Origin of the sequence: Lysinibacillus sp. NPDC093190 (assembly GCF_050280425.1) — a bacterium.
Classification (GTDB): Bacteria; Bacillota; Bacilli; order Bacillales_A; family Planococcaceae; genus Lysinibacillus.
Genome location: NZ_JBNNVG010000013.1, coordinates 57,672 through 103,065 on the forward strand (window position 1 = coordinate 57,672; position 45,394 = coordinate 103,065).

Sequence of the window (45,394 nt, forward strand, 5' to 3'; positions counted from 1 at the left end):
GTTATGATATACTTTCGTTTACCACGAAAGGTAAGAAAGTACATATAGAGGTCAAAACAACTTCAACTTTAAAAGATGAATTTTATATTTCACAGCACGAATTAGAGGTAGTCGAAAGAATGAAGAAACAAGGTGAGATTTATAAGGTTTATTTTGTAAAAGATATATTAGGGAACCCTCAGTTGGAAATTATAGATGATATTCTAAGTGAGGAAAACTATATTAAAAAGGGTTCTTCTTGGAAAATGGTTAAGCGATAATAATGAAGTACATCATAATTAAGTGGTGTGCTTTTTCTTTTGTCTAACTTCACAGAACAGTCCTCAGACGATTTGAGAATTAGCTAGGTGCATACTTGGTTACTTGGATAGCTCTCAGTGGTTCTTAGAGTTGAAACACCTTCCTGAAAGGAAGTGGTGTCAATTGAGCATAGTGTACTCACAGTCAAGATTGTTCTCAGGTCGGTCTAGGTGATATTGAACCGTGACATTTGAATTACATTCTTAATAGCTAAATGTTTTATATATATTACTTTTATTCTTTATTTTCCCATTTAGATATATTAGTATTGTATTTGAGGTGATAAAATAATGCGTGTGGCAGAAATTAAATATAAATTAGAAAAATTAGTTGAAGAATTATCCTTAGAAACTGAACACATACATAGTCAAGATAGAGTGAAAATTACAGACATTTCTATTTCGAATAATAGTATTTTAGAAATTAGTAAATTCGGTTTTATAGATGAAGAGTTTAATACAATAAAGGAAAAATATGAGATTTTATTCCTGAGTAGAGATAAACAAATCGTAGTATCAAATAATAACTATAGTAGTTACATTACTTTAGTTGGTCGTATAAAAGATAAAGTTTTGACAGTAATTAAAGCGTTAGAAAATGCTGTTTCTGAACAAAAGAAAAATACTATTAGTGTAAAGTTACCTCCATATACTGATTTAACGGAAGTTAGTACTTTTATATCTGATATGAAAGTAATCTTACAGTTGGTTATGCCACCTAATAAACCATCAGATATTAAATTAGAAAGTTTTGATGTTGGTTCAAATTGGATTGATATTGTTCTGTCTACAATGGAGAATGTTCAAGTAGTAGCAGATTTTGTGAACTCTATGGTTGAGTTCGTACAAGTGACAATTTTAGGTAGTGTTAAAACTATACAAGAATTACGAAAGTTTTCTTCGGGTGATGAAGAGGAAGAAGTTATTCAACAGCTTGAAAAACGTATGAAACATGGGAAGATAGAAGAACACGTAAACAATTTAATTTCTGAAAATGTAATTAACACAGAAGGCATGAGTGAAAGTGAAATATCAGAATACAAAACATCGCTAATCAAAGCGTTTGAATTGTACGAACCTTATGCAGTGGATGGAGCAGAAATTCAACCTGCTCTAAATGCTCCTAAAGAAATTGAAGAATCTTTTCCAAAAGAAGAAAAAATGAAAGAACTACAAAATATTAGAGAGCAATTTTTAATTGAACATGAATCGAAAAATGATGAAAACGAGGAATCCGTAAATAATAATCAAACTAATGAATTTGATGATATTGAAATGGATGATAATGAATAGTGAAAGAGGAAAGATAGAGCAGTTGCTCTATCTTTTTTATTTGTCCTGTCAAATGCTCACAGTCACGCTAAAAGGTGTATTGAAGAAGCCATGACAATTTGTTGACTGCTACAATGGAGCTTCATGTGAGCCATACTGACCACTCATTTGATAGTTTGTGAATTTAAGTTATGGCGTTGAACGCAAAATACATACCAACTAGGATAGCTAAGGTAATAAAAGGTTTGAAAACCCACTGTGGAGCTTTAATAACTTTTAAAACCAAACCTATAGCAACACCTGCTACAAGCATGATTATTAGAATAAGTGCTAATTGAATTGCCATCTTGTTTATAACTGAATTATCTATAAAAAAATCCATTCTCTTTTTCCTCCTTTTTACTTGTAATTGTAAATGAAGCAGTAAGTGATAGTATTAATATATTTTTGATATTAGTAGGATTTGTGCAATTAAATCGTTTGAGCGTTACTCACAGCAACAATATAAGGTCTAAACAGTTTCAACTTTGGGTTAGCTCACAATAACAATCGTGGCAACCTTGTAGAGCAATTTAACGAGCCTGTGAGTATTGATAGTGGAGCAGAGGAATCGTTCATACAGGTTGTTTGATGGGTGCTATAGGAGCATTAATGGGGCTACAGCAGAGATAGAAGAAGCATAACAAGAGGACTTGTGTAAGTGATTAACCATGCTATACAAGTCCTATAGGTTTATATTGGAAGAACTTAGAGTTATGTAATATTAGAAATGTGAGATATTATATCGTTTACGTTGTTCAGGTGTCAAAAACTGTGCTACAAACTCTAAATCAATTTGACTAAGTGTAGCGATTTGCTCCTGTTCTCTCTGTTTTCTTAAACTTACTTTCACAATACTTTTAAACGCACGTTTTCCCATATCACTAAGTGTTGGATAGAAATTGTATAAATGCTTTAATTGATTAGGAGTTAGTTTTCCATCTTTTTTTATCTGTTCAGCAATGCTCTTGTAGAATGAATTGTTTGAATTGGCTAATCTCTCATCCAATGCTTCATTTAAAATTTTTTTAAAGTATTCGTTCTTATCTTTTGATAAGCGCTTCTCATTAACAAGATTACCTTCTATATCGTAAAAATCAGTTTTAAAATCATCTGTAAATTTCTTGATACACTCTGAACCAACAATCATTACATTTTTATTCAAACTATTAATAATAGTGTACTCGTAGCGGATTTCCTCATGGTTACATAATTCACATTCTGCTTCACAATATTCATTGTCCTCTAGTCCGTTGTAAAGCCATTCTTGACGTGCTTTTTGGAAATCTCCTTGTTCTTCACTCTTTTTAAAGAGATTTTCCATTGCACGTTTTAACCAACTATTACTCATTATCATCCCTCCATGTATTGCATTTTAAAATAATTGGAAACTATATGTAAAAATCATATCATAGTAAATTTTAGTTTGATAGAGAAATGGAAATGTACAACAAACAAAATCATCTTGTTACTACAGGCGACACGAGAAGTCCTAAACCGCTACTAATCTAATCAATTACTTATCCAAAATAAATCACCTCATAAACCTGTATTAATTGAACTAATGGATAAATAGATGAAAGAGCAGCGAAATACAGGTCAAATTGATTCATTGATTAAAGCGAGTAATTATAGATAGATATTTACATAGAGAAATGTAGGTGCTAACGAGAAGTGATTAGTGTCTGTAAAGGCATACCTTTAGCAACTACCCAGAATGGACGGAAAAAGCGTTGATTAAGGTATTGATTTATATTTATAAACGTTTATAATAAATGTACAACCTTTACAAACATAAATGAGGAACTAACATGACAAACACAAAAACTTTTGGATATGTACGAGTATCAACAAAAGACCAAAACACCGACAGACAATTAGTAGAGATGCAGAAATTAAATATCAACGAGCGTGACATTTTTATCGACAAAGCAAGCGGTAAAGATTTTGACAGACCACAGTACCAAGCACTTAAAGCACAATTGCGGGCAGGCGACTTACTTTATATCACATCATTAGACCGTTTAGGTCGCAATAGTGACGCAATCAAAAAAGAATGGAATGAACTTACTCAAGTTATTGGTGCAGATATAATTGTAATTGATATGCCATTACTTGATACACGCAAGTATAAGGACACAATGGGTAACTTTGTTGCTAACTTAGTCCTAGAAGTGCTTACATTCATGGCTCAAAGCGAGCGTGAAAAGACACTAGCACGACAAGCAGAAGGAATCGCAGTTGCTAAAGCCAGAGGAAAGCACTTAGGTAGACCGCAATTAAACCTTAACACTTTGAGCAAGCAACAAAAAGCAGACTTGGAAGCCAACTATCAAGCTTGGGAATCTAAAGAATTGCCAGGTGTTCAGTTTATGGAAATCTTAAAGCTAAAAAAGAACTCCTTCTATAAGATTATTAAGGAATATAGAGAAACGCTTTAAGAGAAAAAAGTTGATTTATAGGGGTTTTCTGTATGTTCAATCATTACAGATAGCCCCTTAAAATATAGATTTTAATGAGCTGAGTGAAGCTGTTATGAAGGTGTCAGATGGCTTGTTTGAGGTCACGGGAGAGCTAGAACAAGCCGTTACAAGTCGAGTTGATAATTGGTCAGTGTAGGTAGAAAGTTTGTCACAGAGCCATTTCAAGTGTTATTTGGCAAGTCTTAGGTAGGGGGTGTTTTCCGATAATTTGATGATGATGAATGAAGAATCTAAGCTACCTACTACACGCACACCATTTGGAAAAATGAAGCGATACGTGAACAACTTTATAAAGTTGAAGTATATTAGAGTCACTGATGCTGAAATCAATAGCACAATGGAAGGTTCTTACTTTAATTGTGAGTGTAACTTATAGAAATTAATGGTAATGGGTATAAACTATGAGCTATTAATATTTAATAAATCCCCTAAAATATTACTACAAACTTTTTTGTGTGTTAAAATATGGTTAATAGTAAATGTAAATATATATGGGGGTTTATCGATGGATGTTCAAACTCGTATTAATCAAATTGAAGGTCTAAAAGATTCAGTACAATGTATACCTAATGGAGATTTTAATGAGGTAAAAAAAGTAAAGCATATTTCAGATTTAAAATTACATTCTTTACTAGAGCAAAGCAGTGCAGATAAATTGTATGGACAAATTGCAAATTTAAATTTTAACTTTATGGGTATTAGAGTGGTTGGGAATGATTACTCGGACAGACAGTATAATAGTTTTGAGAAAGCTAGAAATAGTTTCTTAGCTATTTTAGACACCGCTATTGAAGAGATAAAAGTTAAGGAGGAATTAGAACAATTTATTTCAGAAAAAGAAGATGAGACTTCTCAAGTCGCAGTAAAAGAGGTTCAGAATGACAGGATATTTTTAGTTCATGGGCATGATAGAGAACTTCTATTGGAGGTTGATAGATTTATAAGAAAACTATCATTATCCCCTGTTATTTTAAGTGAAGCTGATGATGATGGGCAAACAATCATTGAAAAGTTTGAAAGAGAAACACAGGACACAAAGTTTGCAATTATTCTGAGTAGTCCTGATGATTGTGGTTATTCGGTAGTAGATGGAAGTGACAAAATCAAATATAGAGCTAGGCAAAATGTGATATTTGAAATGGGTTATTTTGTTGGCAAACTTGGAAGGGAAAGGACTCTAACAATTCTTAAGGGAGAATTAGAACTACCTAATGATATACAAGGAGTAATTTACAAGAAAAATACAGAAGATTGGCAACCATATTTAGCGAAAAAGCTATCCAAATTAGGCTACAATGTGAACCCTGATTGGTGGAAGTAACATCATTCTTTTAAATAAGTTAAAGCAGGGAGCATACAGAAATTGATATGCTCTTTTATGCGTATTTCGGGGATAGCTTGAAATAGCGAAGGTTACACTTAGACAATTTTTAAGAAGAAAGAGCGGTTTATCAGGCTTTTGAATCAGCTCATTCAAACTTGATAATACAGGTAAAATCATCGTTTTATTTTGAGTGTGACACAGAGTGATAGAGGCTTGCTAGAGGGGGCTAGCAGGCTCGTAGCGTGTCCCTTGAAGCTGAGTTGATAGATTAGTCAGTGGGGGTAGAATCGTGTTAGGTGAACTTGGGGTGCTACATGGTAAAGCTCAGATAGGGGGTATTTCCCGATATTTTGATGATGATGAATGAAGAATTGGAGCTACCTGCTACACGCACACCAAAAGGAAAATGAAGCGATGCGAGAGCAACCTTGTGAAATAAAAGTATATAGAAATCACTGATGAATTACGATACCCCAATTTGAGTTTCTACTATGTGTATCTTACCAATTTTCACACGAACGAAAAACAAGCCAATATGATGTAATTTTTACGGAAAATTCAAACAAATAATCTTGGAGGGATTGTTATTTGTAAAGAACTTAGTAAATTCCAAACGGTGTACTTGGATTCGATTTCATTAAAGCGTTTTTTATTAAGAGTAAAAGATACTAGTGCCTTTAATTTAATTACTTATACACTGATGAGAGATAGTTGTTTGATAATTTACCAAGTGAATAACGATATACTTGGTACAACTGATGGACTGCTTTTCCCTATAAAAGAATTTAGAAATAAAATTAAGCTATTTGATAAGGGAAAAAAGAGGATAAATCAAAGGAATTATGAGGAAATCCTAAAGCTTCACATTGAAGAATTTGGTCTCGAAACAGATAATCTAGGGTTTTATTTAAATGAGCATAGACAGACTGTAGGAAGTACCATTTATGTAGTAAATACTCTGAGAAGGATGCAAAACTTGAAGGAGATTGAAAAAGATGGGAAACCCCAAGTATATTATGTAGCTCACGAAGTTGGTGTTCAGTTACAGGAGATTATAGAAGGTTTAGAAATGGCTATTCCTGAACTTAGAAGATTTATTACTACTAAATCTTACTTTGAACATTCAGGGGAGTTTGAAATTGAGAATAAAGATATTAATCATACTAGGCTATTCAATGGGAATGAGGAAGAGAATGTATTTAAATATAGACTACTTCTAATTTTACAAGAATGTTTTGCTGTAATGTGGATTAGTGAGAACTATGATTCAAGAATAATTGACCGAGATTTTGTAGATGATTATTTTCTGTATCGTTTTATTACTATCCGTATGGACAGTATTATTGATTCTCTGATTAATTTAAAGAAGTTTTCTATTTCTCAGTTTGAAGAGTTAGTTAATAGTACACAAGGAGAATTATCTATAGCACTTGAAGAATATATGCTCTATAGTTTTGAGAAGGTATCTGAACTTCGAAATACAATACATTATGATGATATGAAAAACTTTTATGATTACTTTATAGAGGATGAAGTGATAGTTAATATGCCTGAAATTTTGAATCTAAATAGAATGATTTTTGAATGTATCGAGGGGTTCTTGGGTATTTCAAATATCCCATCTCAATATTAATAGGTTATAAGTTTTCAAGGATAATCGAACCAAGTTCGTAAGCATGAGAAAATCATTCAAATTAACTGCATATTGTAACATATAAAGGGAGTTATAATGGCTCTCTTTTTTGTTTACTAAGAGTGAATAATTATTATTTTAAGTGCGCTAATGTGAGTATGGCGGAAGGCTACCGCAAGCTCATAGAATGACTTGTGAACGCTCCTATGAAGCCAAACGAACAATTGGTTAGGTTAGTTCCAATGAGCGTACACAGCAAACTCAAGTGTTAAGGAAGCAATAGAATAAGAGTAGCAAAGAAGCGAGATAACTAAGTGTTTATCTCGTTTTTATGTACTATAAATTTAAGTTTGAGGTATAATTTTGAAAACCAAGAAAATATTTAGAGTAATCAAGAATATTTTGTGTGAGGAGTTTGTTTATGGGGAATAAGACTATTACAATTCCTAAAATGGAAACCGTTGACATTAATCAAAGTGTTGTAATCTATGAAGGTGAATATGATTTAAAACTTAAAGAGAATAAAATTCAGGTTTGTGGTTTAATAACTTTAAATTGGTTGCCTACACCAAACGTGGAATTTGAAGGTAAAGTTATTGATGGTACAAAAAAAATTAAAGAGTTTATGGCAAGTAACGAAGTCGAGATTATTTTGCCAAACGGATTACAAGGTAAGGCACTTTTGACTTCAATTGATTTAATTACTATTAATATTTCAGGTGTTATAAATTCAGAATTAAATTCAAAAGTGGTTGATTCAAGAGTTGAAAAACTTAATTTTGCGTTAGTTAACTTTAGAAATAATTATGGGATGTTCATTGAACATTCTAATAGAGATTATAGTGGCAGGTTACTATTTGAGTATGGAGATTTTGAAATTAAAATTGATAAAAGACACAATTATAAAGGGATATATAATGACTTAAAAAAAATAGGTGGGTATAGCATAACTCACTTCGCAGAATTTAAAAGGAAAGATAACCAAATTTTTGATAGTGAAGAAGTATCTAATATTATAGAAGCATTAATATGGTTGTTATCTTTTTCATGCGGAAGGCAAGTTGGTTTTTGTTATACTGTGGGAGTAAAAAACTGTGAGAATGTATATGAACAATATCAAGCTCCTATAATAGATACTTGGAGAGATATTCCAAATTGGTATCCAATTAGAGAGGTATATAATAATTTAAATCATATTTTTGGAGAGTTAGTTGATAAATTACATGATGAACTTTGGGAAAAAGTTCTTAAAAATATATTTACTTGGTATTTTGATGGATTGAGGTCTACATATATAGAAAATAAAATTGTTTCTATTCAAATTGCACTTGAAAATATAGCTTGGACTTATATTGTTTTAGACAAAAAAGTTATGGAAGGAAATAAATTTGAAAAGAAAATAAATGCTTCAAAGAAAATTAGATTACTTTTAAAAGAATTGAACATACCGAGTGAAATTCCTGAAATTTCGGATTTGAAATCAATTTCAAATGCATATGATGATGGTTCTCATCTATTCACTGCTTTTAGAAATGACATTGTACATCCAAAAAAGAAAGTTAAAGTTGATGATGAAAATTGGGAAATAAAATATTGGGTTTGGAAATTAGGAGTAAAATATTTAGAATTAAGTATATTAAGGATTTTAGGTTATGAAGGAAAGTATTATAACTTCTTAAAAGATGAAAAAAATTATCTTAATTATTTAGATGTTGTTCCGTGGTCAAGTGAAGATAAATACAAAGTACTTATTACGAATGAAAAATAAAAATTATAGACAGTTAAATTCGTATTATTACTTGTTGGTCAGGTAGAGTATCTTCCTATTAATATGTGACCTGTTGCACTCACAAGAAATTGAAGTTGCGAACGAAACGACTTGATGAATAGCGTCTAGCGTTCAACTTTTAAAAATGCTATTCTATTTAATAGAAGGTGATAGTATTGCGTTCTGAAATCATTCTATTCTTAAATATTCGTTTAACGCTTGTTCTGTAAAGGTTTCTGAGCTTTGTAAGATGTTCTTAAATCTTTATGGAACAACAATTCCATTCCACCAAGCATTAATGAACAATGACGTTTTCAAATCAGCGCAATTCAATACGAAGTTCCTAGAAGAGAATGATGTTTTGGGGACAAGCAAGTAATTGATTTGTTAACAACGGAATAGAACCTTAACGTCTATTTCTTACACCTTCTGACTTTACTAGTCAGGAGGTTTTTTATTTGTCTAAAATTAATTAGCGTTCAGGCTTATTGATGTAACAGTATTGACACCTTTTATGAAGCATGTTATTTGGGTGTGCTATAATCAAATTTGTGAAGAAATGTACACTAACGGTGAAGTACGGTTAAGGGGGCGGATGATGGATAACCAATATGTCGTAGGCTGGGGTACGTTGGCATTGATAAATGCTGCACTTGCACAAGGGAAGAATAGAACGGGGTTAAATTGGTTTTTACTTTCTCTTGTATTAGGTCCATTGGCAACATTAATTTTGTTATTTGTTGAAAAGAGACAGTAACACTACATATTCACAATAATTGATATAAGTTAATAAAGTGAGAAGCGTGGTAATGTAGACTCCCGCATGTTCAACAATTGGGTATTTTATAAATGTAAGTCGATTATAGATCGGCTTATTTTTTATATACTTTGTACTTATTAACGCTTAAATTGGTGCATTATAGAAAGTAGTAGGTGATAAAATCAACGTCAGGTTTCCATGCGAAAACTGACTAGTAGGAGGATTCAATCTTAAATTGGTTAATTTGCAATGAGGGAGGACAAAAAATTCATTTGTGAGGTAGCGGCTGTTTTAGCTTTTTCTACACTATTATCGCCTACATTATTGACATTAGCAAATTATGAATCTAACCTAGAGTTAACTTTAGAATATAGTTTAGGGGGATAATTTAATTTGAATATTCTTCTTAGTGTTCTATTAGTTATGGTTTATGTCGGGCTTATGTATTTTATTTTTGGGCTTTTAATGAAATTTATGAAACGGAAGAGTTCTGATTTCATTGTGCAAATTTTACCCGGATGGATTTTAATAATGGTATCAAGTAGTGGTGTATTTTTATTAATTCCAGATTATTTAACATATCAAAAAATTTTCAGACTAATATTGTTTACTTCTATTGGAGTTTGTATTATTTCGTTATTTTTATTAATTGTGGTGAAAAAGATCAGTTTAAATAAATACAATACTATTATTTTGAAATTGAAAGCAAATAGGGTATAAAATAAGGGATAATTCTTCACTTTTCATTTTATCGAGAGGTTATTTGAATTTATCGAATAAAATTTTGGATTTATCACCCAACTTTTTAAGTTTATCGACATACACCTGTCCCAAATAAATTAAAGCGGCTTTACGAAGCCAAACCTTCCTTTTTATAGTATAATAAGCGTAAGTACAGCATTTGTTTGTGATGTGTAAGGGAAAGGATGATATTTGTATGGCAGAGAAAGTAGGACAATCTTTCGTACAACCAACGCCTTCTGGAAAAGAAGAACTTGGGAAAATTGAAGTAGCGGCGGAAGTAATCGAGGTTGTTGCTGGAATCGCAGTGAACGAGGTAGAAGGGGTCGCTGCAACTCGTGGTAATATTGCTACAGGTGTAGTAGAACGCTTTGGCAAAAAAGTTCACAATAAAGGCATTAAATCGGGTGTTACTGAAACTGGTGAGATTGCCATTGATGTATTTTGCTCTGTAAAATACGGCTATACAATCCCGAAAGTGGCGAAGGAAGTACAATCTCAAATTCGCCAAGCGATTTTTAATATGACAGCACTTGAAACAGCTGAAGTGAATGTTCACATTACAGGTATTCACTTTGAAAAAGAAGAAGTAGCTGTACAAGACTAAAAAAGAAGGATTGCCTATAGGGCAATCCTTCTTTTTAACATTGTTAACGGAAATTGATCAGCAGTGATTAGTATCGCTACTTTATTATATTTCAATATGCTTTGGCTTTCTCCAGAAAAAAGCAAGTATTACGCCGATTGTTAAAACAATTGTCGCAAAGTAATATGGATAGTTTAAATTAATATCGAATAACACCCCGCCTAAAATAGGACCAAAGATATTACCAAGACTTGTAAACATGGAGTTCATGCCACCGACGAATCCTTGTTCATTACCAGCGATTTTCGATAAATAAGAGGTAACAGCAGGACGTATTAAATCGAAGCCGACGAAAATAAAGAATGTGACAAATAATATTGCGAAATAGTGGCTAACAATGGTCATAGCAAAGGTTAAAACAGCAGATAGGATGAGCGAATAACGAATAAGATTGATTTCGCCCATTTTCTTTGTCAGCCCATCGAATAGCACTAACTGAGCAAGTGCCCCGACTACCCCACTTCCTGTAATAATAATCGCTATATCCGAAGGTGTAAATGCGAATTTATGATCCACAAATAGGCTAAATAACGATTCAAATGCAGCTAAACCAAATGATAGTACGAAAATAAGTACGAATGGAATAAGGTATAGCGGGCTAAAAATACGCTTCACACTTCCTAAAATTGATGGTGCAGATTCTGCATCATCTGAAGCACGTGTCGGTTCTTTTAACAAAATAAATGACAAGATACCTGCTAAAATTCCAAGTATACCAGCAGCGAAAAATGGTATGCGTGTTCCGAATTCTGCCAAAAATCCACCGATACCAGGTCCGATAATAAAGCCAGTACTAATCGCTGCACTCATATAACCCAGTGCCTTTGGACGTTGTGATAATGTTGTGATATCAGCGATATAAGCAGTCACCGCCGGCATAATGAAGGCAGCACTTACACCACCAAGCATACGTGAGATAAAGAGTATTTCAACTGTGCGTCCGAGCCCGAATAACAGCTCTGAAAAACCGAATATAAAAAGACCCGCAACGATCATAATTTTCCGGCCAATATTATCCACCATTTTACCTGAAATCGGTGACACTATAAGTTGAGTAATAGCAAATGCCGCCACCATATAACCAACGACTGAGCCTGAAATTTTCAGCTCATTCATGATTGTAGGTAGTACGGGTATAACTAAACCAATACCTAAAAAGGCAATGAATAAATTCGATAATAAAATACTTAAGGTTAAAATTTGTTTCTTATTCATATTGTTCTCCTTCAATCTTTCCCGATACATGTATCTAAATCTACTAGAATCTTTCCACGTAATACAATAAACCCTATAGTAACTATAGGGTCAAAAGATTTGTTTTGATTTTTTTTAGTTTTTTTATCAGTGTGGAAGTCTTAGTTCGCAGTTATACAAAGTGGCGCAATAATTTTTGAATCATAAATTTCTTTTCAGATTTCTTGTTGTTTCTTTACAATCGTGTTCAATCATAAATTGCTTCCATTAGTAATTCCTAAGAAGTTTTTTATCGCATCAAAACGAATTTTATGTTTACAATCCTCGCAGTAAAATAAACGGGATTTGCGTTCTTTGCATTGCTTATATTGTTCCTCGCCTTCATATAACTTGAATGTTCTTTTGCAGCTTGTACACGTAACTTCATAATGCATAATGGACACCTCAAAAGATGAAATTATTTTCCTTAATTATAACATTCTTGTTATTTAAACAATAATGGTGGATTTTCATTTTTCTACACTTAATTTAGTAAAGTTGATTGAAGGGTGTAAAATAAGCAAAAAGTTGCTTGAAAAAGGTATCAGATTATTGAAAACTTGCTTGAATTCGTGTTTCGCGTACAAATTTATGCTATTATAAACCTTAATGCCACTTAAGAAGGAGAGCTTTACATGAAACGACATGAAGCACGCGAAAAAGCGTTGCAAGTTTTGTTTCAGCTAGACAATACCGATCTAACAGTAGAAGAAGCAATGGGTCATATTAAAGGTCAACCAACAAATGTCTTCTACGAAAAGATTGTTACTGGAACAGTTGAACATTTAGAGAAAATTGATGCTACTTTAGAGCAGCATCTTGAAAAGTGGTCCCTTGCCCGTTTACCCAAAATTGAAAGAACGGTTTTACGTCTAGCTGTATACGAGATTTTATACATGCCAGAAACACCAAAAAGAGTAGTACTTAATGAAGCAATCGAGTTATGCAAAACATTTGGCGACGATGGCTCGTCGAAATTTGTTAATGGCGTACTTTCTAAATTTACAGAACAATAAAATGTGTTGAATTGGAAGGAGTAACTAAGGTCTATGTCAAGTGCAATTATTAATGGTAAAGAAATTGGTCAAGAAATTCGTAATTCAGTAGCAGAGCGAGTAACGCGTTTAAAAGAGCAAGGATTAACACCAGGCTTAGCGGTTGTTTTAGTAGGAGACAACCAAGCCTCGGCTACATATGTGAGAAATAAGCAAAAATCTTGTGAAGCCATTGGTATGTTTTCAGAGCTAATTAAACTACCAGAAGAAACTACGCAGGATGGATTATTAGCACAAATTGAATTATTAAATAATCGTGAAGATATTCATGGTATTTTAGTACAATTACCACTCCCAAAACATATTGATGAGGATACTGTTATTGCCACAATTGCTGTTGAAAAAGACGTTGATGGCTTCTCACCAGTAAGTGTTGGGAAAATGATGCTTGGCCAAGAAACATTTTTGCCTTGTACACCGTTTGGCGTAATGAAGCTTCTTGAATATTCAGGAATTGAAATAGCAGGAAAGCATGCGGTCATCGTGGGTCGTAGTCATATCGTTGGGAAACCAATGGGACAACTTCTTCTACAAAAGGATGCAACCGTTACATACACGCATTCCAAAACACCAAATTTACCTTCATTTACTAAACAAGCAGATATATTAATTGCGGCAGTTGGACGTGCAAACTTTATTACGAAGGAACATGTTAAAGAAGGCGCAGTTGTTATAGATGTTGGAATTAATCGTAATGAAAACAACAAGCTTTGCGGTGATGTTAACTTCAGTGAAGTCGATGGTATTGCTTCTCACATTACACCTGTACCAGGCGGTGTAGGACCAATGACAATTACTATGCTACTATTCAACACAGTTCAAGCAGCAGAAAATAAGCTTGCACATATAGTTAAGTTATAATTTTGAATGACTCTTTCATATGCAAAAAGCTATCTCAATATTTTTATTGAGGTAGCTTTTTTGCATTATTTTACTTTCCGGGTATTATTTATGAACTTTTCCGTTGCCTTCAACGTCTAATGTAACGTTTGGGTCATACATATTAATAGGGAGGTTTTTATGGAAAACATAGATTTAATACTTATAATCAAACATATCATTATCGGTCTTGTACAAGGATTTACTGAGCCAATTCCTGTATCATCGAGCGGACATGTTATGATTGCTAGCGAAATTCTTGGTCTTGGTGAGCAAGGTTTTACTTTTGCTATTTTAACGAACACAGCTTCTTTACTAGCTATTGTCTATATTTATCGAGAGGATATTGTCCGACTCATTACAAACTTTTTCCTGTATCTCAAAACAGGAAAGAATCGTTATAAAGCTGATTTCCGTTTTGCCGTTTTCATTGTGATTGGTTCTATTCCAGCAGGCGTTTTAGGTGTTTTATTAAGGGATGTTATTGCGGATAATGTTAGTATGACTACGATAGCACTTATGCTATTTGTGACAGGTATTGCCCTATGGCTAATCCGTAATATGCGTGGTACGAAAAAGGATGCGGATTTGACTGCAAAAGACGCCATTATTGTAGGTCTTGGTCAAGCTGTAGCTTTAACACCTGGCATTAGCCGTTCTGGAGCGACCATTATTTCAGCCATTGCAGTTGGTATGAAGCAGGAAACTGCTTTGCGATTTTCCTTCATGCTTTATATTCCTGTAAGTCTTGGAGGGGTTGTCCTTGGAATTTCAGATTTTTTAAATGAGCCAAATAAAGGTGTATTAGCAATTCCATACGCTTCGACATTTATTGTGACATTATTTATGACTTATTTTGCAATGCGTTGGTTTATGGGAATCATGAAAAGTGGCAAGCTTAGCTACTTTACATATTATTGCTTTCTTGTAGGTACTCTCTTATTAATATTTTATTAATTTAAAAAGGTCTCATAACTATAATTAGTTGTGAGGTTTTCTTGTTGTTGAAAAAATGAAATGGTAGGTATTCTTCGTGAATGTCTTAGCGTTTAAATGAGGAGGTTACTGACCGTTGCTCTGACAGTTCGATCCGTCGTTCCGGCAGTTCATACCGTCACTATGACAGATATATCCGTCGCTTCAGTTCCTTACCGTCGCTCAGGCGGTTCAATCCGTCGTTCCGGCAGTTCATACCGTCACTATGACAGATATATCCGTCGCTTCAGTTCCTTACCGTCACTCAGGCGATTCAATCCGTCGTTTCGACAGTTCATACCGTCACTATGACAGATATATCCGTCGCTTCAGTTCCTTACCGTCGCTCAGGCAGTTCAATCCGTCCCCTTGAAAGCGGCCAGCCGGAACGGAAATCAACCCCTCGCTTTGCCAGAAAGCTTTTGTTAAATTCCTGAATTTGTAAATCTGATACATTTTGCACAATCAGTCATTTCATTTTATGGAAGCTTTATTGAGGTAACTATTCAATAGAAATGTTATAGTAAGTTTTTCAATGGCATGAAAGACAGTCGTTTTTTCTAACGAAACTGCATTTTGGCACGTCAGGAGCAATAAAAAATGTTATGATAGGTGTAGTTTTGTGAAAAACTTGATTTTAGTAAAGGAGCCGAAAAAATGTCATCTGCTTCTTATTTAACTGTAAAAGCATTAACAAAATATATTAAACGGAAATTTGATGCTGATCCGCATTTACGTGAAGTCTATGTAAAGGGTGAGCTATCTAATGTCAAGATTCATCAATCAGGGCATATTTACTTTACATTAAAGGATGATGGAGCACGAATTGCGGCTACTATGTTTAAAACAGCAGCCACAAAATTAGCGTTTGAACCAAAGGAAGGTATGCAAGTATTTATCCGTGGAGATGTAAACGTTTATGAAGGCTACGGTACATATCAATTATATGTACAAGAAATGCAACCAGATGGAATTGGTAGCTTGTTTGTGGCCTTTAACCAGCTGAAAGAGCAGTTACAACAAGAAGGGCTTTTTAAACCTGAGTGGAAACAACCAATTCCAAGGTTTCCAGAAAAAATCGGTGTTTTAACGTCGACAACAGGTGCCGCCATTCGAGATATCTGTACAACATTAAAGAGACGCTATCCACTTGCTGAAGTTTTTATTTATCCAACCCTCGTACAGGGAGCACAAGCAGCGCCAAATATTGTTCACAATATTGAGCGAGCAAATATCGATGCGAGTTGCGATGTACTGATTGTTGGGCGTGGCGGTGGATCGATTGAGGATTTATGGGCATTTAATGAGGAAGCTGTTGCACGAGCGATTTTTGGAAGCCATATCCCTATTATTAGTGCAGTAGGTCATGAAACCGATACGACTATCGCGGATTATGTAGCTGATTTGCGCGCACCGACACCAACGGCAGCGGCTGAAATGGCTGTACCGGATCAACAAGATTTATTTCAACGGGTGCTTACACAAAAATCACAACTGCATCAAATTGTAAGAGCGCAACTTATGGCAGAACGTCAACGTCTAAATAAGCTCCAACAATCTTATCCGTTGTCAATGCCAGAACGCCTATATCGACCATTTACGGAAAGGCTAGCACAACTTGAATCGGGATTACAAAAAGCAATGCAGGTCGATTTGATGAAGAAAACAGCGCAGTTTCAACAATTACATAGTGCGGTAGAACAGCACTCGCCGAAAAAGGCATTAGCTTTCCATCAACGAGAGCTAGAAACTCACGTCCAACAATTAACTCGTGCTGCAACGCATTATGTATCGAAGCAAAAACAACAATTTGAGGCAACTGTCAGAACTTTAGAGGCATTGAATCCACTTGCCATTTTAACAAGGGGCTTCACAGTAGCTTATAAAGATCATCAAATGTTAAAATCATCAGCTGATGTAAAGCCACAGGATCAATTAACACTTTCCTTCCATGATGGAAAGGTTATTGCTGAAGTGGTTAAGATTTTGCCGAAAAATGAGGGGGAATAATTGTGGCAGAGAAACAACAAACTTTCGCAGAAGCAATGACGGCACTTGAAGAAATTGTTCGTCAGCTAGAGCAAGGTGATGTGCCGCTAGAAAACGCGATTGATTTATATAAACACGGAATGGAGCTATCACAATTTTGCCATAGCAAGCTTCAACATGCTGAGGAGCAGTTAATTTCTATTGTCCAAGAGACAGGTGAGACTACGGCATTTGATCCACTAAAGGGAGAGAACTAAGAAAATGAACGAGCAATTAAAACCTTTTATTGAAAGCAACATACCACAAGTTGAAGCTGAGATGTTTGCACTAGTTGAGAAAATTGATGCACCAGCCAATTTAAAAGAATCAATGCTTTATTCATTAAAAGCTGGAGGTAAACGTATTCGCCCTCTTTTCGTATTGGCTGTTCTTGAACTATACAATAAGAATTTGAAGGATGGTTTAACTGTAGGATCAGTTGTTGAAATCATTCATACGTATTCATTAATCCATGATGATTTACCAAGTATGGATAATGATGATTTCCGTAGAGGTAAGCCCACAAATCATAAAGTTTATGGGGAGGCATTAGCGACACTTGCAGGTGATGCATTGAATACACTTGCGTTTGGCATTTTAGCACGCATGGATGTATCAGCTGAAAAACGTATTGAGCTTGTCAATCTGCTAAGTGAAGCAGCTGGTGCAGAAGGTATGGTTGGTGGTCAAGTACTCGATATGGAAGGTGAAAAACGTCAGCTAAACTTAGCTGAGCTTGAGCATGTCCATATCAATAAAACGGGCGCTCTTTTACGATTTAGTATTGAAGCGGGAGCAGTGCTAGCTGATGTAACGCAAGAAAATCGGGAAACTTTAAAGGAATATGCGCATCATATCGGTCTTGCCTTCCAAATTCAAGACGATATTTTAGATATTGAGGGTACTACAGAAGAACTAGGTAAAACTGCTGGTAAAGATGTAGCAAATGATAAAAGCACATACCCAGCTCTGTTATCTTTAGATGGGGCAAAAGAAAAGCTTGCTGAGCATTATCAGCATGCCATTAACGCACTAGATAAATTGGAAGTAGATGCCAGCTTATTACGTGAGTTTGCAGCCTATATTGTACATCGTAAAAACTAGGGGAAAAACGAGGCGTTAACGGCACATAATATGCTAGAATAGGTGAGGGCGTTTGCAGATGTGCAAACAATAAAGTGTTCGTACTTTTAGCATGTTAATAACACTGTTATAATGGTGGAAACACAATTACGGTGAATAATTTATTGAAAAGGTGTGTGAGAAAGGTGGATTTAAATAAGGTAACTAGTCCAGCCTTTTTAAAAAGCTTAGATAAGAAGGGTCTTGAGCGACTTGCACAAGAAATTCGTACCTTCTTAATCGAAAAATGTTCTGTCACAGGTGGTCATATCGGACCGAACCTAGGTGTTGTGGAGCTTACGATTATGCTCCATAAAATGTTTGACAGTCCACAAGATAAGTTTTTATGGGATGTTGGCCACCAAGCTTACGTGCATAAAATTTTGACAGGTCGTGCAAATCAATTTGACACATTACGTCAGTTCAAAGGGCTTTGTGGTTTTCCAAAGCGTGTGGAGAGTGAACATGATGAGTGGGAGACAGGTCATAGCTCGACATCTTTGTCAGCAGCCATGGGTATGGCAGCAGCACGTGATATCAAAAATGAAAAGAACTTCGTGATACCAATTATTGGAGATGGAGCTTTAACTGGCGGTATGGCACTGGAGGCATTAAACCATATAGGCCATGCTAAAACAAATATGATTGTCATTTTAAACGATAATGAAATGTCAATCGCTCCAAACGTCGGAGCGTTACACAATGTATTAGGACGTCTTCGTACAGCCAAGGAATATTCAAAAGCAAAAGAAGAACTGGAAGCGCTCATTAATAAGATTCCTGTATTAGGTGGTAAGCTTGCTTCAACGGCTGAGCGCTTAAAAGATAGCTTAAAATATTTAGTGGTATCAGGTGTGTTCTTTGAGGAGCTAGGCTTCAAATATCTAGGACCGATCGATGGACATGATTTCGATGCTCTTGAGACAACATTATCACAAGCTAAAAAAGTAAAAGGCCCAGTGCTCGTTCATGTTATTACGAAAAAAGGCAAAGGATATAAACCTGCTGAAGATGATACAATTGGTAATTGGCACGGGACAGGTCCTTATAAAATTGAAAACGGTGCCTTTGTAAAGTCAGAGGCGAAAGGCCCAGCTTGGAGTAGTTTGATTGCTGAGACAGTTCACAAAATTGCCCATGAGGATAAACGAGTTGTCACAATTACTCCTGCAATGCCAGTGGGCTCGAAATTACAAGGTATCCAAAAGGATTTCCCAGAACGTTTCTTCGATGTAGGGATTGCTGAACAACATGCGGCAACGATGGCAGCAGGTCTAGCAACGCAAAAAATGAAGCCATTTTTAGCCATTTACTCAACATTCCTTCAACGTGCTTATGACCAAGTATTACATGATATCGCACGTCCAAACCTCAATGTCTTTATTGGCATTGACCGTGCAGGCTTAGTTGGTGCAGACGGTGAAACACATCAAGGCGTATTTGATATTGCATTCCTTCGTCATATACCAAATATGACAATTATGATGCCAAAAGATGAAAATGAAGGTCAGCATATGGTGAAAACAGCCATTGACTATGATGGCGGTCCAATTGCGTTACGTTATCCACGAGGTAATGGTATAGGCGTTCCGTTAGATGATGAGCTTATGACATTACCAATTGGAAGCTGGGAAGTGTTACGTGAAGGTAAGGATGCAACGATTTTAACCTTTGGTACGACGATTCCTATGGCAATGGAAGCAGCCACTATTCTAGCACAGCAAGGTGTAGAGATAGAAGTAGTCAATGCACGTTTCATTAAACCGATGGATGAGGATATGCTTCACCGTATATTAACAAGCCGTAAACCAATATTGACGATTGAAGAAGCTGTCCTACAAGGTGGTTTTGGTAGTGGTATATTAGAATTTGCCCATGACCATGGCTATTTAAGTGCAATAATCGATCGCATGGGAATACCTGATCATTTTATTGAGCATGGTAATGTAGATCAGCTACTCGCTGAAATTCATATGACAGCTGAGGATACAGTGGCACGTATGCATGTGTTACTTCAACAAAAACAGCAAGTAGGTTTGAATAAATAATGACAAAACAACCAAAAGAACGTGTAGACATTTTACTTGTAGAGCGTGGACTATGCGAAACGCGAGAAAAAGCAAAGCGCTCTATTATGGCAGGACTTGTTTTTTCTAATGAAACTCGCATCGATAAAGCGGGGGAAAAAATTGCTATAGATGCACCACTACAAGTCAAAGGCTCTGATTTAAAATATGTTAGTCGTGGCGGCTTGAAACTTGAGAAAGCGCTACAAATTTTTGATATGTCTGTAGAGGGGAAGCTAATGCTTGATATTGGCTCCTCTACAGGAGGGTTTACCGATTGCGCACTACAGCATGGTGCAAGACATGGTTATGCACTGGATGTTGGTTCCAACCAACTAGCATGGAAAATCCGATCTGATGAACGTGTAACTGTAATGGAAAAAACAAATTTCCGTTATACAACAGCGGCAGATTTATCAGAGGGCTTACCAGACTTTGCAACAATTGATGTTAGCTTTATTTCATTATCGCTTATTTTACCTGTCTTAAAAACATTGTTAATGCCAGGTGGCGATGTAATGGCACTGGTGAAGCCTCAGTTTGAAGCTGGGAAAGATAAAGTCGGTAAAAAAGGTATTGTTCGTGATAAAAAAGTACATTTAGAAGTTTTAGAAAAGACAGCTGCAATGGCGACAGAGGTTGGCTTTGTCGTTAAGGATGCTTCGTTTTCGCCAATTACAGGAGGCGAAGGAAATATTGAATTTTTATTCCATTTAGTGAATCCTATTGGTAATGAAGAAATTCCTGCATATACAGCTTTTAATGCACTCGTTGAAGAAGCGCATAGTGCACTAAAATAACACGTGCTCGTTTATAGAGCCGTGTTTTTTCTTGTGCTTTTATGTTTAAAATGGTAGTGTAAATATACAAATATCTAACTATTTATAAGAGGTGACCGATATGAACAAAGGACAGAGACATATACGAATTCGGGACATTATTGCCAATCATGAAATTGAAACACAAGATGATTTAGTCGATTTTTTAAAGGATGCAGGCTATAATGTGACACAAGCAACAGTATCACGTGATATTAAAGAACTCCATCTTGTTAAAGTACCTTTACAGGATGGACGCTATAAATATAGCTTGCCCGCAGACCAGCGTTTCAATCCTATACAAAAATTACACCGTGCGTTAGCCGATGCTTTTGTCAGCATTGACGGTGCATCACACTTTTTAGTAATGAAGGCTCTTCCGGGTAATGCCAATGCTATTGCATCACTACTTGACCATTTAGATTGGCCTGAAATTTTAGGTACTATTTCTGGAGACGATACTATTTTAATTATTTGTCGTAACGAAGATGAGCGTGAAAATACAAAAAATCGCTTATTAGACATGCTATAAAATAGCAGTGTAATTTGATACAGAGGTGACATTTTGTGTTAAGAGAGCTTAGTATTCGAAACTTTGCCATCATTGAGGATTTAACAGTTAGTTTTTCAGATGGTTTAACTGTTTTAACAGGTGAAACAGGTGCAGGAAAATCAATTATTATCGATGCAGTGCATTTACTTGCTGGCGGCCGAGGGAATTCGGAATTTATTCGTCATGGAGCTAAAAAGGCTGAATTAGGTGGTTTATTTCAAATTGCAAGTTCTGGGCATCCTGTTCATAAGAAACTTGAAGAGGCAGGCATTGAAATTGAAGAAGAAACCATTATTTTGCGCCGTGATTTAAATGATTCTGGAAAAAGTGTTTGTCGAGTAAATGGTAAACTTGTGCCATTATCTGTACTACGTGATATTGGGTCTAGTCTCATCGATATTCATGGACAGCATGAAAATCAAGAACTTATGGATGAGAAACAGCATATCTATTTGCTTGACCATTTTGCCGAGGAACAACTTACACCAATTCTAGAATTGTACAGTTCGCAATATGATGAATATCGTTCACTAAAAAAAGAATTAGCTTCGATTTCGATTGATGAACAGTTAATGGCGCAACGTATTGATTTGTACCAATTCCAAATGAAAGAGCTGGAGGAGGCCAATTTAAAACTTGGCGAGGAAGATGAGCTACTGGATGAACGTCGCCGTCTAATGAATTTCAATAAGATTTTCGAACGCTCGAGTGCAGCGTATGAAGCTATTCAAGGTGAATCAAAAGGCCTTGACTGGATTGGCAATGCAATGGGTGCTTTAGAGGATGCTGCGACTGTTGACGATCAATTTAAAGAGGCATCAGAATCCGTCACTACTGCATTTTATGCGTTACAGGATGCTGCCTACCAGGTCAAAAATGTCTTGGACGAATTAGAATTTGATCCTGCTCGTTTAAATGAGGTTGAGCAACGTTTAGCCTTATTACAAAATTTGAAGCGCAAATATGGCTCAACAGTTGAAGAGATTTTAGCGTATTACGATAAAATTAAAACAGAGCTAAATGAGCTTTTAAATCGAGACGAAATTTTGCAAGTAAAAGAACGAAAAGTACTGGAAATGGAAGCGGTACTAAATGAGCTTGCTGCAGAACTTTCTACTATACGAAAGGTTGCGGCACATAACTTAAGTGAAGCTATTATGGCCGAACTACGTGAATTACATATGGAAAAAGCAAAATTTATTGTTAATTTTGATGAATTGCCTTACTTTGATGCGAATGGTAAAGATCAAGTAATTTTTTATATTTCTACAAATGTAGGCGAGCCACCAAAATCTTTACCGAAAATTGCTTCTGGTGGAGAATTATCGCGTATGATGCTTGCGTTAAAGACGATTTTCTCATCCTCTAATGGCATAACATCTATTATTTTTGATGAGGTAGATACAGGTGTAAGTGGTCGTGTAGCGCAAGCAATCGCAGAAAAAATTGCAGCAGTATCCATTAACTCGCAAGTTTTATGTATTTCGCATTTACCGCAAGTGGCTGCGATGGCCGATCATCATTATTTTATTAAAAAAGAAGTCGAACATGATCGAACATTTACGTCATTGCTGGAAATAGATACGGATGCTCGTATTGAAGAAGTTAGTCGCATGATATCTGGAGCGGAAATTACAGATTTAACTTTGCAGCACGCAACAGAGCTCTTAAAAATGGCTAATGAACGAAAAAAACAAATGAGATAGCAAAGAATCCAGAAACAGCTCGTTGTTTCTGGGTTTTTTCTTTTTGCACAAATATTTACCGCTTATAAGAATGCCACAACAACACATAGTAAAAAGACAAAAACAAAAAGGAGGTGTCGTATGTATCGTCGTTGGCGTCAATTTGTCATTTTGCCTATGCTCATCGTTTTATTATTCATGCCCGTAAATGCTTTTGCTGCAAAAAAGCTTATTCCGATGGGCGAAGCAATTGGAATCCAACTTCATTTATCTCATGTATTTGTAGCGCATGATGTGCTATTAGCTTCCAATCAGTGGATGAAAGGAGGCGCTGTTATTGAAAAAATTAATGATATTACAGTAAAAACGCTTGCAGATGCCAAACAAGCTGTTGCTCGTCAAGGACAACAGAAATGGACGATAAAAAATGAAGGAAAAGAAGTGACACTTGATTTACAGGAGCAAGAAGCAGAACATGTTATTTCCTTTCTAAAAGATGAAACAGATGGAGTAGGAACATTGACATACATTGATCCAGAGACAAAAAATTACGGTGCGTTAGGCCACCAAATCGTTGATTCAACTTTACAAGAAGCCCCTATTTTCCATGCTGGCTCCATTTTTTTAGCTTCGATTCAACAAATTCGTAAAAGTATACCTGGCCAACCTGGCTATAAAATATCCTCCATTGAAAAACACCAGGATCGTTTAGGGAGTATAGATAAAAATACAGTTTATGGAATTTTTGGCCGTTGGGAAGACGGTTATCAACAAAGATTACCTAAAGCAATTGAAATTATGCATGAAAAGGATATAAAAACAGGGAAGGCTGAAATCTATACGGCGATCGAAGGCAGTAAGGTGGAAACTTTTTCAATTGAAATTACAAAGGTCGAAAATGAACGCCTTGAATTCATAGTAACTGACAAAAAGCTCATTGAAAAAACAGGCGGTATTTTGCAGGGGATGAGTGGCAGTCCTATCATTCAAGACGGTCGCTTTGTAGGTGCGGTTACACATATGTTTGTGGAGGAGCCGAAAAAAGGAGCAGCACTTACAGTAGCAGAAATGTTAAAAAAATCATCATAAACGAAGGAGCTGCCTAGAGGTAGCTCCATTCTTTCATGAAAATATCTTGTTCACCACGTATTTCGTTTATTTATGAAGCGATTAGCGATAGTTAAAAAAAACTGTAGTTTTATCTCAATTTTTTCACTAAAATAAATGGTATAAGCATTAGGTATTTATCATAACTTGTCGATATAAAAAGAAAGTATCGGACTACATACTCATTTTTGGAAATAGAAAAGGTTTTTAAAACAAAAATGTCGAAAATTCCACAGTGTGCAAAAAAATGCATTAGGGGATAGGTAACGCTTTGAGGTGATTCAAAGCAAAGTTCAAAAGGAGGAATATAAATGACAAAGGTTAAAGTAGCGATTGCAGATGATAATCGTGAGTTATTAAAAACGATGGAGCAGTATTTTCAAGGGCATCCTGAAATTGAAATAATTGCAACTGCTTCAAATGGGAAAGTTTGTTTACAAATGCTAGAGGAGTTCACTCCAGATATTTTACTTCTAGATATAATCATGCCACATCTTGATGGGTTAGCTGTTTTAGAGTCGATGTATCAAAATGAACGAATGTCATCAATTCAAGTTATTATGTTAACTGCTTTTGGTCAAGAAGATGTGATGAAACAGGCTGTAGACTTAGGTGCATCCTATTTCATGCTAAAGCCATTTGAATTTGATCAATTGGTTCAAAAGATCTTACATTGTGCTGGACAGAAGGCAACACTTCCTAAAAAGACAAGTGTTTTACAACCAGCGGCACCTCAAAAATTAAATCAACATCAATTAGACAGCACGATTACAGCCATTATTAAAGAAATTGGCGTTCCTGCACATATTAAAGGCTACTCATATTTGCGAGAGGCTATTCAGATGGTGTTCGAAGATATCGAGTTATTAGGCTCTGTGACGAAAATTTTATATCCAGAAATTGCTAAAAAATTTAACACAACGCCATCGCGAGTTGAACGTGCGATTCGTCATGCCATTGAAGTCGCATGGAATCGTGGCAATTATGAATCGATTTCGTCGATGTTTGGTTATACGGTCCATCATTTAAAATCGAAGCCGACAAATAGCGAATTCATCGCCATGATTGCAGACAAGATTCGCATTGATATGATGGCTAGTTAAACGACGACAAGCTTAGCGGAGAATGACCGATAAAACTTATTATTTATTGCAATTATACAGCTTATTTTATAACGCCTTTTTAGACAGTTTACGCCGACTGTTTGAGGGGGCGTATTTTTTTTGTCTAAAAATCGAAATTGACCGTTATATGTTTGGTTTGGTCTGTAAAAGGTCTTTCGCCTAAAACATTAAAATCGTATAAACAAACGCTTAGACTATTCATAAGGTTTCTCTTGGATAACTTTGAAATGGATGACGTTAAGAGTGTCAAGGTAGAGTATGTACGAGCTTATATACGTACAATCGAAGAAAGAGGCAAGTTCTAGGTAAGTGCCGATGAAACGCCCGTCAACTATCCAGAACGACGAGCAATTTTGATAAGTTCGTGAGTAAAACGACAATAGCGAATTGTGTACGTAATATAAAAGCGTTTTATTCGCAGTAATCCTTTGAAGGATTCAAAGAATGTTAAACCGGAGCGAAAAATCAAAGTTATGCTCGAAGATAATGAACTAAAACAGTTTTTCCGTTCAAATTCGATCAATACCGTGATTGTGTGAAATGGTGACGATTGATATTGAAAGTATTCGCACAGACTTTGAAGGCAATTTACATAAAATTTTTTTATCACATTTTGAAGGTACTACTACATGGATACGAATGAAGAATTGGAGAAAAAATGACACTGAGGCAGCAGTTGAACGTCTTAGATAGATTAGAAAATTTAGATTACCATTTGACAACCTTTAGAAATCGTTATATGACAGATGAACCTAGAGATATTCAAATTCCAATACCAATTGAAGTTGTACAAAAATTTAAAAAAGCGTCTGTGAGTATGGCTAAAACAACAGAGGTCGTTGAGGTCGTTTCTGAAATGAAAAATGCTGAAGAATTGAAATGCTGATTAAAAATATAGAGAATATTGAACGGAATAAATTTTAGAATACCTATTCTATGCCCATTTTGATTCAAGGTTCTATGTCGATATGGAATAGGCAAATAAGAATCAAATTGAGCATACTTTAGACCGTGACCTAACAGAAGATGAGATGTTGGTTATGAAGATATCCCTCTCGAATGGCTATTTTACTGGGGAAAAGACGGTATGAAGAAAGTATTGAGGAGACATGCTAAGAAATAAGGATATTCCAACCTAAATAAATCCGCCAGTTTTATTTGGTAGGTTATCTCATTAATTTCATAAGACTATCCTATATTAGTGGAAAATTAGGTATTGTAATACAACCGCATATGGAATAATATGAACCTTATGGAAAGGTTGGATATAAATGAATTTAAAGACTGCTAAAGAAGTTATTGAAGAACTACAAGTAACTATGAAATCACATATGTGTTCAGAAGAAAGAATGAAATTGGAAGTTTGGCTTAAAGAGTATTACATAGACGAACTAGTAAAAAAGAAAGTACTGATGAATTCGGATTGCTAGTCATTTAAAAAGGGTAGTCATTTAATATGGGGCACTTCTTCTCGGAGGTGTCCTTTAAATACCCAGCACTTCAAAGTATTCCTCCCACATTACCACCTACTATATTATAACTACGTAGTAAATTACATTGAATAGGAAGAGTGTATAGAGGAGAACAATTATATACTGAGGAGTAATAAAAATGACGAAAAATATTACAAACGAAAACTTAATGATAGAAATGCTGACAAATATTACAACTAGCATGGATGAAATGAAAACAGAAATGAATAAACGGTTTGATGAAACGAACCAACGGCTAGATGAAATTGAACAGCATCTTGCTAGGGTAGACCAGAATATCCATTTCTTAGCCGAAGAAATTGGGACGCTAAAGATGGTTATTCACAGACAACCAACACATGAAGAATCCCAACCTACAAAGCAAAAACTTGAAGTAAATGGACAAATGCCAGATGTGATCTTAAAGAACGCAGTACAGGAGATTAGCAGCTTGGAACATATCGAAGAACTATGGAATAATGTCCTGGCTCGAGTTGGACAAAAAATTTCTAAACCAAGCTTCGAAACGTGGATAAAGTCTACAAAATTACTGTCCTACAATGGTAGTGACTCAACTGTGACGATTACTGCGCCAAATTCGTTTGCTCGAGATTGGCTTGAAAATCATTATAGTCATTTGATTACAGGTATATTAACGGAGCTTACAGGTGAAGACTTGCTTATTAAGTTTGTTGTTCAAAAAAAACAGAATTAAGATATTTCGATTTAGTAGCGCTGATTATCTAAGCAAAAAGGCAAGAGTTTTACTGGAAAGAGCACAGCAAGAATCTGAAGCAAAAGTTAAGGGAACGAACAGCTGACTAAAACATTAAGATACTTACAAGATAAGGCTACAGCGCACGCTATCGAGTTAAACGCAATGAAGAATAAGTAGTTAAACAAAGTGTCCTTCGGGATGCTTTTTTTTTGTAAAAAAGGCAATTAACGGAGTTAGACAATGTAGATGTCTGAATATCTCCTATTAATTGATTCATTAATAGGATGTCATAATTATGTTATAAGCGGTTTTATTCGTGCATTTTCCCGGAAAGCTACACAAAAAGATTTAGTTGAAGAACAGGATGAACGAAATCGTCTTATAATGCTTAAAAGCAAAGCCAGAACATTAGATATTTTATTTTGGTGCCTTATCGTTATTATGATTGGTGGCCTTGTGGGGTATATCATTACTAAGAACATTGCATGGGGATTTATCTTTATTGTACTGGGGCTTTTAATTAGCTTCTATTGGATTGCATATTTAATTATCCTTGTATACTACGAGAAGCATGAATAGAGAGAAGCGAGTTGAACGTGCAATTCGTCATGCTATTGAAGTCGCATGGAATCTTGGCAATTATGAATCGATTTCGTCGATGTTTGGATATACGTCCATCACGAGTATATCAAGGTTGTCTGGTAAATCTAATTTAAATAACGTAGCGAAAATTATAACGCCTTTTTAGACAGTTTGCGCCGACTGTTTAAGGGGGCGTATTTTTTGTGTCTAAAAATCGAAATTGAGCTCTATATGTTGGATTTTTCGGTAAAAAGCTTAAAGAGCCTATTTTTTTAATTTGACTTACTGACGCTTGATGTTTAAATACCCAGTTTTACAATGAATTTATGGAAAAATAATCTCATATTTTAAATGGAGAACGGACATTTGGAGGGGGAATGAAGATGGGGTTATTTGATGGGATAATAGGGAATGCGAGTGAAGTAAATTTAGAAAAATTACGGGAAGAAGTTAAAGATTTATTAACGCCTAATGAAACAATTAAGCATGCCTATAAAATTATTAGAGACACTTTTATTTTTACGGATAAAAGACTTATCTTAATCGATAAACAAGGAGTAACTGGGAAGAAAACGCAATATCATTCAATTCCATATAAGAGTATTCTTCATTTTGCAGTTGAAACTGCGGGAACGTTTGATCTAGATGCAGAGTTGAAAATTTGGGTTTCAGGTAGTGAATTACCGATACAGAAAAACTTTAATAAATCAACTAACATATATAAAATTCAAAGTGTGTTAGCGGAATATGTATTAGGAAAGTGATGAAATTTAACGGTCAACAATACTGTTGGTCGTTTATTTTTGCTTGAACGTATATAATTCAATCAGGTGATAACATATGAAAAGCGTAAACTTACAACTTGACGAAAATAACTCGTTAGAAATAACGCAGATAGAAGAAAATTTATTTGAAGTGCGACTTGGAATTAATGGAAGAATCAGCATTTACTATATGACGCGTGAACAGCTCCTGAATTTCGATCAACTTGGCGCTCATATTCGCATTGAGGCTATTTTAGAGAATGACTCGTAGCCATAGTATTGAAGGCCTAGTGTATGTTTATAAAAATTATGACAGAAACAGTATCTATTATTTAAGTTAGTTAAAGATTTAGTGAATTTCCTGATTTTCAACAGTTGAATTTAAACAATTAAGGTAGCTGGATTATTATGATTGAGTAAAACCTTACCTTTTCATAGTATAAATCGACTAATATTGACGTGAAAATTAAAAGGATGTTTGAATGTATTACTTACAAAGTATGGGTAAATTCTTTCTTAGTAGTGACAATTGTCTCTAAACAAATGTAAATAGATTGTATATACTTACAGTTAGAGGGAAGGAGGAGGTAGCTTGATTCTAGTTCGAAATGATAAATTCGAAATAACGGAAGATAATGGCAAGGTATATTTGCTTACTTACAGTGCCGGTTTTCCATTAAAAGAATTTGATAGCATATTACGTAGTCATCCCCGACTTAAATTGTCGAATTTTTCGATATTAAAAAATGTCTTAGCAACAGAAGGCACAAGCCCTGTTGAAATTGGACGCTGGCTACCGAATGTTGAAGCAGAAACTGCACGGGATAAAATGTCTGCCTCAATATTTGTATATGAGACACATGATTATATTCTAAAGAATAAAGAGAAATTAACTCAACAAATTCTGGAAACAATCGAGAATGAAGGTATTGTTCATGGAATATTAGATTTTGATATTTCTAAGATTGAGCCAGGAAAAGCATTTTTAATTGCACAAGGAACACCACCTGTAGCAGGAACAGATGCACAAATTACATACTTACCTAAACCAGAGAGAAAGCCAGTAATTCGCGAAGATGGGAAAGCTGATTATTATGACATGAACTTTATTTCTGAAATTTCTGAGGGTTCATGGCTAGGCGAGAAAATCCCTGCGACATTAGGTAAACCAGGGGAAAATGTACTAGGCGAAATTATGTCTGCTGTACCAGGTCGTGATTTCCCTATACGATACGATAAAAAATCAGCTTATGAAGTCGAAGAGGATGGGAAAATTGTCATTCGTTCAAAAATAGCTGGTGTATTAGATGATGTTAAAGGCATGATCGGTGTTAATAGACATTTACCAATTAATGGGGACGTTGGCGTTGAAACAGGGAATCTCGAATTTAATGGCTCTTTAAGCATTAAAGGAACAGTTACATCAGGCTATACAGTCATTGCTACTGGAGATATTTCCATCGAGGGTGCTGAAGGTGTAAGCGGTGCCAAACTTATTAAATCCATTGAAGGCGACGTTTATATTCGTGGAGGGATTTTTGGTCTAGGCTCAACTCTTGTAGAGGCAGGTGGCAATATTTTCGTTAAGCATGTCAATGAGGCAAATTTAGTTGCAGCTGACAGCATTCATATAGGATTTTATGCATTGGGATCACAGCTCTCTGCACATTCAATCTTTGTGGACGAACGAAAAGGGAAAATTATTGGGGGCCGTGCAGTTGCCAAGAATACAATCGTCACTTCCATCTCGGGAAATCGTTTAGAGCGTCGAACTGACTTGATCATCGAAAGTGTTAATAAACAGGCAAGCTATTCTATTATGCAAGAGAAGGCAGCACAGCTTAAGTCGCTGCAATCAGAAATCTCTGAGCACGAGGGTAAAATTAAAAGCTTACTGCCACACCTTAACCAAATGTCTAAGGAACAGATAGCTACATTTGAGGAAACAAAACAAAGCTTAACAAAATTGAAAGCGGAAGCAGTGACAATTGATCGTGAGGTTAAGCTAATAGTGGATGAAATGCGTCATGCTGGAAAAGAGGAAATTATTGTGACGAAGGAAGCTCATCCTGGTACCTATATTCAAATTGGTAAAAAATCATCCTTATTAAGCAAGATGACAAATGGTAAATTTCTTATCGAATTCGGTGAGTTAAATGTCTAGTGAATCTTTCATTCCTGTATTTGCACATCGTGGGGCTTCAGCGTATGCACTTGAAAATACCTTGAAGGCTTTTGAAAAGGCATTAGAGCTAGGGGCAGATGGGATTGAATTAGATATCCAGCTTTCCAAAGAGGGCATTCCGGTTGTGTATCATGATCCAAAGCTGTCAAGATTGGTTGGCATCAATAAGCTTGTGAACGAATGTACTATAGAGGAGCTAGTAAGCTTTAAACTGGGGAAGCCGTGGAGGCGATTATTTTCAACGTATAAAATTCCGACGTTTGATGTAGTTTTAACATGGGCAAATTCACAACAGCTACCTCTTAATATCGAATTAAAATCAACAATCCTCGAAAATAAAAGCGCACTTATTCAAATGCTTGAAGGGCTTACTTTGCCTGTTGGCAGTCATTTTTCATCGTTTCACTATGAGCTTCTGGAGATTGTGAAACAATATAAGCCGGACTATGAAACAGCACTTATAGCAACAAAAAAATTAAAATGGGATTTGCTTAGTGATTACAAAGCCATTGACAGTGTTCATATGCACAAAAGGTATTATAAACCAAGATATTTAGAGGCCTGTGTAACAAGTGATAAAGCATGTCGTTTTTATGCAATTGATGGAGATGAAACATTTTTATTGAATCCGCATCCTTCTGTCATTGGTTGGATTACTGATTTTCCTGATAAAGTAATTGCGGAACAGCAACGTTAATCATTCTGATGAATGAAGATAAAAATAGCTATCCAAATAAGTCTGTTGAGACTTAATAGGATAGCTATTTTTATTTTTTTTGGAAGCGCGGAGCCACTTTTCCATTTTTTCGATCGCGGTGAAGTAAAAATCCTGCGAAAAAGCCAAAGCCTATAACAAAAAGAATAATGCCAACGACGAATTGTAGCCATAAAAATGGGAAAGGTGAGATGAGCTTACCAAATAATGTATCACGCATAAATTTAATGCCACCTGCAGCCATAAGACCTGGAATAAGCATTACAATAAATGCAACTAAACGAGCCATGCATGTCCCCCCTTATTCCTTAGTTTAATTGTACCTGTGGATATTGGAATGTCAAGGAAGGTTATAAAGCTAGGTACCCAACAACAAGTAAGATATAACTAGCAATTGTAACTGAATCTTTAGAAAATTCTTACTTAAATAAGAAAGTGTAATAATAGTTGCTAAATTGTGAATTTGTCAGTATTGTAAAAATAAATGGAGCAATATTATCCATTGTTAAACAATTTTAAACATTAAATATACTGAATTGGGATGGGCATTAGGGGATGCACTTTCCAAAGCAAAGGGGCGAGTTTTCATGGAAATCTTCAAGTATATGGAAAAGTATGATTATGAACAATTGGTATTTTGCCAAGATGAAGCATCAGGGTTAAAAGCGATTATCGCTATCCATGACACAACACTTGGACCAGCACTAGGCGGGGCACGTATGTGGACATATGCATCAGAAGAAAATGCGATAGAGGATGCATTACGTTTAGCAAGAGGGATGACCTATAAAAATGCTGCAGCTGGTTTAAACCTTGGCGGTGGAAAAACGGTTATTATCGGTGACCCATTTAAAGATAAAAATGAAGAGATGTTCCGCGCCCTTGGACGTTTCATCCAAGGGCTTAATGGTCGCTATATTACGGCAGAAGACGTCGGTACAACAGTGACAGATATGGATTTAATGCATGAGGAAACAAATTATGTAACGGGAATTTCTCCGGCTTTTGGTTCTTCAGGAAACCCATCTCCGGTAACTGCTTACGGTGTATACCTTGGAATGAAAGCAGCAGCAAAAGAAGCATTTGGATCTGATTCACTAGAGGGACGTACTATTTCTGTGCAAGGTCTAGGGAATGTAGCCTACAAGCTTTGCGAGTATTTACATAATGAAGGTGCAAAACTTGTTGTTACAGATATTAATCAAGGGGCAATTGATCGAGTTGTGAATGCTTTTGATGCGACCGCTGTGGCACCAGAGGAAATCTATTCACAGGATGTTGATATTTTCTCACCTTGTGCATTAGGAGCGATTTTAAATGATGAAACGATTCCGCAACTAAAAGCAAAGGTTGTCGCAGGTTCTGCCAATAACCAGCTACAAGATTCTCGCCATGGCGATTATTTACATGAATTAGGGATCGTTTATACACCTGATTATGTGATTAATGCAGGTGGAGTAATAAATGTAGCCGATGAATTATATGGATATAACCGTGAGCGTGCGATGAAGCGTGTTGAAGGCATTTATGATAGTATCGAAAAAATCTTCGAGATTTCTAAACGTGATGGTATACCGACATATGTAGCAGCTAATCGTTTAGCAGAAGAACGTATTGCTCGAGTATCAAAGTCTCGTAGTCAATTCCTAAAAAATGAAAAAAATATTTTACACGGTCGTTAAGAACCGCTTATTCGTTTAAAGAAGTCGCATTGTCGACTTCTTCTAACTTTATAGTAAATTAATAGTTTAAATGAATTCATTTAACTTAGGTACTAAAGGAACAAGATGCTTTAGCATTTTTCTCATAAGGGGGAATCCATATGGCTCAAAATTATGATGTTGTCATTTTAGGCGGAGGTACAGGTGGCTATGTTGCAGCAATTCGAGCTGCACAGCTGGGCTTAAAAACAGCTATTGTCGAACGTGAGCGCCTTGGTGGAACATGCTTGCATAAAGGCTGTATACCAAGTAAGGCCTTACTTCGAAGTGCAGAAGTGTATCGTATGGCAAATAAAACAGCCGCTGAATATGGTGTTGATATTGAAGGAGTTACATTGCAATTCGATAAAGTGCAGGCAAGGAAGCAAACGATTGTTGAGCAATTGAGCCAAGGTGTGAATACACTGATGAAAAAGGGCAAAATAGACGTTTATCAAGGAACAGGGCGAATTTTAGGACCGTCCATTTTCTCACCAATGCCTGGCACTATTTCAGTTGAAATGAACAATGGCGATGAAAATGAAATGCTAGTTCCAACAAATGTGGTCATTGCAACAGGATCAAAGCCAAGAGGAATGGCGGGATTAACGGTTGACGGTAAATATGTGATGAACTCTGATCATGCACTGGAAATGGAAAATCTGCCAAAGTCATTGTTAATTGTAGGCGGAGGAGTTATTGGAATTGAATGGGCTTCTATGCTTTGTGATTTTGGGGTTTACGTAACGATCATTGAATATGGGCCATCCATTTTACCTGCAGAGGATACGGATATTGTAAAAGAAGTAACAAAGCAGCTTGAAAAAAGGGGCGTCCGAATTGTGACAAACGCCCGCTTAGATTCGGGAACCTTTAAAATCGAAAATGATAACGTTTTCATTTCTGCAAAAGTTAATGATCAGGATGAATTATTTGAGGCTGATAAATTATTGCTTTGTGTTGGACGTGAAGCAAATACACAAGGTATTGGATTAGAAAATACAGAAATAGAAGTTGAGAATGGGTTTATCAAAGTTAATGATTCTTACCAAACAAAGGAATCACATATGTATGCCATTGGGGATGTTATCGGTGGCTTACAATTAGCTCATGTTGCTTCACACGAGGGGTTATCTGCTATTGAGCATATTGCAACAGGTAAAACTGAGGCACTTAATGTTCTAAATGTCCCAAAATGCGTTTATTCTTACCCTGAGGTTGCAAGTATTGGCTTAACAGAGAAGGCTGCTCGGGAGCAAGGTTACTCATTGAAGGTCGGTAAGTTTCCATTCAAGGCGATTGGAAAAGCGCTAGTAAATGGAGAGACGGATGGCTTTGTGAAAATTATTGCCGATGAAGGAACGAATGATATTTTGGGTATTCATATGGTAGGACCACATGTAACAGATTTAATTGGAGAAGCATCACTTGCTAAATTATTGGATGCAACGCCTTGGGAAGTTAGTCAGGCTATTCATCCACATCCGTCACTGAATGAGGTACTAGCGGAAGCAGCGTTAGCAGTAGATAATCGCGCCATTCATTTTTAACTTCTTTAAGCAGATGTTTTTTGTACCGAAAGCAAAGCGTCAGGTACAAGTGTTTTATGTAGCGAAAGCAAAGCGTCAGGTACAAGTGTTTTATGTAGCGAAAGTGAAGCGTCAGGTACAAGTGTTTTATGTAGCGAAAGCGAAGCGTCAGGTACAAGTGTTTTATGTAGCGAAAGCGAAGCGTCAGCTACAAGTGTTTTTGTAGCAAAAGTGAAACGTCGGAAAGGGGTGTTCGTATGCAAGGTGTTCAAATTAAGCATGAGGATTTAGGTTTATCAAATGAAGATGTACTTGCAATGTTCGAAACGATGTTAATGGCTAGAAGACTAGATGAACGTATGTGGTTATTAAACCGTTCTGGTAAAATTCCGTTTGTTATTTCTTGTCAGGGACAGGAGGCAGCACAAGTAGGGGCAGCCTTTGCTCTTGATAATAACAGAGATTATATTGCACCTTATTATCGTGATATGGGTGTTGTTTTACATTTTGGCATGACACCAAGAGAATTGATGTTATCCGCATTTGCTAAAGCAGAGGATCCAAACTCGGGTGGGCGTCAAATGCCAGGTCATTTTGGACAAAAGAAAAATCGTATTCTAACAGGCTCTTCGCCAGTTACTACACAAGTTCCCCACGCGGTGGGAGTAGCTCTAGCAGGGCGTCTACAAAAAGAAGATTTTATTTCTTTTGTTACGCTTGGTGAGGGCTCTTCTAACCAAGGTGATTTCCATGAGGGTGCGAATTTCGCTGGAGTGCATAAGCTTCCAGTAATTATAATGGTAGAGAATAATCAATACGCAATTTCTGTGCCAGTTGAACGTCAATTAGGCTGTGCGAAAGTGTCAGATCGCGGTATTGGCTATGGTATGCCAGGTGTTACTGTTGATGGGAAATGTCCGTTACAAGTCTATAAGGTTGTTAAAGAAGCAGCTGATCGCGCACGTAGTGGTGAAGGTCCTAGCTTAATAGAAACAGTGACTTATCGCTTAACGGCGCATTCTTCAGATGATGATGATCGTCAATACCGAACTGCCGAGGATATAGCAGAAGGAAAGGCAAAAGATCCAATTCTATTATTTGAAAAGTATCTAATGGATGCAGGAGTTATGACGGAAAAAATACGTGCTGAAATAGAAGAACGTGTCATGGCTGAGGTGAATGAAGCAACAGATTATGCAGAGGCTGCTCCATATGCAACACCAGAGCATGCTTTGGAATACGTATATGCACCAGCGGACGGAGGTGATGTGTAATGGCAGTGATGTCTTATATTGATGCGATTACATTAGCGATGAAGGAAGAGATGGAACGTGATGAGCGTGTTTTTATTTTAGGAGAGGACGTTGGTCGCAAAGGCGGAGTTTTCAAAGCAACAACAGGTCTTTACGAGCAATTTGGTGAACATCGGGTACTTGACACGCCTCTCGCAGAGAGTGCTATTGCTGGTGTTGGTATTGGTGCTGCGATGTATGGGATGCGCCCAATTGCTGAGATGCAATTCGCTGATTTCATTATGCCTGCCGTTAACCAAATTGTTTCTGAAGCAGCGAAAATCCGCTATCGTTCAAATAATGACTGGTCTTGCCCGATGGTTATACGTGCACCATTTGGCGGAGGTATTCATGGAGCGCTCTATCATTCGCAGTCTGTAGAGGCACTTTTTGCAGGAACTCCAGGGTTGAAAATTGTTATACCATCAACACCGTATGATGCAAAAGGCTTGTTAAAAGCAGCAATCCGCGATGAGGATCCAGTACTGTTTTTTGAGCATAAGCGTGCATATCGACTCATTAAAGGTGAAGTCCCAGTAGATGATTACACTTTGCCAATTGGTAAGGCAGATGTTAAGCGGGAAGGGGAAGATGTTACTGTCATTACGTATGGTTTAGCTGTCCATTTCGCATTACAAGCGGCAGAGCGCCTAGCGGCAGACGGTATTTCAGCCCATATTCTTGACCTACGCACTGTATACCCACTTGATAAAGAAGCAATCATTGAGGCGGCAAGTAAAACAGGCAAAGTTTTACTAGTTACCGAGGATAATAAAGAGGGCAGCATTATGAGTGAGGTTGCAGCAATCATTGCAGAGCATTGTTTATTTGAGCTCGATGCACCAATTCAGCGCCTTGCAGGACCAGATGTTCCAGCTATGCCGTATGCACCAACGATGGAAAAATATTTTATGATCAACCCTGATAAAGTAGAGCGTGCAATGCGGGAACTAGCTGCATTCTAATATAAAAGGATCTATTTCTGATATCCACTCATGTGGTAAATAGAAACTTTGAAAAGTTAAAATAAATGTGATTGTTTATCAACGTGTCATAGCCTAAAGCTTATTAATGTCACAGGTATTTTAAGGCTCTTCATCAAAAGTTCGGGATGACATTTCTTAAAACGTTATGTCATGTATATAAGTTGATTTCCGTTCCGACTGGACGCCCCTAGGAAAGCGCCCAGTCGGAACGGAAATCAACCCCACTTTATGGTGATGAGTATTTTATAAGGATGATAGTAATTTGATAGATACAATTACACCTAGGCATAATTGATGGGGGGAATAGATGATGGCTATTCAAAATATTACAATGCCACAGCTCGGCGAAAGTGTAACAGAAGGTACGATTGAAAAATGGCTTGTCAAGCCAGGCGATACTGTAAAAAAATATGATCCTCTAGCAGAAGTTGTAACAGATAAAGTAAATGCAGAAATTCCGTCTTCTTTTGAAGGCGTTATTACAGAGCTACTTGCAGAGGAGGGGCAAACGTTACCGGTTGGTGCAGTCGTTTGTTCCGTTGAAATAGCAGGTGACAGTGAGTTGCCTCCTCCGCCTCCACCGAAAAAATCAGCGGTAAGTACGGCAATTTTAAATGCAGGTATACAAAAGAAACAGGAGACTCAGCAGCCAGCTACAGCTCCGATAGCATCGCAAAAAACAGTTCGACAGGATAAAGTACGTTATTCACCTGCTGTTCTTCGACTTGCACAAGAGTATGAAATTGCACTTGATCAAGTCACAGGTACTGGTGAAGGGGGACGTATTACAAGAAAAGATCTTATGAAACTGATTGCAGCAGGAAATGTGCCAACTTCTTTAGTTGAAACACCACCTGTAGTCGATTCAGCCGTTCCACAGTCAGCACCTGTTGCAGCACCTGCATCACAGGAAAATCCTAAATCAGCCACATCTGCACAACCAATTCAAGCAGGCGATATTGAGATTCCAGTAACGAAGGTGCGCCGTGCTATCGCTAATAATATGGTACGAAGCGTTCATGAAGTGCCGCATGCATGGATGATGATGGAAGTAGATGTTACAGATTTAGTAACATATCGTGATAGCATTAAGACAGAGTTTAAACAAAAAGAAGGCTTTAATATTACGTATTTTGCTTTCTTCGTAAAAGCCGTTGCTCAAGCCCTCAAGGAATTCCCAATGATGAATTCCATGTGGGCAGAGGACAAAATTATTCAAAAGCATGACATAAATATTTCCATTGCAGTCGCAACAGAAGATGCATTATTTGTTCCTGTTATAAAACACGCTGATGAAAAATCAATTAAAGGAATTGCGAAGGAAATTCATGAGCTTGCAGTGAAAGTTCGTGCAGGAAAACTGACAATGGATGATATAAAAGGTGGTACATTTACGGTCAATAATACGGGTGCATTCGGCTCCGTTCAGTCGATGGGCATCATTAATTACCCACAAGCGGCTATTCTGCAGGTGGAAAGTATTGTTAAAAAACCGGTTGTTTTACCTGGCGGAATGTTCGCTGCACGAGATATTGTGAATTTATGTTTATCTTTAGATCATCGTGTTCTTGATGGACTAGTATGTGGTAAATTCCTAAATAGAGTAAAAGAAATACTCGAAAATACAAATAAATCTTCAACGTCAGTCTACTGATGACTTGTCGGAAACCTGTTATATAACGGTTTCCGATTTTTTTTTGCTTTTCGAGTCGCAATTTGTCATGTAGAATAACAAATAGAAACTACTAAGGGGGGAAGCTGATTAAGCGTCCGCATGTCAAACAACATGAAAAATATTGAATTTGAAAAGCCGTCCTATTCAGAATGGCAAGATGCAGCAATCAAGGCTTTAAAAGGGAAACCATTCGAGTCTCTTTTAACGAAAACAAGTGAAGGTATTACATTAGAACCTCTTTATACCCAAGAAAGTTTAGTAGCAAAACTTGGTGAAGAACTTGATAAACAAGTTGCTACAATCCGTTCCCTACAAAATAACCAAGCATTTCAAGTGGCACAGCAAATATATGCTGATACTAGTGAAGCATTTTTTGCGCAACTTGATGATAGCTTAGCTCGAGGCAATGAAGTAGTAACAATTGATAGCCGTGTAAATTTTGAATGGACTGAAGAAATATTGGCACAATTAGCGATTTATTTCTCAGAATATTCGTTTAAAATTGTGGTTGAAAATTCAAATGACCCATTATTAGCAGTGTTCGACAAAATAGCAGTTAATCAGCGAGAAACTGTAAAAGGTTTCATCGTATCGAAAGACCCGATCTCTTTAAATGATTACCCGAGCGTGCGCTCAATCGGTGCAGACACATCGGTTTATCATAATGAAGGAGCAAACGCTGTGCAAGAGTTAGCATATGCACTTGCATTAGCCGCAAAATACGCAAATCAAGAAGAAAACTTTGAAGCGTTCGCGAAGAAATTTTATGTATCCTTTGCAGTTGATACACAGTTCTTTACAGAGATTGCAAAACTCCGTGCCTTTAAAGTACTTTGGAAAGCGTTCTCATCCGCTTATGGAGTATCTAATTGCGTAAAAGTTCCAACTATTGCTGAAACATCGTTAAGAAGCTTCTCGAAGCTGGATGTTTATGTAAACTTATTACGTTTAGCGAATGAAGCACTTTCTGGCTTAATTGGCGGTGCGGATGTCTTTACAGTTCACCCTCATGATGCATTAACGAAGCCAACAGATCAATCGGTTCGTATTGCACGAAATGTATCGTTAATCTTAAAAGAAGAAACAAATGTTTTAAAAGTTATAGACCCAGCTGGTGGCTCTTACTTTATTGAGTCATTAACAGCAGATTTTGTGAAAGAAGCTTGGGCATTATTCGTAGAAATTGAAGCAGCTGGAGGTATTGACGCTTACACTGCATCTGGCAAGCTTGCGGAGGAACTAGAAAAATCCTATCAAGCTCGTATCAAGGCGGTACAAACGCGTAAGCAATCATTAATCGGTACAAATATTTATGCTAATCCAGCAGATGTGCTTGAAAGCGAAACAAACCCAGCGTTTGCAGAAATTAAGCGCATTGCTAAACCTTTTGAGCAATTACGTGCGGAAATGACAGCAGCAAATGTGACAACAGGAATCTTAGCATTAGGTACACTAAAAAGCTCAAAACCACGTGCCGATTTCGTGTCAGGTTTCTTAAACACTGTAGGCCTAGTACCAGAAAAAAGCGAACCAGTTGCTACAGCTGAAGAAGCGTTAGCTTGGTTAAATGCTACAGAAGCAACATATGTGGTAATTGCAGGTAATGATGACGATACAAAAGAATTACTACCAGCAATTTTAGCAGGGGAACCAGCTAACGTAATTGTTGACGTTGCAGGTAAATTTAAAGACGAAGAAGAAGCTTGGTTAGCAAATGGCTTAAACGGCTTTATTTTTGCAGGACAGAACATCATCGAAAAGTTAAATTCAGTGTTCGCTAGCATGAAGGAGGTCCAACGATGAGCAAGCCAAATTTTAGTGCAGTAGAAATCGAAAAAGTTTTAGCAGCAGAAGCCCCTCAAGCGTCAGAAGAAAAATTCATGACCAATGAAGGTATCGAAATTAAAGATATATACACAAAAGAAGATATTAAAGAGGCAAAACATTTAAATGATGTTGCAGGTATTGCGCCAAATACACGTGGTCCATACCCTACTATGTATGTAGCTCGTCCTTGGACTGTTCGCCAATATGCTGGTTTCTCAACAGCTGAAGAATCAAATGCGTTCTACAAACGTAATCTAGCGATGGGTCAAAAGGGGCTTTCAGTTGCCTTTGACTTGGCAACTCACCGTGGCTATGACTCAGACCATCCTCGTGTAACAGGGGATGTTGGTAAAGCCGGAGTAGCGATTGACTCTGTAGAAGATATGAAAATTTTATTCGACCAAATTCCTTTGGATCAAATGTCAGTGTCTATGACAATGAATGGTGCTGTATTACCAGTTCTTGCATTCTATATCGTTGCTGCTGAAGAGCAAGGCGTTACACCAGACCAATTAGCGGGTACGATTCAAAACGACATTTTAAAAGAATACATGGTTCGTAACACATATATTTATCCACCAGCAATGTCAATGAAAATTATTGCAGATATTTTTGAATATACAGCGAAATATATGCCGAAATTTAACTCAATTTCGATCTCTGGTTACCATATTCAAGAAGCGGGAGCAACAAATGACATCGAGCTTGCTTATACATTAGCAGATGGTCTTGAATATGTTCGTACAGGGCTAAAAGCTGGAATCGATATTGATGCCTTTGCACCGCGTTTATCATTCTTCTGGGCAATCGGTATGAACTATTACATGGAAGTTGCAAAAATGCGTGCTGCCCGCCGAATTTGGGCACAAATGATGTCAACGTTTAATCCAAAAAACCCTAAGACATTGGCACTTCGTACACACTCACAAACATCTGGTTGGTCTTTAACAGAGCAAGATCCATTTAACAATGTGACACGTACATTAATCGAAGCGAATGCGTCTTCAATGGGGCATACGCAGTCTCTGCATACAAATGCACTTGATGAAGCGATTGCTCTACCAACAGATTTCTCTGCGCGTATTGCACGTAATACACAGCTGTTCCTACAAGAAGAAACGGCAATGACAAAAGTCATTGATCCATGGGGCGGTTCGTACTATGTGGAAAAATTAACAGACGAAATTACAAAATCTGCGTGGGCATTAATTGAAGAAATCGAAGAACTTGGCGGTATGGCGAAAGCGATTGAAACAGGTCTTCCAAAAATGAAAGTTGAGGAAGCTGCGGCAAAACGTCAAGCAAAAATCGACTCTAAAACAGAAACGATCGTTGGTGTAAATAAATATCGTTTAGAAAAAGAAGAACCTATCGACATTCTTGATATTGATAATACATTAGTTCGTCAAAAGCAAATTGAACGTTTAGAAGCAATGAAGGCAGCTCGTGATGAAGCAGAAGTACAAAAACATCTAGCTCGATTAACGAAAGCGGCGCAAGATGGTGAAGAAAACTTATTAGCAATAGCAGTTGATGCAGCGCGTGCTCGTGCTTCTTTAGGTGAAATTTCTGATGCAATCGAAGTTGTTTCAGGTCGCCATAAGGCAGTAATTCGTTCAATCTCTGGCGTTTACTCTGCAAACTTCTCAGATGAAGAGCAAATTGTTGAAATGAAACAAATGACAGAGGAATTCCTTGAAAATGAAGGTCGTCGCCCACGTATTTTAGTAGCGAAAATGGGACAAGATGGACATGACCGTGGTGCGAAGGTTGTGGCAACAGGATATGCTGACTTAGGCTTTGACGTAGATATTTCACCATTATTTATGACACCTGCTGAAGCAGCTCAAATGGCTGTGGAAAACGATGTTCATGTCATTGGTGTATCTTCATTAGCTGCTGGTCATAAAACACTAGTTCCTGAATTAGTAGCAGAGCTAGAAAAACTGGGCCGCGAAGATATCATTATTATTGTTGGAGGCGTGATTCCAGCACAAGATTATGACTTCCTTTATGAAGCTGGCGCAGTAGCGATATTTGGACCTGGTACAGTAATTCCTGTATCGGCACAAAAGATTATTGAAGAGATTTACAAACGTTTAGGCTATGAGGAAGTGTCTGAATAATGGACAAAAACAAAGGAATGCCTGAAAGTGCGCTATTTGTTATGGACGGAGTAGAGGCAACTCACGACGGAATGCAATATGGTACACCGAAAAAATTCCGAAAGAAAAAAGCGGACAATTTAAACATACAGGAGCTTGCACGAGAAGTGCGTGCAAGCTCTCGTACACACTTGTCAAAAGCTATTACACTCATTGAAAGTTCAAATGCCACACATAAAGTGCAAGCACAGGAACTTTTACAAGAGCTTCTACCACATACAGGAAACAGTGTCCGTATTGGGATAACGGGTGTTCCTGGTGCGGGAAAGAGTTCGTTCATTGAGGCTTTCGGAACGATGCTTTGTGAGATGGGGAAAAAAGTGGCAGTCCTTGCGATTGATCCAAGCTCTTCTTTATCGGGAGGAAGTATATTAGGCGATAAAACTCGAATGGAGGAGCTCGTGAAAAAGCCTAATGCATTTGTTCGTCCCTCTCCATCAGCAGGTACCCTAGGGGGTGTTCATAAAAAAACACGTGAAACGATGCTTATTTGTGAAGCGGCTGGCTATGATGTCATTTTAATAGAAACAGTGGGTGTTGGACAAAGTGAAACGTATGTCCGTGGAATGGTTGATTTCTTCTTGCTGTTAGTTTTAACAGGTGCCGGAGACGAGCTTCAAGGCATGAAAAAGGGCATTATGGAGTTAGCGGATGCCATCGTTGTTCATAAGGCTGATGGTGATAATGTTCGTCTGGCTAAAAAAACGGTATCTGAGTATAAACAAATTTTACATTTCTTACAGCCTGCAACTCCAGGTTGGATGTCCACAGCAATGCCGGTAAGCTCGTGGGAAAAACGAGGTCTCGACAAAGTATGGAGTACAATAGGGGAGTTCAGACAAATCGTTGAGGTCAATAATTACTGGTCAATCAGACGTCAAAATCAGACAAAAGATTGGTTCCAATCGATGATTACCGACCATTTAATCGATATGTTTTATGGTAATCCAGAACGTAAAGCACAGGTGCAGCTTTTAGAACGTCAAATTTTAAATGGACAGCTGACAGTCACGCAAGGTGTAGATCGTTTGTTTAGCGATGAACAATCACAGAAATAATCCCTTTGATGTGAGCAACTAGGTGCACAAATTCGTCGCTAACTGCTATGATAGGAGATGTATGAGCGTCGAATATCTAAAGCTAGAAGTTTAGGATGACGCGAACTTGAAAGGAGCTATCGCTATATGAATATGGATTACGATTTATTTATGCAAGAAATTTTAAAAACAGCACGTGCAGAAATTGAGGGTGCTGGTTATGAGCAGCTTCGCTCGCCAGAAGCTGTTGAAGAGGCGTTTGCTCGTCCAGGTACAACATTAGTCATGGTAAACTCAGTATGTGGCTGTGCAGGCGGTATCGCACGTCCAGCAGCAGCACAATGCGTACATTACGATAAACGTCCAGACCACCTTGTTACGGTATTTGCTGGTCAAGACAAAGAAGCAACTGCAGCTGCCCGTTATCACTTCGGTGAAGATCATTTACCATCCTCCCCATCATTTGTGTTATTAAAGGATGGCCAAGTAGTAGCAGAAGTTGGACGCTATGAAATTGAAGGGCATGACCCAATGTCAGTAGTAACAAACATACAAGCAAACTTTGAGGAATACTGCGACGAACTTTAATTTTATTCATAGAGTTAAAAGAGAAGCTATTCTATAAGTAGGAAGCCCCGTAGCCAACATCTACGGAGGCTTACTACTTAGCCATGATAGTTGATCCCCGATTAGCAGGACTCCATAGATAACCTTCTTTTATATTCAATATACTAGTCAATTGACGTTCGAAATATTTTTAATATTGGCTAAATGATGCACCTAAAGTTCGAAATGAATAAAATTAACAGGTGTGTTGATTAGAAATATTGGGCATTATTGTGATGAAACCCTTTATTTTTCTAAAACTATATATTGGGGCTCATCACCAAAAGTTGTGGGGGACATTTGTAAAAACCTATTCAATGAATATTAGTTGAGTGAAGCGGCTCATCGGACGCCCCCAGGAAGCTTTGCTCTGTGCGAAAGCGAAGCGACAGCAACAAATGTTTTATCTGTGCGAAAGCGAAGCGACAGCAACAAATGTTTTATCTGTGCGAAAGCGAAGCGACAGCAACAACTGTTTTATCTGTGCGAAAGCGAAGCGACAGCAACAACTGTTTTATCTGTGCGAAAGCG

Annotated in this window: 41 protein-coding genes and 3 pseudogenes (1 of these 44 running past the window's edge); 40 read left to right on the forward strand and 4 right to left on the reverse strand. The window is 36.9% G+C overall.

What is annotated here, in order from left to right:
* Both ACQKOF_RS12065 and ACQKOF_RS12070 read left to right on the forward strand, forming a co-directional pair.
* A protein-coding gene (locus ACQKOF_RS12065) for a DUF3883 domain-containing protein (protein WP_427557114.1) crosses the window boundary here: on the forward strand, window positions 1-260 show its end. Its footprint begins 1,096 nt before the window's first position; 260 of the gene's 1,356 nt are visible here — the last part of the coding sequence; its start codon lies off the left edge, out of view; the stop codon is at window positions 258-260.
* Window positions 261-590: 330 nt separating this feature from the next.
* Window positions 591-1,592 carry a hypothetical protein gene (locus tag ACQKOF_RS12070; protein WP_427557117.1) on the forward strand — a complete coding sequence of 334 codons (1,002 nt, stop codon included), beginning with the start codon at window positions 591-593 and terminating at the stop codon, window positions 1,590-1,592.
* 163 nt (window positions 1,593-1,755) lie between these two features.
* On the opposite strand, the gene ACQKOF_RS12075 is transcribed toward ACQKOF_RS12070, so the two are convergent.
* On the reverse strand, window positions 1,756-1,953 hold the full coding sequence (locus tag ACQKOF_RS12075; protein WP_427557119.1) for a hypothetical protein: 198 nt from the start codon (window positions 1,951-1,953) through the stop codon (window positions 1,756-1,758).
* A 381-nt stretch (window positions 1,954-2,334) separates the two neighbouring features.
* Complete coding sequence (locus ACQKOF_RS12080; RefSeq protein ID WP_427557122.1) at window positions 2,335-2,961, reverse strand: hypothetical protein; 627 nt, start codon at window positions 2,959-2,961, stop codon at window positions 2,335-2,337.
* A 460-nt stretch (window positions 2,962-3,421) separates the two neighbouring features.
* Between ACQKOF_RS12080 and ACQKOF_RS12085 the strand changes: the two genes are divergently transcribed.
* From ACQKOF_RS12085 to ACQKOF_RS12115, 7 genes and pseudogenes are all read left to right on the forward strand, one after another.
* On the forward strand, window positions 3,422-4,051 hold the full coding sequence (locus ACQKOF_RS12085) for a recombinase family protein (RefSeq protein ID WP_427557124.1): 630 nt from the start codon (window positions 3,422-3,424) through the stop codon (window positions 4,049-4,051).
* Between the two features lie 547 nt (window positions 4,052-4,598).
* A complete protein-coding gene (locus ACQKOF_RS12090; protein WP_427557126.1) occupies window positions 4,599-5,414 on the forward strand; it encodes a TIR domain-containing protein in 816 nt (271 codons plus the stop codon).
* 718 nt (window positions 5,415-6,132) lie between these two features.
* The gene (locus tag ACQKOF_RS12095; protein WP_427557129.1) at window positions 6,133-7,050 is read left to right on the forward strand and encodes a hypothetical protein; all 918 of its coding nucleotides are present in this window, start codon (window positions 6,133-6,135) and stop codon (window positions 7,048-7,050) included.
* Between the two features lie 421 nt (window positions 7,051-7,471).
* Entirely contained in the window at window positions 7,472-8,818 is a 1,347-nt protein-coding gene (locus tag ACQKOF_RS12100) for a hypothetical protein (protein WP_427557131.1), read from the forward strand.
* Between the two features lie 271 nt (window positions 8,819-9,089).
* Window positions 9,090-9,197, forward strand: a pseudogene (locus ACQKOF_RS12105) (hypothetical protein); the annotation flags it as partial.
* A 219-nt stretch (window positions 9,198-9,416) separates the two neighbouring features.
* Window positions 9,417-9,575 (forward strand): hypothetical protein, encoded by a 159-nt coding sequence (locus ACQKOF_RS12110; protein ID WP_199777725.1) that lies wholly within the window; start codon window positions 9,417-9,419, stop codon window positions 9,573-9,575.
* Between the two features lie 940 nt (window positions 9,576-10,515).
* The gene (locus ACQKOF_RS12115) at window positions 10,516-10,926 is read left to right on the forward strand and encodes an Asp23/Gls24 family envelope stress response protein (RefSeq protein WP_427557135.1); all 411 of its coding nucleotides are present in this window, start codon (window positions 10,516-10,518) and stop codon (window positions 10,924-10,926) included.
* Between the two features lie 84 nt (window positions 10,927-11,010).
* Here ACQKOF_RS12115 and ACQKOF_RS12120 read toward each other — a convergent pair whose 3' ends face one another.
* Complete coding sequence (locus ACQKOF_RS12120; protein WP_427557137.1) at window positions 11,011-12,180, reverse strand: MFS transporter; 1,170 nt, start codon at window positions 12,178-12,180, stop codon at window positions 11,011-11,013.
* 653 nt (window positions 12,181-12,833) lie between these two features.
* Here ACQKOF_RS12120 and nusB point away from each other — a divergent pair.
* From nusB to ACQKOF_RS12225, 21 genes and pseudogenes are all read left to right on the forward strand, one after another.
* Entirely contained in the window at window positions 12,834-13,214 is a 381-nt protein-coding gene (gene nusB, locus ACQKOF_RS12125; protein WP_427557140.1) for a transcription antitermination factor NusB, read from the forward strand.
* Between the two features lie 33 nt (window positions 13,215-13,247).
* Window positions 13,248-14,114: a bifunctional methylenetetrahydrofolate dehydrogenase/methenyltetrahydrofolate cyclohydrolase FolD gene (folD, locus tag ACQKOF_RS12130; protein WP_427557142.1), complete on the forward strand. Its 867-nt coding sequence runs from the start codon at window positions 13,248-13,250 to the stop codon at window positions 14,112-14,114.
* Between the two features lie 159 nt (window positions 14,115-14,273).
* Complete coding sequence (locus ACQKOF_RS12135; protein WP_427557144.1) at window positions 14,274-15,089, forward strand: undecaprenyl-diphosphate phosphatase; 816 nt, start codon at window positions 14,274-14,276, stop codon at window positions 15,087-15,089.
* A 675-nt stretch (window positions 15,090-15,764) separates the two neighbouring features.
* A complete protein-coding gene (gene xseA, locus ACQKOF_RS12140) occupies window positions 15,765-17,117 on the forward strand; it encodes an exodeoxyribonuclease VII large subunit (RefSeq protein WP_427557147.1) in 1,353 nt (450 codons plus the stop codon).
* Window positions 17,118-17,119: 2 nt separating this feature from the next.
* The gene (gene xseB / locus ACQKOF_RS12145; protein WP_427557150.1) at window positions 17,120-17,353 is read left to right on the forward strand and encodes an exodeoxyribonuclease VII small subunit; all 234 of its coding nucleotides are present in this window, start codon (window positions 17,120-17,122) and stop codon (window positions 17,351-17,353) included.
* 4 nt (window positions 17,354-17,357) lie between these two features.
* Window positions 17,358-18,239, forward strand: a complete 882-nt coding sequence (locus tag ACQKOF_RS12150) for a polyprenyl synthetase family protein (RefSeq protein WP_427557152.1) — start codon at window positions 17,358-17,360, stop codon at window positions 18,237-18,239.
* Window positions 18,240-18,403: 164 nt separating this feature from the next.
* On the forward strand, window positions 18,404-20,305 hold the full coding sequence (gene dxs / locus ACQKOF_RS12155; protein WP_427557155.1) for a 1-deoxy-D-xylulose-5-phosphate synthase: 1,902 nt from the start codon (window positions 18,404-18,406) through the stop codon (window positions 20,303-20,305).
* Complete coding sequence (locus ACQKOF_RS12160) at window positions 20,305-21,123, forward strand: TlyA family RNA methyltransferase (protein ID WP_053483720.1); 819 nt, start codon at window positions 20,305-20,307, stop codon at window positions 21,121-21,123. The genes dxs and ACQKOF_RS12160 overlap by 1 nt, the downstream gene beginning before the upstream one ends.
* A gap of 100 nt (window positions 21,124-21,223) precedes the next feature.
* Window positions 21,224-21,673 carry a transcriptional regulator AhrC/ArgR gene (ahrC, locus tag ACQKOF_RS12165; protein ID WP_053483721.1) on the forward strand — a complete coding sequence of 150 codons (450 nt, stop codon included), beginning with the start codon at window positions 21,224-21,226 and terminating at the stop codon, window positions 21,671-21,673.
* Between the two features lie 35 nt (window positions 21,674-21,708).
* Window positions 21,709-23,400, forward strand: a complete 1,692-nt coding sequence (recN, locus tag ACQKOF_RS12170; protein ID WP_427557158.1) for a DNA repair protein RecN — start codon at window positions 21,709-21,711, stop codon at window positions 23,398-23,400.
* 120 nt (window positions 23,401-23,520) lie between these two features.
* Window positions 23,521-24,468 carry a SpoIVB peptidase S55 domain-containing protein gene (locus ACQKOF_RS12175; protein ID WP_370043048.1) on the forward strand — a complete coding sequence of 316 codons (948 nt, stop codon included), beginning with the start codon at window positions 23,521-23,523 and terminating at the stop codon, window positions 24,466-24,468.
* Window positions 24,469-24,797: 329 nt separating this feature from the next.
* Window positions 24,798-25,589 carry a sporulation transcription factor Spo0A gene (spo0A, locus tag ACQKOF_RS12180; protein ID WP_053483724.1) on the forward strand — a complete coding sequence of 264 codons (792 nt, stop codon included), beginning with the start codon at window positions 24,798-24,800 and terminating at the stop codon, window positions 25,587-25,589.
* Window positions 25,590-25,741: 152 nt separating this feature from the next.
* Window positions 25,742-25,915 (forward strand): site-specific integrase, encoded by a 174-nt coding sequence (locus ACQKOF_RS12185; protein WP_427557161.1) that lies wholly within the window; start codon window positions 25,742-25,744, stop codon window positions 25,913-25,915.
* Window positions 25,916-26,268: 353 nt separating this feature from the next.
* A complete protein-coding gene (locus ACQKOF_RS12190; protein WP_427557163.1) occupies window positions 26,269-26,496 on the forward strand; it encodes a hypothetical protein in 228 nt (75 codons plus the stop codon).
* Between the two features lie 1,037 nt (window positions 26,497-27,533).
* Window positions 27,534-27,794: pseudogene (locus tag ACQKOF_RS12195) on the forward strand (DnaA N-terminal domain-containing protein); the annotation flags it as partial.
* A 252-nt stretch (window positions 27,795-28,046) separates the two neighbouring features.
* Complete coding sequence (locus ACQKOF_RS12200) at window positions 28,047-28,379, forward strand: hypothetical protein (protein WP_427557166.1); 333 nt, start codon at window positions 28,047-28,049, stop codon at window positions 28,377-28,379.
* A 7-nt stretch (window positions 28,380-28,386) separates the two neighbouring features.
* Window positions 28,387-28,473: pseudogene (locus ACQKOF_RS12205) on the forward strand (sporulation initiation factor Spo0A C-terminal domain-containing protein); the annotation flags it as partial.
* A gap of 292 nt (window positions 28,474-28,765) precedes the next feature.
* Window positions 28,766-29,146 carry a PH domain-containing protein gene (locus ACQKOF_RS12210; protein ID WP_427557169.1) on the forward strand — a complete coding sequence of 127 codons (381 nt, stop codon included), beginning with the start codon at window positions 28,766-28,768 and terminating at the stop codon, window positions 29,144-29,146.
* 76 nt (window positions 29,147-29,222) lie between these two features.
* Window positions 29,223-29,417, forward strand: a complete 195-nt coding sequence (locus ACQKOF_RS12215) for a hypothetical protein (protein ID WP_370043080.1) — start codon at window positions 29,223-29,225, stop codon at window positions 29,415-29,417.
* 321 nt (window positions 29,418-29,738) lie between these two features.
* Window positions 29,739-31,310: a DUF342 domain-containing protein gene (locus ACQKOF_RS12220; RefSeq protein ID WP_427557172.1), complete on the forward strand. Its 1,572-nt coding sequence runs from the start codon at window positions 29,739-29,741 to the stop codon at window positions 31,308-31,310.
* Complete coding sequence (locus ACQKOF_RS12225; RefSeq protein WP_427557175.1) at window positions 31,303-32,028, forward strand: glycerophosphodiester phosphodiesterase; 726 nt, start codon at window positions 31,303-31,305, stop codon at window positions 32,026-32,028. Before ACQKOF_RS12220 ends, ACQKOF_RS12225 begins: the two co-directional genes overlap by 8 nt.
* Window positions 32,029-32,098: 70 nt before the next feature.
* On the opposite strand, the gene ACQKOF_RS12230 is transcribed toward ACQKOF_RS12225, so the two are convergent.
* A complete protein-coding gene (locus tag ACQKOF_RS12230) occupies window positions 32,099-32,335 on the reverse strand; it encodes a DUF2627 domain-containing protein (RefSeq protein WP_427557178.1) in 237 nt (78 codons plus the stop codon).
* Window positions 32,336-32,633: 298 nt separating this feature from the next.
* On the opposite strand from ACQKOF_RS12230, the gene ACQKOF_RS12235 reads away from it, so the two are divergent.
* The 10 genes from ACQKOF_RS12235 (at window position 32,634) to ACQKOF_RS12280 (ending at window position 44,845) form a co-directional block, all read left to right on the forward strand.
* On the forward strand, window positions 32,634-33,728 hold the full coding sequence (locus ACQKOF_RS12235) for a Leu/Phe/Val dehydrogenase (RefSeq protein WP_427557180.1): 1,095 nt from the start codon (window positions 32,634-32,636) through the stop codon (window positions 33,726-33,728).
* Window positions 33,729-33,868: 140 nt separating this feature from the next.
* The gene (gene lpdA / locus ACQKOF_RS12240; RefSeq protein ID WP_427557183.1) at window positions 33,869-35,296 is read left to right on the forward strand and encodes a dihydrolipoyl dehydrogenase; all 1,428 of its coding nucleotides are present in this window, start codon (window positions 33,869-33,871) and stop codon (window positions 35,294-35,296) included.
* Window positions 35,297-35,345: 49 nt separating this feature from the next.
* Window positions 35,346-35,501, forward strand: coding sequence for a hypothetical protein (locus ACQKOF_RS12245; RefSeq protein WP_427557185.1), 156 nt, complete (start codon window positions 35,346-35,348; stop codon window positions 35,499-35,501).
* Between the two features lie 31 nt (window positions 35,502-35,532).
* On the forward strand, window positions 35,533-36,549 hold the full coding sequence (locus tag ACQKOF_RS12250) for a thiamine pyrophosphate-dependent dehydrogenase E1 component subunit alpha (RefSeq protein ID WP_427557188.1): 1,017 nt from the start codon (window positions 35,533-35,535) through the stop codon (window positions 36,547-36,549).
* Window positions 36,549-37,532, forward strand: a complete 984-nt coding sequence (locus ACQKOF_RS12255) for an alpha-ketoacid dehydrogenase subunit beta (RefSeq protein WP_053483733.1) — start codon at window positions 36,549-36,551, stop codon at window positions 37,530-37,532. The genes ACQKOF_RS12250 and ACQKOF_RS12255 overlap by 1 nt, the downstream gene beginning before the upstream one ends.
* Before the next feature lie 331 nt (window positions 37,533-37,863).
* Window positions 37,864-39,207, forward strand: a complete 1,344-nt coding sequence (locus ACQKOF_RS12260) for a dihydrolipoamide acetyltransferase family protein (RefSeq protein WP_427557191.1) — start codon at window positions 37,864-37,866, stop codon at window positions 39,205-39,207.
* A gap of 132 nt (window positions 39,208-39,339) precedes the next feature.
* A complete protein-coding gene (locus ACQKOF_RS12265; protein WP_427557193.1) occupies window positions 39,340-41,031 on the forward strand; it encodes a methylmalonyl-CoA mutase family protein in 1,692 nt (563 codons plus the stop codon).
* Window positions 41,028-43,181: a methylmalonyl-CoA mutase gene (gene scpA / locus ACQKOF_RS12270; RefSeq protein WP_427557195.1), complete on the forward strand. Its 2,154-nt coding sequence runs from the start codon at window positions 41,028-41,030 to the stop codon at window positions 43,179-43,181. Before ACQKOF_RS12265 ends, scpA begins: the two co-directional genes overlap by 4 nt.
* The gene (gene meaB / locus ACQKOF_RS12275; protein WP_427557196.1) at window positions 43,181-44,278 is read left to right on the forward strand and encodes a methylmalonyl Co-A mutase-associated GTPase MeaB; all 1,098 of its coding nucleotides are present in this window, start codon (window positions 43,181-43,183) and stop codon (window positions 44,276-44,278) included. Before scpA ends, meaB begins: the two co-directional genes overlap by 1 nt.
* Before the next feature lie 126 nt (window positions 44,279-44,404).
* On the forward strand, window positions 44,405-44,845 hold the full coding sequence (locus tag ACQKOF_RS12280) for a BrxA/BrxB family bacilliredoxin (RefSeq protein ID WP_427557199.1): 441 nt from the start codon (window positions 44,405-44,407) through the stop codon (window positions 44,843-44,845).
* The last annotated feature ends 549 nt before the right edge of the window (window positions 44,846-45,394 follow it).

Bases quoted from the DNA above. Each gene is read 5' to 3' on its own strand.
- ACQKOF_RS12070 (WP_427557117.1), top strand. From the start codon at position 591: ATGCGTGTGGCAGAAATTAAATATAAATTAGAAAAATTAGTTGAAGAA.
- ACQKOF_RS12075 (WP_427557119.1), bottom strand. From the start codon at position 1,953: ATGGATTTTTTTATAGATAATTCAGTTATAAACAAGATGGCAATTCAA.
- ACQKOF_RS12080 (WP_427557122.1), bottom strand. From the start codon at position 2,961: ATGAGTAATAGTTGGTTAAAACGTGCAATGGAAAATCTCTTTAAAAAG.
- ACQKOF_RS12085 (WP_427557124.1), top strand. From the start codon at position 3,422: ATGACAAACACAAAAACTTTTGGATATGTACGAGTATCAACAAAAGAC.
- ACQKOF_RS12090 (WP_427557126.1), top strand. From the start codon at position 4,599: ATGGATGTTCAAACTCGTATTAATCAAATTGAAGGTCTAAAAGATTCA.
- ACQKOF_RS12100 (WP_427557131.1), top strand. From the start codon at position 7,472: ATGGGGAATAAGACTATTACAATTCCTAAAATGGAAACCGTTGACATT.
- ACQKOF_RS12110 (WP_199777725.1), top strand. From the start codon at position 9,417: ATGGATAACCAATATGTCGTAGGCTGGGGTACGTTGGCATTGATAAAT.
- ACQKOF_RS12115 (WP_427557135.1), top strand. From the start codon at position 10,516: ATGGCAGAGAAAGTAGGACAATCTTTCGTACAACCAACGCCTTCTGGA.
- ACQKOF_RS12120 (WP_427557137.1), bottom strand. From the start codon at position 12,180: ATGAATAAGAAACAAATTTTAACCTTAAGTATTTTATTATCGAATTTA.
- nusB (WP_427557140.1), top strand. From the start codon at position 12,834: ATGAAACGACATGAAGCACGCGAAAAAGCGTTGCAAGTTTTGTTTCAG.
- folD (WP_427557142.1), top strand. From the start codon at position 13,248: ATGTCAAGTGCAATTATTAATGGTAAAGAAATTGGTCAAGAAATTCGT.
- ACQKOF_RS12135 (WP_427557144.1), top strand. From the start codon at position 14,274: ATGGAAAACATAGATTTAATACTTATAATCAAACATATCATTATCGGT.
- xseA (WP_427557147.1), top strand. From the start codon at position 15,765: ATGTCATCTGCTTCTTATTTAACTGTAAAAGCATTAACAAAATATATT.
- ACQKOF_RS12150 (WP_427557152.1), top strand. From the start codon at position 17,358: ATGAACGAGCAATTAAAACCTTTTATTGAAAGCAACATACCACAAGTT.
- ACQKOF_RS12160 (WP_053483720.1), top strand. From the start codon at position 20,305: ATGACAAAACAACCAAAAGAACGTGTAGACATTTTACTTGTAGAGCGT.
- ahrC (WP_053483721.1), top strand. From the start codon at position 21,224: ATGAACAAAGGACAGAGACATATACGAATTCGGGACATTATTGCCAAT.
- ACQKOF_RS12175 (WP_370043048.1), top strand. From the start codon at position 23,521: ATGTATCGTCGTTGGCGTCAATTTGTCATTTTGCCTATGCTCATCGTT.
- spo0A (WP_053483724.1), top strand. From the start codon at position 24,798: ATGACAAAGGTTAAAGTAGCGATTGCAGATGATAATCGTGAGTTATTA.
- ACQKOF_RS12190 (WP_427557163.1), top strand. From the start codon at position 26,269: ATGACACTGAGGCAGCAGTTGAACGTCTTAGATAGATTAGAAAATTTA.
- ACQKOF_RS12200 (WP_427557166.1), top strand. From the start codon at position 28,047: ATGTCTGAATATCTCCTATTAATTGATTCATTAATAGGATGTCATAAT.
- ACQKOF_RS12210 (WP_427557169.1), top strand. From the start codon at position 28,766: ATGGGGTTATTTGATGGGATAATAGGGAATGCGAGTGAAGTAAATTTA.
- ACQKOF_RS12215 (WP_370043080.1), top strand. From the start codon at position 29,223: ATGAAAAGCGTAAACTTACAACTTGACGAAAATAACTCGTTAGAAATA.
- ACQKOF_RS12225 (WP_427557175.1), top strand. From the start codon at position 31,303: ATGTCTAGTGAATCTTTCATTCCTGTATTTGCACATCGTGGGGCTTCA.
- ACQKOF_RS12230 (WP_427557178.1), bottom strand. From the start codon at position 32,335: ATGGCTCGTTTAGTTGCATTTATTGTAATGCTTATTCCAGGTCTTATG.
- ACQKOF_RS12235 (WP_427557180.1), top strand. From the start codon at position 32,634: ATGGAAATCTTCAAGTATATGGAAAAGTATGATTATGAACAATTGGTA.
- lpdA (WP_427557183.1), top strand. From the start codon at position 33,869: ATGGCTCAAAATTATGATGTTGTCATTTTAGGCGGAGGTACAGGTGGC.
- ACQKOF_RS12250 (WP_427557188.1), top strand. From the start codon at position 35,533: ATGCAAGGTGTTCAAATTAAGCATGAGGATTTAGGTTTATCAAATGAA.
- ACQKOF_RS12255 (WP_053483733.1), top strand. From the start codon at position 36,549: ATGGCAGTGATGTCTTATATTGATGCGATTACATTAGCGATGAAGGAA.
- ACQKOF_RS12260 (WP_427557191.1), top strand. From the start codon at position 37,864: ATGGCTATTCAAAATATTACAATGCCACAGCTCGGCGAAAGTGTAACA.
- ACQKOF_RS12265 (WP_427557193.1), top strand. From the start codon at position 39,340: ATGAAAAATATTGAATTTGAAAAGCCGTCCTATTCAGAATGGCAAGAT.
- scpA (WP_427557195.1), top strand. From the start codon at position 41,028: ATGAGCAAGCCAAATTTTAGTGCAGTAGAAATCGAAAAAGTTTTAGCA.
- meaB (WP_427557196.1), top strand. From the start codon at position 43,181: ATGGACAAAAACAAAGGAATGCCTGAAAGTGCGCTATTTGTTATGGAC.
- ACQKOF_RS12280 (WP_427557199.1), top strand. From the start codon at position 44,405: ATGAATATGGATTACGATTTATTTATGCAAGAAATTTTAAAAACAGCA.